Annotated in this window: 50 protein-coding genes, 4 tRNA genes and 1 pseudogene (2 of these 55 cut by a window edge); 5 read left to right on the plus strand and 50 right to left on the minus strand. The window is 51.1% G+C overall.

Annotated elements, in window-relative coordinates:
• The 6 genes from BZJ17_RS00955 to ffh form a co-directional block, all read right to left on the minus strand.
• On the minus strand, positions 1-371 hold the 5' end (the start) of the coding sequence (locus BZJ17_RS00955) for a carbon starvation protein A (RefSeq protein ID WP_069586886.1). Its footprint begins 1,054 nt before the window's first position; the window shows 371 of its 1,425 coding nt (coding positions 1-371); its start codon is at positions 369-371; the stop codon falls past the left edge of the window.
• A 227-nt stretch (positions 372-598) separates the two neighbouring features.
• Entirely contained in the window at positions 599-952 is a 354-nt protein-coding gene (gene rplS / locus BZJ17_RS00960) for a 50S ribosomal protein L19 (protein ID WP_069586885.1), read from the minus strand.
• A 28-nt stretch (positions 953-980) separates the two neighbouring features.
• Complete coding sequence (gene trmD / locus BZJ17_RS00965; RefSeq protein WP_069586884.1) at positions 981-1,736, minus strand: tRNA (guanosine(37)-N1)-methyltransferase TrmD; 756 nt, start codon at positions 1,734-1,736, stop codon at positions 981-983.
• A gap of 25 nt (positions 1,737-1,761) precedes the next feature.
• Positions 1,762-2,289, minus strand: a complete 528-nt coding sequence (gene rimM / locus BZJ17_RS00970) for a ribosome maturation factor RimM (protein WP_069586883.1) — start codon at positions 2,287-2,289, stop codon at positions 1,762-1,764.
• Positions 2,290-2,317: 28 nt separating this feature from the next.
• Positions 2,318-2,566, minus strand: a complete 249-nt coding sequence (gene rpsP, locus BZJ17_RS00975; protein ID WP_069586882.1) for a 30S ribosomal protein S16 — start codon at positions 2,564-2,566, stop codon at positions 2,318-2,320.
• A 198-nt stretch (positions 2,567-2,764) separates the two neighbouring features.
• Positions 2,765-4,138, minus strand: coding sequence for a signal recognition particle protein (ffh, locus tag BZJ17_RS00980; RefSeq protein ID WP_069586881.1), 1,374 nt, complete (start codon positions 4,136-4,138; stop codon positions 2,765-2,767).
• Positions 4,139-4,322: 184 nt separating this feature from the next.
• On the opposite strand from ffh, the gene BZJ17_RS00985 reads away from it, so the two are divergent.
• Together BZJ17_RS00985 and BZJ17_RS00990 are read left to right on the plus strand one after the other, a co-directional pair.
• Positions 4,323-5,120 (plus strand): inner membrane protein YpjD, encoded by a 798-nt coding sequence (locus BZJ17_RS00985; RefSeq protein WP_077639504.1) that lies wholly within the window; start codon positions 4,323-4,325, stop codon positions 5,118-5,120.
• A gap of 107 nt (positions 5,121-5,227) precedes the next feature.
• Positions 5,228-6,511, plus strand: a complete 1,284-nt coding sequence (locus BZJ17_RS00990) for a CNNM domain-containing protein (RefSeq protein ID WP_069586879.1) — start codon at positions 5,228-5,230, stop codon at positions 6,509-6,511.
• A gap of 88 nt (positions 6,512-6,599) precedes the next feature.
• Here the strand turns inward: BZJ17_RS00990 and BZJ17_RS00995 are convergent, their stop codons facing one another.
• The 20 genes from BZJ17_RS00995 to BZJ17_RS01090 all read right to left on the minus strand — a co-directional run bounded on the left by BZJ17_RS00995 (position 6,600) and on the right by BZJ17_RS01090 (position 27,739).
• Complete coding sequence (locus BZJ17_RS00995) at positions 6,600-9,179, minus strand: LuxQ periplasmic sensor domain-containing protein (RefSeq protein WP_077639505.1); 2,580 nt, start codon at positions 9,177-9,179, stop codon at positions 6,600-6,602.
• A gap of 6 nt (positions 9,180-9,185) precedes the next feature.
• Positions 9,186-10,232, minus strand: a complete 1,047-nt coding sequence (locus BZJ17_RS01000) for a substrate-binding domain-containing protein (RefSeq protein ID WP_077639611.1) — start codon at positions 10,230-10,232, stop codon at positions 9,186-9,188.
• A 360-nt stretch (positions 10,233-10,592) separates the two neighbouring features.
• A complete protein-coding gene (gene luxS / locus BZJ17_RS01005) occupies positions 10,593-11,111 on the minus strand; it encodes an S-ribosylhomocysteine lyase (RefSeq protein ID WP_069586877.1) in 519 nt (172 codons plus the stop codon).
• Between the two features lie 30 nt (positions 11,112-11,141).
• The gene (locus BZJ17_RS01010; RefSeq protein WP_077639506.1) at positions 11,142-11,759 is read right to left on the minus strand and encodes a hypothetical protein; all 618 of its coding nucleotides are present in this window, start codon (positions 11,757-11,759) and stop codon (positions 11,142-11,144) included.
• 8 nt (positions 11,760-11,767) lie between these two features.
• Complete coding sequence (gshA, locus tag BZJ17_RS01015) at positions 11,768-13,345, minus strand: glutamate--cysteine ligase (protein WP_077639507.1); 1,578 nt, start codon at positions 13,343-13,345, stop codon at positions 11,768-11,770.
• Between the two features lie 97 nt (positions 13,346-13,442).
• Positions 13,443-16,289, minus strand: a complete 2,847-nt coding sequence (locus BZJ17_RS01020) for a pitrilysin family protein (RefSeq protein ID WP_077639508.1) — start codon at positions 16,287-16,289, stop codon at positions 13,443-13,445.
• Positions 16,290-16,300: 11 nt separating this feature from the next.
• Complete coding sequence (locus tag BZJ17_RS01025) at positions 16,301-16,723, minus strand: YqaA family protein (RefSeq protein WP_069586873.1); 423 nt, start codon at positions 16,721-16,723, stop codon at positions 16,301-16,303.
• Positions 16,724-16,786: 63 nt separating this feature from the next.
• On the minus strand, positions 16,787-17,743 hold the full coding sequence (locus BZJ17_RS01030) for an NADP-dependent oxidoreductase (protein ID WP_077639509.1): 957 nt from the start codon (positions 17,741-17,743) through the stop codon (positions 16,787-16,789).
• 170 nt (positions 17,744-17,913) lie between these two features.
• Entirely contained in the window at positions 17,914-19,044 is a 1,131-nt protein-coding gene (locus BZJ17_RS01035) for a sodium ion-translocating decarboxylase subunit beta (protein WP_069586871.1), read from the minus strand.
• 9 nt (positions 19,045-19,053) lie between these two features.
• Positions 19,054-20,838, minus strand: a complete 1,785-nt coding sequence (oadA, locus tag BZJ17_RS01040) for a sodium-extruding oxaloacetate decarboxylase subunit alpha (protein WP_077639510.1) — start codon at positions 20,836-20,838, stop codon at positions 19,054-19,056.
• A gap of 32 nt (positions 20,839-20,870) precedes the next feature.
• Positions 20,871-21,116, minus strand: coding sequence for an OadG family transporter subunit (locus BZJ17_RS01045; RefSeq protein ID WP_077479399.1), 246 nt, complete (start codon positions 21,114-21,116; stop codon positions 20,871-20,873).
• Between the two features lie 536 nt (positions 21,117-21,652).
• Positions 21,653-21,729: transfer RNA gene (locus BZJ17_RS01050), tRNA-Arg, on the minus strand.
• Positions 21,730-21,761: 32 nt separating this feature from the next.
• Positions 21,762-21,854: transfer RNA gene (locus tag BZJ17_RS01055), tRNA-Ser, on the minus strand.
• 9 nt (positions 21,855-21,863) lie between these two features.
• Positions 21,864-21,940 (minus strand) — tRNA-Arg (locus tag BZJ17_RS01060).
• Between the two features lie 24 nt (positions 21,941-21,964).
• A tRNA-Ser gene (locus BZJ17_RS01065) sits at positions 21,965-22,057 on the minus strand.
• A 200-nt stretch (positions 22,058-22,257) separates the two neighbouring features.
• Positions 22,258-22,455, minus strand: a complete 198-nt coding sequence (gene csrA, locus BZJ17_RS01070; RefSeq protein ID WP_069591103.1) for a carbon storage regulator CsrA — start codon at positions 22,453-22,455, stop codon at positions 22,258-22,260.
• Between the two features lie 443 nt (positions 22,456-22,898).
• The gene (alaS, locus tag BZJ17_RS01075) at positions 22,899-25,481 is read right to left on the minus strand and encodes an alanine--tRNA ligase (RefSeq protein WP_077639511.1); all 2,583 of its coding nucleotides are present in this window, start codon (positions 25,479-25,481) and stop codon (positions 22,899-22,901) included.
• 146 nt (positions 25,482-25,627) lie between these two features.
• On the minus strand, positions 25,628-26,077 hold the full coding sequence (locus BZJ17_RS01080) for a regulatory protein RecX (RefSeq protein ID WP_240531929.1): 450 nt from the start codon (positions 26,075-26,077) through the stop codon (positions 25,628-25,630).
• A complete protein-coding gene (gene recA / locus BZJ17_RS01085) occupies positions 26,077-27,123 on the minus strand; it encodes a recombinase RecA (protein ID WP_069591106.1) in 1,047 nt (348 codons plus the stop codon). Before recA ends, BZJ17_RS01080 begins: the two co-directional genes overlap by 1 nt.
• A 133-nt stretch (positions 27,124-27,256) precedes the next feature.
• On the minus strand, positions 27,257-27,739 hold the full coding sequence (locus tag BZJ17_RS01090) for a CinA family protein (RefSeq protein ID WP_077479402.1): 483 nt from the start codon (positions 27,737-27,739) through the stop codon (positions 27,257-27,259).
• A 178-nt stretch (positions 27,740-27,917) separates the two neighbouring features.
• Between BZJ17_RS01090 and mutS the strand changes: the two genes are divergently transcribed.
• A complete protein-coding gene (gene mutS, locus BZJ17_RS01095; protein ID WP_347230974.1) occupies positions 27,918-30,308 on the plus strand; it encodes a DNA mismatch repair protein MutS in 2,391 nt (796 codons plus the stop codon).
• Positions 30,309-30,376: 68 nt separating this feature from the next.
• On the opposite strand, the gene rpoS is transcribed toward mutS, so the two are convergent.
• The 13 genes from rpoS to rlmD form a co-directional block, all read right to left on the minus strand.
• Positions 30,377-31,351 (minus strand): RNA polymerase sigma factor RpoS, encoded by a 975-nt coding sequence (rpoS, locus tag BZJ17_RS01100; RefSeq protein WP_069591112.1) that lies wholly within the window; start codon positions 31,349-31,351, stop codon positions 30,377-30,379.
• Between the two features lie 97 nt (positions 31,352-31,448).
• The gene (gene nlpD, locus BZJ17_RS01105; protein WP_069591114.1) at positions 31,449-32,354 is read right to left on the minus strand and encodes a murein hydrolase activator NlpD; all 906 of its coding nucleotides are present in this window, start codon (positions 32,352-32,354) and stop codon (positions 31,449-31,451) included.
• Between the two features lie 33 nt (positions 32,355-32,387).
• Positions 32,388-33,008 carry a protein-L-isoaspartate(D-aspartate) O-methyltransferase gene (locus BZJ17_RS01110; protein WP_069591116.1) on the minus strand — a complete coding sequence of 207 codons (621 nt, stop codon included), beginning with the start codon at positions 33,006-33,008 and terminating at the stop codon, positions 32,388-32,390.
• A 78-nt stretch (positions 33,009-33,086) separates the two neighbouring features.
• Positions 33,087-33,824, minus strand: coding sequence for a 5'/3'-nucleotidase SurE (gene surE, locus BZJ17_RS01115; RefSeq protein ID WP_077639512.1), 738 nt, complete (start codon positions 33,822-33,824; stop codon positions 33,087-33,089).
• Positions 33,805-34,842, minus strand: a complete 1,038-nt coding sequence (gene truD, locus BZJ17_RS01120; RefSeq protein ID WP_077639513.1) for a tRNA pseudouridine(13) synthase TruD — start codon at positions 34,840-34,842, stop codon at positions 33,805-33,807. Before truD ends, surE begins: the two co-directional genes overlap by 20 nt.
• Positions 34,839-35,318, minus strand: coding sequence for a 2-C-methyl-D-erythritol 2,4-cyclodiphosphate synthase (ispF, locus tag BZJ17_RS01125; RefSeq protein ID WP_108743760.1), 480 nt, complete (start codon positions 35,316-35,318; stop codon positions 34,839-34,841). Before ispF ends, truD begins: the two co-directional genes overlap by 4 nt.
• Positions 35,318-36,016: a 2-C-methyl-D-erythritol 4-phosphate cytidylyltransferase gene (gene ispD / locus BZJ17_RS01130; RefSeq protein ID WP_077639515.1), complete on the minus strand. Its 699-nt coding sequence runs from the start codon at positions 36,014-36,016 to the stop codon at positions 35,318-35,320. Before ispD ends, ispF begins: the two co-directional genes overlap by 1 nt.
• A 42-nt stretch (positions 36,017-36,058) precedes the next feature.
• Positions 36,059-36,337 carry a cell division protein FtsB gene (ftsB, locus tag BZJ17_RS01135; RefSeq protein WP_069591125.1) on the minus strand — a complete coding sequence of 93 codons (279 nt, stop codon included), beginning with the start codon at positions 36,335-36,337 and terminating at the stop codon, positions 36,059-36,061.
• A gap of 242 nt (positions 36,338-36,579) precedes the next feature.
• A complete protein-coding gene (gene eno, locus BZJ17_RS01140) occupies positions 36,580-37,878 on the minus strand; it encodes a phosphopyruvate hydratase (RefSeq protein ID WP_077455265.1) in 1,299 nt (432 codons plus the stop codon).
• A gap of 77 nt (positions 37,879-37,955) precedes the next feature.
• Complete coding sequence (locus tag BZJ17_RS01145) at positions 37,956-39,590, minus strand: CTP synthase (RefSeq protein ID WP_069591319.1); 1,635 nt, start codon at positions 39,588-39,590, stop codon at positions 37,956-37,958.
• A 140-nt stretch (positions 39,591-39,730) separates the two neighbouring features.
• Positions 39,731-40,540: a nucleoside triphosphate pyrophosphohydrolase gene (gene mazG, locus BZJ17_RS01150; RefSeq protein WP_077639516.1), complete on the minus strand. Its 810-nt coding sequence runs from the start codon at positions 40,538-40,540 to the stop codon at positions 39,731-39,733.
• 48 nt (positions 40,541-40,588) lie between these two features.
• On the minus strand, positions 40,589-42,802 hold the full coding sequence (gene relA, locus BZJ17_RS01155) for a GTP diphosphokinase (RefSeq protein WP_077639517.1): 2,214 nt from the start codon (positions 42,800-42,802) through the stop codon (positions 40,589-40,591).
• Positions 42,803-42,893: 91 nt separating this feature from the next.
• Positions 42,894-44,210, minus strand: coding sequence for a 23S rRNA (uracil(1939)-C(5))-methyltransferase RlmD (rlmD, locus tag BZJ17_RS01160; RefSeq protein ID WP_077639518.1), 1,317 nt, complete (start codon positions 44,208-44,210; stop codon positions 42,894-42,896).
• A 150-nt stretch (positions 44,211-44,360) separates the two neighbouring features.
• Between rlmD and barA the strand changes: the two genes are divergently transcribed.
• A complete protein-coding gene (barA, locus tag BZJ17_RS01165) occupies positions 44,361-47,123 on the plus strand; it encodes a two-component sensor histidine kinase BarA (RefSeq protein WP_069591310.1) in 2,763 nt (920 codons plus the stop codon).
• Positions 47,124-47,139: 16 nt separating this feature from the next.
• Here barA and acpS read toward each other — a convergent pair.
• The 11 genes and pseudogenes from acpS to rpoE all read right to left on the minus strand — a co-directional run bounded on the left by acpS (position 47,140) and on the right by rpoE (position 56,053).
• A pseudogene (gene acpS / locus BZJ17_RS17125) lies at positions 47,140-47,492 on the minus strand (holo-ACP synthase).
• Positions 47,492-48,223, minus strand: coding sequence for a pyridoxine 5'-phosphate synthase (pdxJ, locus tag BZJ17_RS01175; RefSeq protein WP_069591306.1), 732 nt, complete (start codon positions 48,221-48,223; stop codon positions 47,492-47,494). The pseudogene acpS and the gene pdxJ overlap by 1 nt, the downstream one beginning before the upstream one ends.
• A gap of 2 nt (positions 48,224-48,225) precedes the next feature.
• Positions 48,226-48,921 (minus strand): DNA repair protein RecO, encoded by a 696-nt coding sequence (gene recO / locus BZJ17_RS01180; RefSeq protein WP_069591305.1) that lies wholly within the window; start codon positions 48,919-48,921, stop codon positions 48,226-48,228.
• A 36-nt stretch (positions 48,922-48,957) separates the two neighbouring features.
• Positions 48,958-49,863 carry a GTPase Era gene (gene era, locus BZJ17_RS01185; RefSeq protein ID WP_069591303.1) on the minus strand — a complete coding sequence of 302 codons (906 nt, stop codon included), beginning with the start codon at positions 49,861-49,863 and terminating at the stop codon, positions 48,958-48,960.
• On the minus strand, positions 49,860-50,534 hold the full coding sequence (rnc, locus tag BZJ17_RS01190; RefSeq protein WP_069591301.1) for a ribonuclease III: 675 nt from the start codon (positions 50,532-50,534) through the stop codon (positions 49,860-49,862). The genes era and rnc overlap by 4 nt, the downstream gene beginning before the upstream one ends.
• A 12-nt stretch (positions 50,535-50,546) precedes the next feature.
• Positions 50,547-51,446: a signal peptidase I gene (lepB, locus tag BZJ17_RS01195; RefSeq protein WP_077455272.1), complete on the minus strand. Its 900-nt coding sequence runs from the start codon at positions 51,444-51,446 to the stop codon at positions 50,547-50,549.
• 14 nt (positions 51,447-51,460) lie between these two features.
• Complete coding sequence (gene lepA, locus BZJ17_RS01200; RefSeq protein ID WP_069591298.1) at positions 51,461-53,257, minus strand: translation elongation factor 4; 1,797 nt, start codon at positions 53,255-53,257, stop codon at positions 51,461-51,463.
• 78 nt (positions 53,258-53,335) lie between these two features.
• Entirely contained in the window at positions 53,336-53,833 is a 498-nt protein-coding gene (locus tag BZJ17_RS01205; RefSeq protein WP_077639519.1) for a SoxR reducing system RseC family protein, read from the minus strand.
• Positions 53,830-54,807 carry a sigma-E factor regulatory protein RseB gene (gene rseB / locus BZJ17_RS01210; protein WP_077479923.1) on the minus strand — a complete coding sequence of 326 codons (978 nt, stop codon included), beginning with the start codon at positions 54,805-54,807 and terminating at the stop codon, positions 53,830-53,832. The genes BZJ17_RS01205 and rseB overlap by 4 nt, the downstream gene beginning before the upstream one ends.
• Positions 54,804-55,439, minus strand: coding sequence for an RseA family anti-sigma factor (locus BZJ17_RS01215; RefSeq protein ID WP_077639520.1), 636 nt, complete (start codon positions 55,437-55,439; stop codon positions 54,804-54,806). The genes rseB and BZJ17_RS01215 overlap by 4 nt, the downstream gene beginning before the upstream one ends.
• 32 nt (positions 55,440-55,471) lie before the next feature.
• The gene (gene rpoE, locus BZJ17_RS01220; protein WP_077639521.1) at positions 55,472-56,053 is read right to left on the minus strand and encodes an RNA polymerase sigma factor RpoE; all 582 of its coding nucleotides are present in this window, start codon (positions 56,051-56,053) and stop codon (positions 55,472-55,474) included.
• Positions 56,054-56,387: 334 nt separating this feature from the next.
• On the opposite strand from rpoE, the gene nadB reads away from it, so the two are divergent.
• A protein-coding gene (nadB, locus tag BZJ17_RS01225; RefSeq protein WP_069591283.1) for an L-aspartate oxidase crosses the window boundary here: on the plus strand, positions 56,388-57,671 show its 5' portion. It continues 333 nt past the right edge of the window; only the first 1,284 of its 1,617 coding nucleotides appear in the window; it begins with the start codon at positions 56,388-56,390; its stop codon lies off the right edge, out of view.

Below are 57,671 nucleotides of genomic sequence, written 5' to 3' on the forward strand. Positions count from 1 at the left end.
TTCGCGAAGTTACCTAGGTGCTCGCCGACTACCGCAGGAACCGATGCACCTTTTGCTCGGACACTCAGCATTCCCGAGAAATAGTCATGAACCGCACCGGCAAATATACAGCCAAACACAATCCATAACATGGCCACCGGCCCATACAAGGCACCGAGGATTGGACCAAAAATCGGCCCGAGGCCTGCAATGTTAAGCAGTTGAATAAGATAAACTTTTTTATCAGATAGCGGGACGTAATCCACACCATCATTCATGCTCATGGCGGGTGTCGCTTGTTCGGGCTTAGGACCGAACACCTTGGTAATAAAGGTGCCATAAGTGAAGTAGCCGGCGATCAAAGCCACTACGCAGAGTAGAAACCAGGACATTCTCGTTCTCCGTCTCGATACGCAGCGATGCTGCTAATCAGTGAGTAAGGTACAGATGCCATTTTGCCCTATTGTTTGTCTATGTCTTGCGCTCTTTCAGTGAGTGGCAACATAGCAAGTTAAATGGTCGTGACGGGCATTAAGTGGTTTCGAGACCTGACTGTAAGAGAACAATAAAAAAGCCCGTCCATCGGGACGGGCTTTCTGAGCAATAAACGCCGGAGCGATTACTTCTTGTTAAGACGCTCTTTGATTCGAGCTGACTTACCAGAACGCTCACGCAGGTAGTACAGTTTGGCACGACGTACTGCACCGCGACGTTTAACAGTAATGCTGTCGATAACTGGCGAGTGAGTTTGGAAAGTACGCTCTACACCTTCACCGCTAGACATTTTACGTACGGTGAATGCAGAGTGCAGGCCACGGTTGCGCTTAGCAATTACCACACCTTCGTATGGCTGCAGACGCTCACGGTTACCTTCTTTTACTTTAACCTGTACCAGGACAGTGTCACCTGCTTGAAACTCAGGCAGGTCTTTTTTCATTTGCTCGTCTTCGAGCTGCTTGATGATGTTACTCATTGTCTATAACCCTAGAATAAACTGAAACTCAATTTGATTCGGCACTTGCTCGATGCTCTTTAATGAACTCGGCAAGTAGTGATTCCTGTTCGTCAGTCAGAGCTAGGTTTTCCAGGAGCTCTGGTCGTCGTAGCCAAGTGCGACCTAGCGATTGCTTTAATCGCCAGCGACGAATGTCCTTGTGGTTTCCGGATTTTAGCACCTCTGGTACCGCCAACCCATCTAACAACTCAGGACGCGTGTAGTGTGGACAGTCTAACAACCCGTTGGCAAAGGAGTCTTCCTCTGCTGACGCCATGTCGCCTAAAACGCCCGGTACAAACCGAGCAACAGCGTCTACTAACGTCATCGCGGGCAGCTCGCCCCCACTGAGCACAAAATCTCCCACCGACCATTCTTCATCGACGTGAGTTTGTATAATGCGCTCGTCTACCCCTTCGTACCGGCCACAAATCAAAATAAGTTTTTCATTGCTGGCCAGTGATTCGACCCCCGCTTGGTCGAGCTTACGCCCTTGCGGAGAGAGGTAAACCACTTTCGCGTTATCGCCTGCGGCTTGTTTGGCAGCATGAATGGCATCGCGCAACGGCTGAACCATCATTAACATACCGGGGCCACCGCCGTAAGGTCGATCATCAACCGTACGATGTTTGTCTTGAGTGAAATCACGCGGATTCCACGTTTCGACGTTCAACAGCCCTTTTTTAACCGCTTGGCCCGTGACTCCAAAATCAGTGACGGCTCGGAACATTTCTGGAAAAAGGCTGATAATGCCAACCCACATATTTCCGCTCGCTTACTGTTGGAGTTTAAAAACCAGGATCCCAGTCAACTTCGATCCGTTGAGCAGTGCGATCAATCGACTTGATGACCTGCTCTTCAAGGAACGGAATTAAGCGTTCCTTTTTGCCAAAAGCATCTTTCAGGTTGGCTTTAACGACAAGTACGTCGTTCGAGCCCGTTTCAAGCATGTCTGTCACAGTACCAAGGTGATAGCCTTTCGCATTCACCACGTCCATGCCAAACAGCTCACGCCAATAAAACTCTTCATCCGATAACGCTGGCAGTGCTTCAGCACTAACGGCGATTTCGGCATTGGTCAGCATCTGCGCGTCTTCGCGCTGATCCAGCCCTTTGAGCTTGGCAACATACCCTTTGTTGTGGCGCTTCCAGTCTTCTAACTCGAAACGTTGCCACTCGCCACGCACCTGGATAAACCACGGTGAGTAGGCAAAAATGCTCTCAGCTTCTTCAGTGTAAGAAAAAATCTTGAGCCAGCCTCGAATGCCGTATGACGAGCCAAGCTTGCCGACGACGATAGTTTCTTGCTCACTCATTTCTTCTTTTAACCCTGACACTGATTGCTTACGCTGCTTTCGCTGCGTCTTTGATCAGCTTAGCAACACGGTCAGAAACCGCAGCGCCTTCGCCAACCCAGTGGTTTACGCGATCCAGGTCAAGGCGTAGTTTCTCTTCCTGGCCTTGAGCTACAGGGTTGAAGAAACCGATTTTCTCGATGAAGCGACCGTCGCGCGCCTGGCGGCTGTCAGCTACAACGATTTGATAGAATGGGCGTTTTTTCGCGCCATGACGTGCCAAACGAATGGTTACCATATCGTCCTCATTTGCATTACTTAATAAAATTGGCCCCGTTTCGCGTAAGCAATGCGGGGCCTCGTGCCAAAATAAAGCTCGGGAATTTTACTCTTTATTGCTGTGATTGCAACTGGTTTAGCCAAATTTTCACCAGCTGTCCCAAGCCTCACAGCGAGTTGTCATGCAGGCTGACGCTTCATCCGCCTGCAAAATGGGTTAGCCCATAAAGCCACCACCAGGTCCACCCGGCGGCATCATGCCTTTCATCTGACGCATCATATTACGCATGCCGCCTTTTTGCATTTTCTTCATCATTTTTTGCATCTGAGTAAACTGCTTGAGCAGACGGTTCACGTCTTGCACTTGGGTCCCAGAGCCGGCTGCGATACGTTTTTTGCGCGAGCCTTTGATAATCTCAGGGCGTTGACGCTCACGTGGGGTCATCGAATTGATGATAGCTTCCATTTGCACGAACATCTTATCGTCAACGTTATCTTTCACGTTGGCCGGTAAGTTCGACATGCCTGGGAGCTTATCCATCATCCCCATCATGCCGCCCATGCTTTTCATTTGCTGCAGTTGGTCACGGAAATCGCCCAGATCAAAGCCTTTCTTTTCTTTGAACTTCTTGGCCATTTTCTCGGCTTTGTCTTTATCGACATTACGCTCGAGATCTTCGATAAGTGACAGCACGTCACCCATGCCCAAGATACGGGATGCCACCCGGTCAGGATGGAAGGGCTCTAGTGCATCAGTCTTCTCACCCACACCCAAGAATTTAATCGGCTTACCGGTAATATGGCGAACCGACAACGCAGCACCACCGCGCGCATCACCATCGACTTTGGTCAATACCACACCAGTCAGTGCTAACGCATCATTAAAGGCCTTGGCGGTGTTCGCGGCGTCTTGACCGGTCATGGCGTCTACCACGAACAAGGTCTCAACTGGGTTAATCGCATGGTGGACGTCTTTGATCTCGTCCATCATGGCATCGTCAACGTGCAGACGACCGGCGGTATCGACGATCACCACGTCGTAGAATTTGAGCTTCCCTTCATCGAGCGCCGCTTTGGCGATATCTACTGGGTTCTGGTCTGCGCTCGACGGAAAGAAATCAACGCCAACTTCACTAGCCAGTGTTTCCAACTGTTTGATCGCCGCAGGGCGATACACGTCAGCCGATACCACCAGCACTTTTTTCTTATGACGCTCTTTGAGCATCTTACCCAGTTTACCCACACTGGTAGTTTTACCGGCACCTTGCAGGCCCGCCATCAGGATCACCGCGGGAGGCTGGGTGGCAAGATCAAGCTGCTCATTAGCATCGCCCATCACCGCTTCCAGCTCGGCTTGAACGATCTTGATGAATTCTTGCCCCGGGGTCAGGGTTTTCGATACCTCAATCCCCACGGCGCGCTCTTTAACGCGTTTAACAAAATCACGAACCACAGGGAGCGCGACATCGGCTTCCAGTAGCGCCATACGCACTTCGCGCAGGGTTTCCTTGATATTGTCTTCCGTTAATCGACCTCGGCCACTGATATTTTTTAGCGTCCGGGATAAACGTTCTGATAAATTTTCAAACATGCGTTACTCGCCCACTCGTCCTATTGGCCCATGACATTGACCGTCAGGGTGCAATCGCTGTCGCGAAATTAATTGAGATTATACCGCAATCCCCCCATCGCTTGCATGTATCGATAGCGACAGAGATTGAGGCAAGGTATACTCACACCTTCATTCTTATTGATTAACTGACTGATCGGTGACGATGGATATTCTGACAGCCTTATTGGCATCACTGCTTTATCTGGCCGCCATTTTGCAGATCATCCCCGGCTTGTCCAGCAACAATCAGATTAGTGCGAAGCCGGTCTTCTTTACTGCACTGGCTGCGCTGGCATTGCACGCATATCTGCTCAAGGATTTAATCCTTTCTGGCAGCGGGCAAAATTTAAGCATACTCAACGTCGCATCGTTGGTAAGCTTCATCATTGCTATGATGACTACCGGCCTGATTTTCCGACTCCGTTTATGGTTTTTGCTGCCGGTTGTCTATGCCTTTGCGGGGTTAAACCTCGCCAGCGCGACCTTGCTACCCGGTGCCTTTATTACCCATTTAGAGTCACACCCTGAGGTGTTGTTGCATATCTCCTTGGCGCTGTTTGCGTATTCGACCCTGATGATTGCAACCTTGTACGCACTGCAGCTGGCTTGGCTCGACTATCAGTTAAAACATAAAAAACGTCAGGTCATCAACCATAACGTCCCACCTTTAATGATGGTGGAGCGCCAACTTTTCAACATTATTTTAGTGGGCCAGAGCTTACTGACGGTCACCTTAATTACTGGATTTGTCTTTGTCGATGATATGTTCGCGCAAGGAAAAGCGCATAAAGCCTTCCTCTCGATGGCAGCATGGGTGGTCTATGGTGTGCTACTATGGGGCCACTATCAATCTGGCTGGCGTGGACGTCGAGTGATTTGGTTTAGTATTGTAGGCGCCTTTCTACTCACATTGGCCTACTTTGGTAGCCGATTTGTTYGCGAGATCCTTATTGCGGGTTAATCGTCACCCTAGAATGCATGATGGGTGCGCTCGCCACCCAACCGCATGTCAGTGTTATACTCTCGAGCAGACGCTCACATTTTAAAACAAACGTAAGGAACAGTTCGTTGGACGACATATCGACGGGAATATTAATTTCCTTCTTGGTATTGCTTATCGTCATTTCCGGTTATTTTTCCGGCTCTGAGACAGGCATGATGGCACTGAATCGATATCGATTACGCCACCTTTCTAAACAGGGCCATACCGGTGCCAAGCGAGTTGAAAAACTGCTAGCACGCCCGGATCGTTTGATTGGACTCATTCTAATCGGCAATAACCTCGTCAATATTCTTGCCTCTTCTATTGCGACTGTCTTAGGGCTACGCCTTTATGGTGATGCCGGTATTGCGATTGCGACCGGTGTCCTGACGATGGTGATTTTGGTGTTTGCAGAAGTGACACCGAAAACCTTAGCAGCTTTGTACCCTGAGCGTGTTTCCTTTCTCAGCAGCTTTGTACTCACCATCCTGATGAAGGTGTTTTACCCGGTTGTAAGCTTGGTGAACTTCATCACTAACGGCTTTCTACGCTTGCTTGGCTTGGGCGTGAAAAGTGATGGGAAAGACAATTTAAGTACCGAGGAGTTGCGTACCATCGTTAATGAGGCCGGCAGTTTAATACCTCGTCGTCACCAGCATATGTTGATCTCGATCTTAGAGCTCGAAGAGGTGACGGTAGACGACATTATGGTGCCCCGTAACGAAATCACAGGGATCAATGTCAACGATGACTGGAAGTCCATTATGCGCCAGCTTACCCATGCGCCACATGGTCGTATGGTGCTGTATCGTGACACCATCGACGAAGTGGTCGGCATGTTACGGGTACGAGAAGCGTACCGCTTGATGGTCGAGAAAAACGAATTCAATAAAGAGACCTTGCTACGCGCTGCGGATGAAGTGTACTTCATACCGGAAGGCACCCCGCTCAACGTGCAGATGCTAAAGTTCCAGCGTAACAAGCAACGCATTGGTCTGATTGTGGACGAGTACGGCGACATTATCGGTTTGGTGACCTTAGAGGACATTCTCGAAGAGATCGTAGGGGAATTTACCACCTCACTCTCGCCAAGCTTGGCCGAAGAAATCACTCCGTTGACAGATGGCGGTTATCTGATTGAGGGTAGCGCCAATATCCGTGATTTAAATAAGAGCCTGAACTGGGATCTCCCTACCGATGGTCCCCGCACGTTGAACGGTTTGATCTTAGAGCACTTGGAGGATATTCCTAATAGCCGCCTAAGCGTGGAAATTGACGGCCATCTAATTGAAATCGTCGATGTTGCCGAGAACATGATCAAACAAGTGAAAGTGCTGCCGATCCAAAAGCAGAAAGTCAGCACCGAGTAGAACAGAATTCGCCGTTAAGTTTTCTAACGTTAGAACAGCTTAACGGCTCTGCCTTTTCCTCGTTATATTGACCTTATACGTATGCCTCTCACTGATCAGCAGGGCTCTGCTCCATCATTGCTTGCCGCTCGGTTTGGTAATAACGCAATGCCTCAACAAAGCTGTCTTCTTTGATGGGTTTCACAATAACATAATTTGCCCCAGCCTCATAAAAGGCATCATGCACACTGCCATATGCATCAGCAGTACAGGCATAAACCGGCACATTCAGCCCCAGCTCTTGGCGAATAGCCTTAGTGGCATCAATCCCCCCCAAATTAGGCATTTGGTTATCCATCAACACAAGATCATAGGTAGTTTCACGTAACGAGGTAAGCGCTTCCTCACCATCTTTCACCCAATCTACGCTGATGTCGTGTTTTTTACAGAACGCTTGTGCCACCATCGCATTAATCTTGTTGTCTTCGACTAGCAGCACGCGCTGTATGCCCGCCTGCCCAGCATCAAACACGGTGCTTTCCGCCATGGTTTTGGGCTTATTATCTACGTGTTCGACCGGCACTTTCAGCGTAAAGCAGCTGCCTTTCTCTGCTTCACTGGTCACCTCAATCGTACCGCCGAGTAAGTCGAGCAGGCTCTTAACAATGGAAAGCCCCAATCCACTACCGCCGTATTTGCGCGTCACACTTGAGTCGGCCTGAACGAAAGGATCGAATAAGGTGTCGAGTGCGTCTGCACTCATGCCCACCCCTGAATCTTGCACTTTTATCATCAAGCGGTGCTGAGCCCCCTCCATTGGGGTAAGTTTGACTTCAAGCGCCACATTGCCCTGATGGGTAAACTTCACCGCGTTGCTCATCAAGTTAAACAGTATTTGGGTCAAGCGCGATTGGTCTGAGCGTATCACGGTATCGTCCGCGAGATTGGACTCGATAATCAGTCCAATATGCTTACTTTCGCACAGCGGCGTATAGATGTTTTCTACCGTACTGATGATATCGTGCAAATAAAAATCACCGTACTCGATGGTCATCTTACCTTGCTCTATTTTGGAAAGGTCCAAAATATCATTCAGAACAGTCAGTAAGTGCTCACCACTTTGGTACAAGCTTCCCAACAGCTCGCTCTGCGCTTTATCTTCCACTTTATCGCTGAGTATTTGGGTAATGCCAAGGATCCCATTGAGCGGTGTTCGGATCTCATGGCTCATCTTAGCGAGGAATTCCGATTTTGCGCGGGCGGACGCTTCTGCCGCTTCTTTGGCACGTTGACTTTGCTGTTCGGCTTCAATCAGCGACGTAATTTCTTGCCCTTGCCCGATGACAGCCTTGACTTGGTTATCGACCATCAAAGGAGCAAGGTTCCAGCGATACACGCGGTTATCGATATGAATATTAACGCCTTTAAGAATGGTGCCATCGACGGCGCGCTTAAGATAAGGCGAGATAGCGCGCATAAACTGCATGTACATCCAGCTCGTTTGCTGCGCATCGGCGTCATAATTCAGTTTTAACTTGGCTGCCGGGTTAATCCGCGTGATGGCAAAATCGGTATCCCAAACAATAATGGGTGAGAGCGCATAATCAAACAAATCCTGCAATGACCGCTCTTTTTCGTAAAGGGCGTCAAATGTCGATTCGAGTGTCTGACCGATGTGATCAAACTCTTCAATATCAGAGCCCGCAAAAGGCAAGGTTCGCTGGCGTGAGGTCGCGCCCAGGGTATAACGCATCAATTTGTCGAGAGAACCGGCAATGCGCGTTTTGACAAACCGGTTGACCCAAATAGCCGCCACTAAAATCACTAACGTGGTGAGTAAAAGGTTGATCCCCATTTGGCGCTGTAACGCGAGCACATTGTCGTTGCGTTGTGCCGACAGTACAGCGATATCGGAGTTTTCCCCTTCAATACGCAAATTAGCGTGACTGATAAGGTAGTTACGGAACGCTTGACTACTCCCCTCGGTGGGTAAGGTGAGTTCGTTAGCGAAATTATCATCCCCAGTCAGTGTGGAAGCGAGCGTTAACTCTTTGACCGATAACCAAACGGCTTGCGTACCACTGGCCCGCTGCAAGCTTTTGACAAAAGAAAAGTTGCCGTTGAGCATCACCGCAACATACAGGTAACCACCCAACTTACCACTGGCTTGGAAAACGATTGGGGTTTTGCGCATAAGCACATACCCCTGCTCCATCTCGGTGGTAATGGTGGTCAGTGTCCAGCGGTTGATATCTCGCAGCTGCGCACGCAAGCGCTCAAGCCCTTTGTCATCAATGCCATGAAAAAGGCTACTCCCATCGTGCCATAGCAACTCGCCATCACGGGCAATAAAACGAAAATCAGGGGTATTGGCGGCATCTTGCTGCTCTTGCTCAATGAAATAGTCGTCGAGAGCAATGCGATCGCCTCGTGCCACCAAGGCTTGCAGCGTCATACTGGATGCATTGGTGTTTTGGTGGATCTGTAGCGAGTCTAGGCGACTATCAAACACATTCTGCAAAAGGCGTGACGTTTGTGTCAGCGTACGCGTCACTTCCTGATTAATGCCTGCCAGCGTCAGTTGATAGCTCTGTACATAAACGCCCACAGTCACAAACAAGAAAAACACCACGATAAGACGCGTGAGTAGCTGTGAAAGTGACAGTTTTTTGGAGCCTGACATGGTCATGATGCGTTAATCCGAGTATCTGAAAGCCTGCTTCTTAAGCGCATTAATGCGCTCAGGACTGTCCTCTTTCGTGACAATTTCAAATCGGCCGGAGTATACCACGGGCACAGCCAGATCCTGCAGATCGCGTTTAATCGCCTCCGCCATTGCTACGCCTGTGTCATCATTCATCCGCATCACAGTAACATCTAAGTCACCACGTTGCAGGGCATCAAGCTCTGCTGAGCCGCCGCCCCAGCCATTGATCACGACCTCATGCCGGTTCAAGTCATCCAGCGCATTAATTGCACCGAAGGCGACGTCTGTGGCGCACGCGTAAATAAAATCAAGCTTCTCATTATTGTTGAGCATTGCTTTTGCCGCCTCATAGCCAGACGCTTGGTCGCCTTTGGTGTAATACGCAGAGACTAAATGATTGTGACTGTGGTTATTCATTGCATCGATAAATGTATCGCCACGCGCGTCGCTAACATAGCCTTGCGAAAAGTAGAGAACCGAATACGCGGCTCCTTGCGGGTAGCGGGCATTGAAATAATCTGCTAACGCTAAACTGCCCTCTTGGTGGTCAAAGCCAACATACAGAAACGGCTGATTGTCCTGCCACGACTTAACCGGTGTGGTGATATTTTGCAGGATCAGCTTGGTTTTGTTTTGCGACAATACATGGTTAATAAATTTGCGATGACGAACACTGTTGAGGGTGAAAATTAGATAGTCGGCGCCATCACGAAGCGCAGCGTACAAAGAGGCACTCTGCTCGCGAATATCATTGTTGGGCCGCGTGGTCACTTGCTCCAATTCATACTGAATATTCAGCGCTTGCAGCCGACGTTCCAGAGCGAGAATATTACGCTGCCAGTAATCTGAAATCTGCTCACCCGGCACAACGACTGAGATCTTAATCGGTTGAGGAGCGGTTTTAAGCGGCTCGGGCTCTGCTTGTACTTGTCTATCAAGTTGCTCTGTCAGCGCATTTTGCTCAGGGTGAAGACGCAGATATTCACTGTAAGACCAATAATCATTAAGGGCAGCCAGCGCATTAGACGTCATCATCCAGATAATGACGCCACATATTGCACGAACAATCTTGAGATGTGTGGGTTGCCGCTTGCTCAATTTCACGTTGGGTCTCACTGCCTTATCACTTGCCAGATACCTATCAGCTTAGCGAATACCAGCACATTGCGCAGCGCCGAACTTCAGAAGCGTGCTTCATTAAACAAAAAAGCTGCAATCACGCATACTCCTTCTCGCAATTTATCCAACAATCAAGACAGGCTGGATTCTGTCCCAATCTTGGTAGCAGATGAAATAGCAAAGAAAGGGAACGATAGTATAAAAAAACGCCACCGAACGGTGGCGCCTTAAACGTCTACTTTTTATATCCGATGTGCACCTATTTCTGCAAAGAAATTAATCCACACGCAAGGTTTGTAGCATCGACTCGGGTAGCGACAGATCATCGTTCTTATTCACGGTGATCCCAGCATCAATGATCGCGCGTGCAATGTCCTTCGCTTCAGAGAGCGAATGCATTGCATAGGTGCCACATTGGTACTCATTCAGCTCTGGGATTTTATCTTGCGACGGTACCGTCAATACATCTTCCATCGCCGCTTCCCAAGCGCGACCCACATCACTTTCTTTAGGCTGACCAATCAAGCTCATATAAAAGCCCGTTCGGCATCCCATTGGGGAGATATCAATGATTTCAACATCCTTGCTGTTTAAATGCTTGCGCATAAAGCCTGCAAACAAGTGTTCCAACGTGTGGATGCCTTTTTCCGTCAAAATCTCTTCATTGGGTCGGCAAAAGCGCAGATCGAACACGGTGATCGTATCACCACCGGGCGTTTTCATCGTTTTAGCCACGCGCACTGCTGGTGCATTCATACGGGTATGGTCGACCGTAAAACTATCCAATAATGGCATTTTGCCCTCCTTTTAATTCATCACTGTGGCTTAGAAAGGCCACCAGCTCAGATTATCCTCTAAACGTTGCCGACAGCCTTTAAGCTGCCAGCCATAATCCTTGGCTTGCTGCTCTACTTTTCGCGCGACACGTTTAAGTCCGGGTTTGCGCTCAAAAGAGCCGCGCTGAAAACCGCCGCGTCCTTCATGGTAAGCCAAATATTGTCGGTACACATCCCATTTAGACACACCAAGTTGACGATAGGTTTCGTTGGTGTACCAACCAATAAATTGCAATGCATCATCGAAGTTGGTGCGTGACCCGCCATTACCGGTTGCCTTTTGATAATCCGACCATGCAGGGTCTTGCGCTTGTGCATACCCGTAGGCACTGCTCACTCGCCCCCAAGGTAAAATCCCCAAGACATAATCACGAGGCGGCAAAGCATCATGGACAAACGCACTTTCTTGTTTCACGAAGGCCATCGCGACTTGGATGGGGGTCCCCCACGCCTTTTCCATCTCCACCGCCGCTTCAAACCAATCTGGATTCTGTTCAAAAATCGCACATAGGTTATTCGGATTATCCGGCGGTGGTGTTGCACAGCTAGACAGTAATAATACCGCCCCTAGTGCCGCGAAAGCTCGGCTAACACACACCCAAGTCATCCTCCGATTTACCAGCTTTCTGCCATTGGCACATCTTTGAAATAGTCTTTCAAGAAGGCCTCAAAACTAAGTGTGTCACTCGCTTCAACGTCCTTTTGACGAGCGAGACTGGCAGCCGCTTCTTGCAAAAATTCCACATCACTGTGCACACGATAGTCGTCGCCACTGAGTGCCGTCTTGTGCGCACTGGCTAACCCTAAGCCCACATTACCAATACCACCTTGAGCGATAATATCGGCAAGTAGGCGTCCAGAGAGGGTGAGCTCTGGGTTGTCAAAGCAGGCCATCATTTTATCGCAGACGGCTTCGTAGCGATTATCACCCACCGCTCGGTCCATCACGACAGCCAATTGTTTGAGCTCAGCCATCACGTGTAACCCCCACTCTGCTTGTGTGCGCTGATGTCCGTCACACCCGGTGGTAAGCAATAAGCCTGGCTTGCGCCCCTCAATCACTATCTTGTTCCAGTTCTCACGCCAGCAATTGAGCTCCGCATCCGTCATCGGATCTGACGGTGAGAGCGCACACCAACTCACAAAGAGATCTAAGAAATGGATTTGGTCTTGTTCAATGCCAACCGGACTGTATGGATTAACATCTAGCGAGCGCACTTCAATGTACTCGACACCGGCACGGTCTAAGGCTTCTGTGGGCTTTTCACCACTTTGTGCATTACGTTTCGGGCGGATAGGCGCATAGAGTTCATTTTCTATCTGCAAGACATTGGTATTAAGCTGGCGATAACTGTCACCATCACGGATCCCAAGCTTGGCAAACTCATGCGAGGGGGTACGAATCGCACTGCGCAGTCCTTCCAAATATTGCTCAAGGGTATTAAAGCCGATTCTTAGCTCGGCTTGCGCGTTGTTGGTATAGCCTAAATCACTGAGACGCAACGAGGTTGCATACGGTAAGTAACAGGTACCTGATGGCAAATGCTCAAACGGCAAACGGGTCTGTGCATGCTTAATAAAGGTGCCACACAAGGCAGGTGACGCACCAAACAAATACGGGATCATCCAACCGTGACGGTAGTAGTTACGGATAAGATCAAAATAGCCTTGCGTGACTTGGGCTTGCGTCACGGACTCCGTGTGGTAGAGATGCTGCCAAAACGTCTCTGGGAGGGAGATATTAAAATGCACCCCAGAGATCACTTGCATCACACTGCCATAGCGATGTTTGAGCCCTTGGCGATAAAGTGTTTTCATCCGCCCGATATTCGAGCTGCCATATTGTGCCAAGGTAATATCGTCTTCAGACGCGACCACACATGGCATAGACATGGGCCATAGCTGCTCGTCACCCATTTGCTTGTAAGTAAAACGGTGAATGTCTTGCAGCTCATCGAGCATTCCGTTGACCGATGTATTGACGGGCGTAATAAATTCCAACAAAGACTCCGCAAAGTCCGTGGTGATCCATCGATGCGTTAGCGCTGAGCCAAGTGCATCTGGATGCGGCGTCTGTGCCAAGTGCCCGGTTGGCGTGATCCGTAAGGCTTCACGCTCCAGTCCTCGGCCAATCCCCTTTAATGCTTCTGGGTTTTGCGCCAAACGCGCTAACCGCTGGGTGAAATCAGTCAAAACGTTTCTCTTATCTTTGTGCTGCGTGACGGGTTAGGATAAACAAGCTATCACTCAAAAGCCATCACGCAGCGACATGTGTTTACTCGAGGCGGCGTTAGCGATACTCAAGCGTAAGCGGATTCACCGGCAAACCAAGCGCTTTCAGCTCTGGCGCGAGCTGTTCGGCATCTCCGACAACGATGATTTGATAGTCATTCGGATTAAACCAACGTCTCGCTGCCTGATTTAAGCGTTCAAGATCCATCGTTTCAATGATCGCTTGCTGCTCATCGCGGTAGTTGTCGGATAAATCAAACTCCTCAATATGGGCAATTAAGCCTGCCTTATCCCACGGGGTTTCATAGCTCAGCGCATCTTGTTGTCCGCTCGATTGGCGCAGATAAGCAAGCTCTTGCGGTGTGAAACCATTTTCCGCCGCATTGGCCATTTCCTGCCAAAGCTGGTTGATTGCATCAACCGTCGCGTCCGCACGCACATCAGCATCAAACTCAATGGTGCCGAGTTGACGCCCACTGTACACACCGCCACCAGCGCCATAGGTATAGCCTTTATCTTGGCGCAGGTTCTGATTAATACGAGAGTTGAAGTTGCCGCCAAGGTTAAAGTTGGCTAAGCGCGTAATAAACATCTCGCCAGTCGCATCATAAGGCATACCATGGCGCACCATACGGATACTAGTTTGCGGCGCTTTCGGTTTATCTACGAGCCAAATTTGTGGCTGTTTTTCATCACGAGGAACCGCGCGGGCGATTTGGGGCTGCGAACGGGGCGCCTCTTGCCACGGTGTTATTTGGTTCGCCAACGTCACGGCTTGATCGCGTGACAAATCGCCCACGACCACCAGCTGGCTGCCTTTCAACACATAATGTTGGCGATAAAACGTGCGAACGTCATCAATGGTGAGCGCTTCAATATCTTTCGCTACACCACCTCGTGGAGCACGGTACACTGCGTCTTGGAACAAGAGTTCTCGAGTGGCTTGGTCTGCGAGCCAGCTAGCATCATCGGCACGCGAAGCCATCCCCTCCAGCAATTGCGCTTTCAATCGTATAAAGTCTTGCTCGGAGAAGGTAGGCGCACTTAACGCTTTGTGAACGAGTTGCAGGGTTTCACCCACATGTTTTTTCAGCGCAGTTATCGTGATAAAGGTTTCATGCTCACCGGCTTCAATACTCGCCTGACTCCCCAATTGCTTCAGGGCTTGGGTTAACTCAGCCGCGCTCATCCCCGCCGCGCCTTCGGTAACCATCTGGGCAGTAAGGTTGGCGAGACCACGCTTGTCATTCGGCTCCATCAAGGTACCAGCAGGCAAGGTCATATACAGGGTAACCGTCGGCGTTTCACGACTCTCTGTACCAACAAGATGAATGCCATTGTCGAGGTTAGCACGATAAATTTGCGGCACGTTCACCGTCACACTACCAGCAGTAGGAGGCACTTGGGTGCGATCAATATTTTCCGGTGTACGACGTGGTGGCAGCTTCTCGTGTGAAGGCGCGATGCTTTGCGCGTAATTTGGGCGCTGATACACAAAGTTAGCTGGCTTCGCCACTAAGTCCGTGCGCTCGTACGGCACCACACTCAGATACACGGCAGGCTTATTCTTCACCCAGCGGTGGAAACTTTCCATCACGTTTTCAGGGGTCACCGCCTCAAGACGCGCCAAACGTGCTTCTAAGCGATTGGCATCACCAAATAAACTGAAGTCGCTAGCCAGCTGCTCGACTTTGCCGTCCACGCTTTGCAGCGCGAAGATGTCATCTGCTTCGGCCATGGTTTTGATGCGGGCAATACTTGCCTTCGACACCCCTTGTTGCTCAAAGGTCGCAAGTGCGTCCATCAACAGGGTCTCAACCTCAGCCAATGATTGCTGCTGGCTGCCTACGCCATAGAGCTCAAACGTACAAGCTAGTTCACCACAACGGTGGGAAGCGCCCGCGCTCAACAGCTTACCTGACTGTACCAATGACTGATAAAGCAGGCTATCGCGATCTTGTCCAAGCACGCTGGCAAGGACGCCTAAGCGGGTGCTGGTATCTGTGTCCGGCGTACCGGTTGGAAAGGTAATGACCAATACGGGTTGGGAGATTTGGTCTTCCAAGGTGACATAGCGGTCCGCCTCAAGCGTGACGGGTTGTGGTTTAGGGTCAGCGACCTCTGGGCCAGCAGGAATATCACCGAAGTACTTGTTCACCCAAGCCAGCGTTTGTTGTACATCAATATCTCCACCGATGGTCAAGGTGGCATTGTTTGGTCCGTACCAGCGTAGGAAAAATTGCTTCAAATCCCCTACGTCAACGCGATCAAGATCCTCAACGTAGCCAATCACAGGCCACGAATAAGGATGACCTTCAGGATAAAGCGCTTGATTAATGGTTTCATTAACCCGGCCATAGGGCGCATTATCGATACGATAAGCACGTTCGTTTTTCACCGTATCACGCTGGACTTCAAATTTGCGTTGCGAAACCGCGTCTAGCAAAAAGCCCATTCGGYCCGACTCGAGCCAAAGTACACGCTCTAACTCATTGGCGGGAACGGTTTGATAATACTGAGTGGTATCGCGATCGGTCGAGCCATTGTTATATCCCCCCACTTCTTTGATCCGTTTGCCGTGATCATCCACATGCTTGGAGCCTTCGAACATCATGTGTTCAAAAAAGTGTGCAAAGCCCGATTTACCCGGTTCTTCACGGGATGAACCGACGTGATAACGCATATCGACTTTCACCAAAGGATCGGAGTGGTCTTGATGCAACAGAACGGTCAGCCCGTTATCGAGACGAAACTCTTGATAAGGCACCTGTGCGCTACCCTTTGGCGGCGACACGGTTTTAATCCAAGTAATACCTTCAGGGGTTGGCGTGGCTTGTGGGCCAAGTAACTGACACCCTGTCAGTGAGGCAAGAACAAAAAACGAGACAAGCAATAAACGTTGCATATGATAATTTCCTACCCGGCTACCCAATGATATGACAAGACAAGAATAAGGTAGCGCGCTGTTTTTGCAGAAAAAATAACTAGCCAGCACCAAGACTGGCGTAAACGTAGCCACCCGGCGACGACACACAGGGGATCACCAATGGCGGGCACCCAACTTAACAATAATGCGGCGTAACCGTATCGCTTTAACCACGCCAGCGCGTGGCGATCCCAGCGCCGCTTGGGTTGATAGTCAGGTAACCAACGACCAATCGCATAGTTGGTCATACCGCCTAGCGTATTGCCCACACTGGCAATCGCAATAATGACGCTTTCGGGGTAGCTATGGTGATGAAGCAAATACACCATATTGGCTTCAGAGCCACCCGGGAGCAAGGTGGCGCTGAGAAAGCTGGTTGCAAACAGCATAACCAGCGATGACCAATCGCCCATTCGACCGCAGACTCCCCTATTGGTTCAGGCGTTTAGGCCCTGAATGATCACTCTTTTATCCATTTATGCAGACGGCATTTCGAGGACGCGTTTACCACGCGTATGACCTTCTTCAAGGGCAACGTGTGCTTGTGCAGCCTCCGCTAACGGATACACAGCCGCAATATCAATCCGTAAATCACCTTGGTCAAGCATGTCGAGTAGGCGCTGAGTTTGCCATGTATTGGGCTCCACCAGCATCCCCTTTGCTTTCAAGCCCCGTTCGGCCGCTGCTGAGGTAATCATATCGCGGGTATTGGTCGGCACGGTCACCACACGTCCGCCAGTGCGTAAACTGGCGAGCGCATCAATCCCAGTTTCTCCTCCAACCAGATCAATCAGCACATCAAATTCACCATGAGCCGTTGCCCAATGGGTTTGGTGATAATCAACTGGTTTTGCATCAAGCTGACGCAAGAAATCATGATTGGACGGCGACGCGGTCGCGTAAACATTCGCCCCAGTTCGAACCGCTAATTGAACCGCCAAGTGACCCACGCCACCGGCACCGGCCAAGATCAGTACTTTATCGTCTGCCTGTAATTGCGCATGCTCGAGCGCTTGCCATGCGGTGAGACCTGCCAGTGGTAAGGCAGCGGCATCTACCATAGGCACACTCGGTGGAACGGTCGAGAGTAACCCCGCGTCCGCTACTACGTACTGGCTATAACCGCCACCCTCAGTGGGAAAGCCAATCATACCTGCAACGCGGTCGCCCACATCAAACTTGCTTTCGTTGGTGCCATTAGCCACCACAACACCCGCAACATCATATCCCGGCACCCAAGGCAATTTGTCTTGGTTATGCTCTGCGGCCCAGCCAAGGCCTGCACGCGTTTTTGCGTCAATCGGATTCACGCCTGCCGCTTTTACCTGAATCAGCACTTGTTCTTCAGACGGGGACGGAATAGCACGATTAACGGCGGTTAACACCTCAGGTCCGCCAAATTGGGGGATCGCAAGAGATACATTGTTCGACATAAAGACTCCTTTCGCATGCCGTTGCCCGGTTGAGTCACCTGACTCATCGCTTCATAGCAAAGCACTGCGTAATCGCAAAGCGTAAACCTCTAGTCTTAACAAAAACGGCGATAGACACAATGCCTACCGCCGTTTTCTTTTCGCCTTTTCTCGTCACAAGACAGGGCGTATTATCCGACCAACGCCAACAAGATACCCGCTGCCACCGCCGAGCCAAGCACACCGGCCACATTGGGCCCCATAGCATGCATTAACAAGAAGTTGTGTGGGTTGGCATCTAAACCAACTTTGTTGACAACCCTTGCCGCCATGGGCACTGCCGACACGCCTGCTGCGCCAATCAGCGGATTGATCGGATCGCGGCTAAAGCGGTTAAGCAGCTTTGCCATCAGCACGCCGGCGCCAGTCCCAATACTGAATGCCACAGCACCGAGTACCAAAATGCCTAACGTCTCAAACTGAAGAAACTTATCCGCTTCTAATTTAGAGCCCACCGCCAAGCCAAGGAAAATGGTGACAATGTTAATCAGCTCATTTTGCGCGGTGCCGGATAAGCGGTCGACAACCCCACATTCTCGCATCAAGTTCCCGAGGCAGAACATCCCGACCAGCGGTGTTGCCGACGGCAAGAACAAGATGGTCATCATTAATACCGCCAGCGGAAACAGCACTTTCTCAGTTTTAGACACATGGCGTAACTGCTTCATCTCGATTTGACGCTCTTTTTCCGAGGTAAACAGCTTCATGATCGGAGGCTGAATAATCGGCACAAGCGCCATGTAACTGTAGGCGGCGACTGCAATGGCGCCGAGCAAATCCGGCGACAGTTTGCTGGCGAGGAAGATTGCTGTCGGCCCATCCGCACCACCAATAATGGCAATCGAGGCGGCATCCTTGAGCGTAAATGCCATCCCGGGAACCAAGTTGAGCAAAATGGCACCAAACAAGGTGGCAAAAATGCCAAACTGTGCCGCCGCCCCCAATAGCAGCGTGCGAGGATTGGCAATCAGCGCACCAAAATCGGTCATCGCGCCAACGCCCATAAAAATCAATAGCGGGAAGACGCCCGTATCGATACCGACATGATAGACGTAGTAGAGCAAGCCGCCCGGCTCGTTAAATCCAGCGTTAGGAATGTTCGCTAGTATCGCCCCGAACCCGATAGGCAAAAGCAACAAAGGCTCGAACCCACGGCGAATGGCCAAAAAGAGCAACAAGCAACCGACGGCGATCATCACAAGCTGAGGCCATTGGAAATTCGCCAAGCCCGTTTCTGACCACAAGATCATTAATCCTTCCATGTTGCCCTCTTACCCTAAGTGCAATAGCGGCATACCCACGGTCACCGCATCGCCTTCTTTTACTTGGACATCCTGAACTGTGCCTGCTTGCGCCGCTCGGACCTCGGTCTCCATTTTCATCGCTTCGAGCACAATCAATACATCCCCTTCTTGCACGTGCTCACCCGCCGATACCATCACTTTGAAGATGTTACCCGCTAAAGGAGCAGTGACGGGTTCGCCTTGTGATTGAGCGGCGCTAGGTTGAGGGGCTGATACCACTGGCGACGCGCTGGGCTGAATGTCTCCTAACGCGCCATCTGGACCCACATCCACGTTAAAGACCTGCCCATTCACACGCACGCTATAGGTTTCAATCTCGCCGCCTGACGTCGGCTTGGTGACCACAGAGGCAGGCTCTGCTTCACCGGTTGGTGCTGGTTCAAAGGCATCGGGGTTGCCGCGATTTTGTAAGAACTTCCACCCCACCTGCGGAAATAACGCATAAGTTAAAACATCGTCGATTTTATCGTCTGACAAAGACACGTTTTCGGCGTCGGCTTTTTCAATGAGAGCCTGCGTGAGCGCATCCAGCTCAGGCGCTAATTTATCTGCAGGACGGCAAGTAATCGGCGCCTCACCATCCAGCACTTGGGCTTGCAGCTTCGCATTGACCGGTGCGGGCGCTTTTCCGTATTCTCCCTTGAGCAGCGCCGCCGTTTCTTTGGTAATGCTCTTATAACGCTCGCCAGTCAGAACATTAATCACTGCTTGCGAGCCGACAATTTGGGAGGTGGGTGTGACCAATGGGATATAACCGAGATCTTCGCGTACACGTGGGATCTCATCGAGTACCTCATCCAAGCGGTCGGCCGCACCTTGCTCTTTAAGCTGGCCTTCCATATTGGTGAGCATGCCGCCCGGCACTTGTGCGATCAAAATCCGTGAGTCGACGCCCTTGAGCTGCCCCTCAAACTGCGCATACTTTTTCCGTACCGTTCTAAAATAAGCAGCCACAGATTCCAACTTGTTGAGGTCGAGCTGCGTATCGCGCTCTGTGTTCTCCAGCATCGCCACCACGGTTTCCGTCGGCGTATGGCCATAGGTCTGGCTCATCGACGAAATCGCGGTATCTAACACATCGAGCCCCGCTTCAACAGCTTTAATGGCAGTGGCGGTTGATAAGCCGGTCGTCGCGTGACAGTGCAGTGATAAAGGGATATCACACGCCGATTTGATGCGACTTACTAGCTCATAGGCTTCATACGGCTTGAGCAAGCCAGACATGTCTTTAATACACAGTGAATGACACCCTAAATCTTCCAATTGCTTGGCAAGATCTGTCCATGTGTCCAAGGTATGAACAGGGCTTGTGGTATACGAGATCGTTCCTTGTGCATGTGCCCCGACGTCCACAGCGGCACCGACCGCCGCTTTGAAATTGCGCACATCATTCATGGCATCAAAAATACGGAACACGTCCATACCATTGGCGTGCGCACGTTCGACAAATTTATGCACCACGTCATCGGCATAGTGGCGATATCCCAGCAAATTTTGCCCACGTAACAACATCTGCATTGGCGTGTTCGGCATTGCCTTTTTCAGCTCGCGCAAGCGCACCCAAGGATCTTCCCCCAAGTAGCGAATACACGCGTCAAAGGTCGCCCCACCCCATGTTTCGAGTGACCAAAACCCAATTTGATCAAGCTCGGCGGCAATCGGCAACATATCGTCCAAACGCAGGCGCGTGGCAAACAACGACTGATGGGCGTCACGAAGCACCACATCGGTAATAGCTAACGGCGTAGACATAACAAACTCCTTTTTTATATGTGCCTTACCACTCAACGCTGGCGTTGGCGATATTGCTGAACAGCGACAGTAATCGCAGCAATCACATCCGGGGATGTTCCCGGCTGAGCTTTAACGGGGGTAGACGTGACAGACGATGCTGGCGTAGGCGGGGTAGGATCGCCAAAGCGAGCTAGCTGACGTACCAGAAAAATCAGAATTGAAAGAAATACGAACACCACTGACATGCCGGTGAGCATGAGCATCAGTGCCTGTTCTAAAAGTGGGCCCAGTTCCATGGTTATCGTCCTTGTCACCTATTCCCCTTTAACGATGATTTGATTCCTCACAGAGTTTAAAGGGGTATTTAATCGTTTGCGGTCAAAATACTAACTATTTGCATAAATGACAATCGATGTGTTGCGTTTTTGTTACCTGACAACGCACGTCATCACCGCGCTAGGTGCGATAATCTCTAACTAACGTTTACGTAAAGGTAAACTCATAGATTGCACATTTTACGGAGAGTACTGAGGGTTTATCAGAGTTGCGAGCTTGTCTATGCAAGGGTTTCGATGCGGGAATCAAAATGATTGTGCGAATTTTGGAAAAAACCTTTTTCTTCTCCATAGCCAATCACTCTTAGGGCCTGATAAAAGGAGAAAGCGTTAATAAACGCATCAAAAGGATTGACCAGTAGGAAGGATCACACGAGCGAGAAAAACAGACTGAACGGTCGGTATTTAACACAACGATAAATAAGGGAGTAACGCGAACTGCCACAGTGGTGTGACGAACAATAGGAGGAAATGAATTTGGGATTAAAGCAAAGAAATGGCGCGTCCGGGAGGATTCGAACCTCCGACCGCCTGGTTCGTAGCCAGGTACTCTATCCAGCTGAGCTACGGACGCACATCAGTTTTACAAGGCAGGCTTGTAAGTCATGGCGGTGAGGGAGGGATTCGAACCCTCGATACGGCTACAAACCGTATACTCCCTTAGCAGGGGAGCGCCTTCAGCCACTCGGCCACCTCACCACAAGTAAATGGCGCGTCCGGGAGGATTCGAACCTCCGACCGCCTGGTTCGTAGCCAGGTACTCTATCCAGCTGAGCTACGGACGCACATCTATCTTGCTTGCAGCAACATGGCGGTGAGGGAGGGATTCGAACCCTCGATACGGCTACAAACCGTATACTCCCTTAGCAGGGGAGCGCCTTCAGCCACTCGGCCACCTCACCGTCGCTGCGGGGGCACATATTACTTTGAGCCACAAATATGTCAAACACTTTTCGGGCAAAAATCGCTTAGCTCCAAACAAATGGACAATTATCACCCAAAGGTCTGCTTTTTTGTTGGTTTATTGGTCGTTTAGACGTAATTATTCTGCAACTTTCTGGCATAAAAAAGGCCGACCTAGGTCGACCTTTTCTGCACTCAATTAGTAGTCGTTCTGACCACCGGCTGGGGTGCCTTTCTCTGCTTGTATACGCATGTAAATTTCTTCACGGTGTACAGAGACTTCTTTTGGTGCGTTCACACCGATGCGAACTTGGTTACCTTTCACACCCAAGACGGTGACGGTGACTTCATCACCAATCATCAAAGTTTCGCCAACACGGCGAGTCAAAATCAGCATTCTTCTACTCCTTGAGTATCAATCTTTTACTTATTCAATCAGTGTCTGAGCCAGATAACCCGCCTGCGTACCGGCCCGCTATCTGTGATCGTATGACCATTTCCCTGCTCGTGATGCTAATGCGACGGTTAAATAAACGCCGCAACACACACTATGGCTGAATTATCAGGCCATATCCAGAAAAGGGCAGAGAAATTTACTGTTTTATCATCATGCCGTTAGCAATGTTAGCGCTTGACCTGAGATAACAGTGTAAGAGAAATCTGTGTTGCACTGGTTGGCAAGGACGCAAAACCTAAGCCATATCACGTCTTCTCACCAGCGCATTGCCTAAGGCGTTGCACTATACAGAATCAAAAAAAAAGTGCAATTATTAATCTAGATCACAAAAAAGGGTCGCCCATGGCGACCCTCTTGACTTTAACACTCAGCTGTGAGCTCGATTAGAGGCGCTCTGCCAGCCATGCATCGACAGATTGAATCGCTTGCGGTAATGCAGCCACATCACTGCCGCCCGCTTGCGCCATATCTGGGCGACCACCACCTTTGCCGCCGACTTGTTGCGCGACAAGGTTGACTAACTCACCGGCTTTGACTTTGCCAGTCAGATCTTTGGTCACACCGGCAATCAGACCGACTTTACCATCGGCAACGTTACCGAGCAGGACAATCCCGCTACCCATCTGGTTTTTCAAGTCGTCAACCATGCTACGCAGCGCTTTGTTATCTGCGCCATCGAGCTGGCTCACAAGCACTTTAACACCGTTAAGTTCTCGGACTTGATTGATAAGCCCTGCACTCTCCTGCGCCGCCAGCTTTTGCTTAAGCTGCTGAATTTGCTTCTCAAGCGCCTTGGCTTTGCCGTGTGCATCGTCAAGCTTGGCTTCATAGTCAGCTTGTTGCTGATACACACGCTCAATCGCATCTTGTCCGGTGATCGCCTCAATGCGGCGTATACCCGCAGCAATGCCACCCTCAGAGGTGATCTTAAACAGGCCAATATCACCGGTACGGTTTGCGTGCGTCCCGCCACACAGCTCGATGGAGAAGTCACCCATGGTCAGTACGCGTACTTTGTCGTCGTACTTTTCGCCAAACAGGGCCATCGCCCCTTTTTGTTTGGCCGCATCGACATCCATCACATCAGTTTGCACACTGTGGTTGGCGCGGATTTGCTCATTGACGATTCGCTCAACCGCTTTTAATTCGTCGTGACTGACCGCTTCTAGGTGCGAGAAGTCAAAACGCAATCCGTCTGGGCGCACCAACGAGCCTTTCTGTGCCACATGCTCACCTAAGACTTGACGCAGGGCTGCGTGAAGTAAGTGAGTGGCAGAGTGATTAAGTGCAATGGCTTGACGACGCGCGGCATCAACCTGCGCCTTCGCAGTGCTACCGACAAGCAGTTGCCCTTCTACTAAACTGCCATAGTGCGCAATGGCCTGACCGACTTTTTGCGTATCTGTCACTGCAAAGCGGCCTTGCTCGGTAATCAGCACACCCGCGTCACCACATTGACCACCCGCTTCGGCATAGAAAGGGGTATGGTCGAGAATCACAACCGCGTGATCACCCGATGCGAGCGTCTCAACAGAGGCACCATCGACAAAAATCTCGGTAATGCTTCCTTCGCCCTCTGTGCCGGTGTAACCGCAGAAGTCTGAACCATGATCCACTTTGATGGCTTGGTTGTAATCAGTACCGAACTGACCCGCTTCGCGCGCACGCTGACGCTGTGCTTCCATCGCCGCTTCAAATCCGTCTTCATCGATGCGATAGCCGCGCTCACGGGCAACATCATTGGTTAAATCAGCCGGGAAGCCATAGGTATCGTAAAGCTTAAAGACGGTTTCGCCGTCCAGCACATCGCCTTGCACTTTATCCAAGGCTTCTTCCAGCATGACCATGCCACGCTCAAGAGTGCGACCGAAGTTTTCTTCTTCGATTTTAAGCACTTTTTCGACCATGGTTTGCTGCTCACGCAGCGCGTCGCCAGCCGTGCCCATAATCGCCGCCAAAGGACCAACGAGCTTGTAGAAAAAGGCACCTTTCGCGCCCAGCTTGTTGCCATGGCGCACTGCACGACGAATGATACGACGTAGCACGTAGCCGCGGCCTTCATTGGATGGCATCACGCCATCAACAATCAGGTACGCGCACGAACGGATGTGGTCTGCTACCACACGCAGCGATTGGTTACCCAAATCGTCGACGCCAATGTTTTCAGCCACTTGCTTGATCAGTTGCTGGAACACGTCAATTTCGTAGTTGGAATGAACGTTTTGCTTGATGGCTGCAATACGCTCGATCCCCATGCCAGTATCAACCGATGGCTTCGGCAAGTTTTCCATGGTGCCGTCAGCTTGACGGTTAAACTGCATGAAAACGATATTCCAGATCTCGATAAAACGGTCACCGTCTTCTTCTGGAGAGCCTGGAGGTCCACCCCAAATATGGTCACCATGATCGTAGAAGATTTCAGAGCATGGGCCGCAAGGTCCAGTGTCACCCATTTGCCAGAAGTTGTCTGACTCGTAAGGCTTACCGCCCTCTTTATCACCAATGCGCACGATACGATCAGCCGGTACACCGATAGTGTTGTGCCAGATATCGAAAGCTTCATCGTCGGTTTTATAAACGGTGACTAGTAGCTTTTCAGTCGGCAGGCCAATCGTTTCGGTCAGAAATTCCCACGCGTACTGAATCGCGTCTTGCTTGAAGTAATCGCCGAAGCTGAAATTACCTAGCATTTCAAAGAAGGTGTGGTGACGTGCTGTGAAGCCGACATTTTCTAAGTCGTTGTGCTTACCGCCCGCTCGTACACAACGCTGCGCGGAAGTGGCGCGTGAGTAGTCACGTTTTTCGATCCCTAAAAAGGTATCTTTAAACTGGTTCATACCTGCGTTGGTGAACAAAAGCGTTGGATCATTGGCAGGCACGAGCGATGAGCTGGGCACAATCTGATGCCCTTTGCTTTCAAAGAACTTGAGAAACGCGGTGCGGATCTCATCAGTGCTCATATACATTGGCTAATCCTGATAATCGAGTGTTGCGTTAGCAACCGGTCGTAGTAATGACGCGATGGTAACATAATTTTATTTACGCCATTGTAAACAACCGATCGCGTACGGAAAAGAGACAGTGCAGGATTCAGCGATAATTGATGAGGAAATTAGTCGTTGGAGAGCGCGTATTGGATTTGATCGAAGTTAAAGCCCCGCGATTGCAAAAAGCGCATCCGCTTGGCTTTGAGCTTTTGATCCGCGGGTGGGATCACGCCATCAATATCGGCATATTTGCGCTGTGCAGTTTCTTTCGCCAAGGCAAACCAATCAATCTCAGCTGCTTGCTCTGCTTGAGAAAGTAACTCGCTATCGACCCCTTTACGCTTGGCATCTTGGCAGATGCGCAACCAGCCATGTTGTTTGCTGATCCCTTGGCGTAATAGGCTCGCTGCAAAACGGGCATCATCTAACCAACCCCGCTCTAAGCAAGTTGCCAAGGTGCTTTCAATCGTTTCGCTATCAAAGTCACGCTGCTCAAGCTTTTGACGCAACTCTTGTACAGAATGATCGCGGCGGGCCAATAAGCCCACCGCAATCTCTTGGCACGATGACGACATTACAAATCGTCTTCTGTTTCTGCCTGCGCGTCAGCTTCTACCACTTCGTTATTCAATGCGGTTTGCAACAGCATTTCACGCAATGTGGTATCGAGCTCTTTCGCGATATGTGGGTTCTCTTTGAGGTACTTACAGGCGTTAGCTTTACCTTGGCCAATTTTATCGCCTTTGTAGCTGTACCACGCCCCCGCTTTCTCGACCAGCTTGTGCTTGACCCCGAGATCAATCAGTTCGCCATGCAGGTTAATGCCTTGGCCATAAAGAATTTGGAATTCAGCTTGCTTAAAGGGCGCCGCGACTTTGTTTTTCACCACTTTCACACGGGTGTCGTTACCGACCACTTCGTCGCCTTCTTTGATCGCACCAATACGACGAATATCCAAGCGCACCGACGCATAGAATTTCAGTGCGTTACCTCCCGTGGTGGTTTCGGGGTTACCGAACATCACACCAATCTTCATCCGGATTTGGTTGATGAATACCATCAAGGTGTTGCTGTTTTTGATGTTGGCGGTCAATTTACGCATCGCTTGTGACAGCATGCGTGCCTGAAGGCCCATGTGAGAATCACCCATCTCACCTTCAATTTCCGCTTTTGGTGTCAACGCCGCTACCGAGTCAATCACGATCATATCGACAGCACCGGAGCGGGTCAGTGCATCAGCAATTTCTAGCGCTTGCTCACCTGTGTCTGGCTGTGAAACCAAAAGGTTATCAATATCGACACCTAACTTACGGGCGTAAACAGGGTCTAGTGCGTGCTCGGCATCGATAAACGCACAGGTTTTGCCCATTTTTTGGGCTTCGGCAATCGCTTGTAGGGTCAGGGTTGTTTTACCCGATGATTCCGGGCCATAAATTTCAACAATACGGCCAAATGGCAATCCTCCCGCCCCTAGCGCAATATCCAGAGACAATGAGCCGGTCGATACGGTTTCGATGTCCATGGTGCGGTCATCGCCAAGGCGCATAATAGAGCCTTTACCAAATTGCTTTTCGATTTGTCCAAGCGCAGCGGCAAGCGCCTTTTCTTTGTTATCGTCCATTTCAGTCTCCAAGAAATAAAACTCAATCTATGCGACGAGAAAGCTGTCGTTAATGCGGTCAAGTATACTGTCCATTTATACAGTGTCTAGAGCTGATCAGAAAAAATCTGATGTGTCCCACAACCCAAACACGTCACTGTAGCCGATTTAAAACATGACCAAGTGCGTGCGCAATGGTTTGCTCGCGCACTTGACGGCGGTGGCCGTCAAAGTGACAGACTTCGGTCTCGGTTTCATCCTCTCGCCATGCCCACGCAAACCAGACGGTGCCTACTGGTTTTTCTTCACTCCCTCCTGATGGCCCGGCCACGCCGCTAACGGCAATCGCAACATCTGCGTTTGCACGCTCACGCGCGCCCTCAGCCATTGCCGTCACCACAGGTTCACTCACTGCGCCATACTGCTCGAGCGCCATATCAGGTACCTTCACCAAACGCTGCTTCGCGTCATTGCTGTAAGTCACGAAGGCTTGATGGAACCATTGTGAACTACCCGCAACATCCGTCAGGCAATAGGCGATTCCCCCACCCGTGCATGACTCAGCGGTGGTGATGGTCAATTGTGCATCAGCCAGTACATCACCTAGCTGCTTTGCCAGTGAATATAAGTGGTCCACGTGTTTCTCCTTTTTCATGGCACCGAAATCCACATGACGTGGCTTTACCCTGTGCCCCGACATCACGTATTCTAAGCGGCCTTAACGTTCCATTTTGCAGGTCTAGTCGTGACAGTACAAGCGCTCGAAAAACACACGCCCATGATGCAACAGTATCTCAAGTTAAAAGCTCAGCACCCTGAGGAGCTGCTCTTTTACCGCTTACCATGCGGTAGAAGGATACCTTGCCAAGCTTGTCCAATTGGGCGAACCCGTTGCCATTTGCGAGCAGATTGGCGATCCGGCCACCAGCAAAGGACCCGTCGAGCGCCAAGTTGTGCGTATTGTCACACCCGGCACCGTCTCTGATGAGGCATTACTCAGCGAGCGAGTGGATAATTTAGTGGCCGCCATCATCGCCGATGATACTGGCTTCGGCTTTGCCACCTTAGATATTACGTCCGGCCGTTTTGTGCTGAGTGAGCCACAAACGTTAGAACAAATGCAGGCAGAGCTGCAGCGTACCCAACCGGCCGAACTGCTCTATCCTGAGGATTTTGCCTACCCCGACCTGCTTTCGGTAAGCAAAGGCGCCCGCCGCCGTCCTATTTGGGAGTTTGACCTCGATACGGCCCGTAGTCAGTTGACCGCCCAATTTGGCACCCGAGACCTTATTGGTTTTGGCGTGGAAGACTGTGCGCGCGGGCTCAGTGCCGCAGGCTGTTTGTTGCAATACGCCAAAGATACTCAGCGCACCGCCCTACCTCATATTCGGGCGATTATCAAAGAACAACAAGACAGCGCGGTGGTGCTAGATGCTGCGACACGCCGCAATCTTGAGATCACACAAAACCTTGCTGGCGGCCATGACAATACCTTGGCCGACGTGCTGGATCGTACCACCACCCCGATGGGAAGCCGCTTGCTTAAGCGTTGGCTACATCAACCGCTCCGCGACCGAAGGGTACTCAATCAACGATTGGATGCGATAGAGACATTGCTTGATACTGGGCTTTATGGCGATCTCGCCGCCGAGCTCAAGCCCGTTGGCGATATTGAACGCGTGTTAGCACGCTTGGCGATGCGCTCTGCTCGTCCACGCGATATGGCCCGCCTACGGACTGCGCTTGCACAGCTGCCGGCGATTCAGTCACAGCTCAGTGAATTGAATCACCCCGCGTTTGCACACTATGCCAAAGCAACTCAGCCTATGCCTGAGCTTACAGATTTGCTGACGCGGGCAATTGTCGATAACCCGCCGGTGGTGATCCGTGATGGTGGAGTCATTGCCCCCGGCTATCACGCGGAACTCGATGAATGGCGTGAGCTGTCTGACGGCGCATCGCGCTACCTTGAGGAGCTAGAACAGCGCGAGCGTGACAAGTACGGTATTGATACTTTAAAGGTCGGCTACAACCAAGTGCATGGCTTTTATATCCAGATTAGCCGCGCACAAAGCGATCGCGTCCCTGCGCATTACATTCGCCGTCAAACGCTTAAAAACGCGGAGCGCTATATCATTGCTGAGCTCAAAGAGCATGAAGACAAGGTGCTAAGCTCCAAGTCTACGGCTTTGGCACTGGAAAAACGGTTGTGGGAAGAGCTGTTTGATTTATTGCTTCCTCACCTTGCTCAATTGCAGGGTGCGGCTGAAGCGTTATCCGCCCTCGATGTGCTGTGTAATCTCGCCGAGCGCGCTGACACGCTTAATTATCACCGCCCTCAGCTCAGTGACCAAGCCGGTGTGGAGATTGAAGCAGGTCGCCATCCAGTCGTCGAACAAGTGATGACAGACCCCTTCATTCCGAACCCTATCTCACTGAGCCCTGAACGGCGTATGCTGATCATTACCGGCCCTAATATGGGGGGTAAGTCGACCTACATGCGTCAAACCGCGCTGATTGCTTTGTTGGCCCATATTGGTGCGTATGTGCCTGCCGACAGTGCCGTCATTGGACCGGTCGATCGCATTTTCACCCGTATTGGTGCGTCTGACGATCTTGCCTCAGGACGCTCCACCTTTATGGTAGAAATGACAGAAACGGCCAATATTTTGCACAATGCAACCGCACACAGTTTAGTCTTGATGGATGAAATTGGCCGTGGCACCAGTACCTATGATGGCTTATCACTGGCATGGGCCAGTGCTGAATGGCTGGCCGAGAAGATTCAAGCTATGACTCTGTTTGCCACTCATTATTTTGAGCTCACCGAACTACCGTGGCAAATGGACGGCTTGGTGAATGTCCACCTGGACGCGGTGGAGCATGGTGATGAGATTGCCTTTATGCACGCCGTACAAGAAGGCGCGGCGAGTAAATCTTACGGGCTAGCGGTAGCAGGATTAGCTGGCGTCCCTAAACCGGTGATCCGCCGAGCCAAGCATAAATTGGCGCAGTTAGAACAAAGTGGCCAACAAAAAGTCACTGGCGACACATCTAACAATCAGGCCGTGCCAACACAGCTCCCTTTGCTTCCTGAACCCAGTGAGCTCGATCAGGCCGTTGACGCGCTCAACCCCGATGAGATGACACCTCGTCAAGCGCTTGATGCACTCTATGCACTCAAAGCCCTCCAACAGTCTCGCTAATCATCCCATAACGCATTAAAAAGGACGGCACCTTGGCCGTCCTTTTTTGCTTATTGCGATTAGAGCCGTTATTGCTCGACATTAAACAAAGACTCAATACTCAGTCCTTGCTGGGTCAACATATCGCGTAGGCGACGCAATCCTTCAACTTGAATTTGACGCACGCGCTCACGGGTTAGACCGATTTCACGTCCGACGTCTTCAAGCGTGGAGGCCTCGTGGCCAAGAAGGCCAAAGCGACGCGCCAACACTTCACGTTGTTTAGGATTCAGCTCTTGTAGCCATTGCACGATCGACTTTTTCATATCGTCGTCTTGCGTGGTGTGCTCTGGACCATCTTGTTTTTCATCGGCGATGATATCCAGCAGCGCTTTTTCTGAATCCCCACCAATTGGGTTATCCACCGAGCCAATGCGTTCGTTCAAACGCAGCATACGATTGACATCTTCGACCGGTTTATCAAGTTGGGCCGCAATGTCTTCGGCAGTCGGTTCATGGTCCAGTTTTTGCGCCAGTTCACGCGCCGTACGCAGGTAGACATTCAGCTCTTTCACCACATGAATCGGCAAGCGAATAGTACGCGTCTGGTTCATGATGGCACGCTCAATGGTCTGGCGAATCCACCATGTAGCGTAGGTAGAGAATCGGAAGCCTCGTTCTGGATCGAACTTTTCAACGGCGCGAATCAGGCCTAAATTGCCTTCTTCGACCAGATCCAATAGCGCAAGACCTCGGTTAGAGTAGCGTCGAGAAATTTTCACCACCAAGCGGAGGTTACTCTCGATCATGCGTTTACGCGCCACTTCGTCACCACGTAGGGCACGACGCGCATACAACACTTCTTCCTCGGCGGTCAGCAGGGGTGAAAAACCAATTTCACTCAAGTAGAGTTGTGTGGCATCTAGGGCTTTGGATGTCGCAGCGTGCTGTTGTACAGCCTCTTCAACCTCTTCGGCAACCTCTTCAACTTGCGCATCCAAGGTCTCGAAATCCACGTCTTGATCCAAGCCGTCCAGTTTTTTCGCGGTGTTAGTTTGGCTCATAGCGCCTCCCTTATGGCGTAGCAGCTAAGCAGAGCGCATCTCTGCTTTCACCGGCCCCGTCACACTGGTGGCTTGACGATCTCACGCTTTTGTAGCGCTATCGCTTAGGCAAGTAATGCAACGGATTGACCGATTTTCCTTTGTAGCGAATCTCAAAATGCAACCGAACACTGTTTGTACCTGTACTGCCCATTGAAGCTATTTTCTGCCCCTTTTTGACAGACTGGCCTTCTGAAACCAAGAACCTGTCATTATGTGCATACGCACTCAGGTAATCATCATTGTGTTTCACTATTATTAATTTGCCGTAACCTCGAAGCGCGCTTCCGGCGTATACGACTTTTCCGTCTGCCGCTGCCTGAATGCTTTGTCCTCGTTGTCCAGCAATATCTATGCCTTTATTGCCTCGTTCAGTGCTAGAAAATCGCGACACCATTCGGCCGTTGGTTGGCCACTGCCAGCTTATCTGTTGGTTAGATACGCTCGCCGTCCGCTTGTTGTTAACAGCTTGTTTACTTTTTTGTTTAGTTTGACTGTACCCTGTGGCTGATTGGGCTTCAACTGCTTTTTGTTGCGAAACCGCCGTTTTCGCCTTCTTTTCTTGACCGAATTTACCATTTTCGGTGCTTTTACTAGAAGATACTGCTACCGCCGCAGCTTTTGCAGCTGAACTTGTGGCAGAGGCCACATTTGTTGCCCCTGAGGTGGACTTTGCCACATCAGGACGCTGATAGGCAGGCTTCCACAACGCTAAGGTTTGACCCGGATAAATGGTGTAAGGCGGTTGAAGGTTGTTATGTTTGATGATGTCGTCAATATCACGATCGGTGATGTAGGCGATATAGTAGAGCGTATCGCCTTTCTTCACTTCGTAGTAGCTACCGCGATAGCTGCCTCTATCGACACTGGAGTAGTCAGGCGTCACACTAGATACGGGCGCCGGGCCATGCCAAGCACACCCAGAAAGTATGACTACTGATAAAAGAAAAAACGCGATTTTCATCTGTTTTTAGTTTCTACTCCATAGATAGCGTAGTTAGGCCAGTTCGCCGGCAACAAGGGGCACAAAACGCACCGATTCAATCGTTTCGGTCAGAAACTCTTCGCCCTGCCTTGTCACCTTGATGAGCGTTTGTTGGTGCTCTCCAACGGGAATTAACATCACACCGCCTTCTGTCAATTGTTGGCATAATGCATCTGGAATACGCTCTGCCGCCGCGGTGACGATAATCCCATCATAAGGACCTTTCGCCGGCCAGCCTTGCCAACCATCACCGTGCTTGGTGGCCACATTATAAATGTCGAGCTGCTTGAGGCGTCGCTTGGCGAGCATTTGCAGCTGCTTAATCCGTTCAACGGAATAAACCTGATCCACCAGCTGAGCAAGAATCGCCGTTTGATAGCCAGAGCCGGTTCCTATTTCCAAAATGCGACTGTCGCGTCGCAAATTGAGCAATGTTGTCATCTTAGCCACAATATAAGGTTGTGAAATAGTTTGTCCCCACCCAATCGGTAACGCATTGTTTCCGTATGCTTGGTGAGTCATGGCTTCAGAGACAAACAGATGCCGGGGCACTGCTTGCATTGCATCTAGAACGCTTTGGTTATCAATACCTTGTTGCTGCAAAAATTGAATAAGTGATTGCGCTTGACTCAACGTCTGCTTCCTTTATCACTGAGTATTAATCGAACGAGATAGGCTGGCGCGTTAACTTCGCCAGCCTGTTTTCAGTAGCTATTCCGCTAACCACTGAGAAAACGCTCCGAGCGTGTCGTGAGCGGTAAGATCCACTTGAAGCGGCGTAATAGATACGTATTGCTCCGCTATGGCGTGAAAATCCGTGCCCGGCCCAGCATCTTGCGTTTTTCCGGGCGCACCGATCCAGTATATGGGTTTCCCACGCGGATCGCCCTGTTTTATCACATCTTCGGCATGATGACGGGCACCAAGACGAGTCACTTTCCATCCTTTTAACGCATCAATCGCCACATCCGGCACATTGATATTAATCAGACGGTGACTGGGCGCGGCATGGCGTTGGTTTTTAGCCAAAAACTGCTTAATCACATGGGCGGCGGTATCAAAATGCCGATGACCACATAATGAAACCGCGATGGCAGGGGCGCCGAGAAAGAACCCTTCCGTGGCCGCGGCAACGGTGCCAGAGTAAAGCACATCATCGCCCAAGTTTGCACCGTGGTTAATTCCAGTGATCACGAAGTCAGGTTGCCACGGAACCAATTGATTCAGAGCTAAATGTACCGAGTCAGTGGGCGTACCTTGCACCGCAAAACGCCCGGGACCTAGTTCACGAACCCGCAGCGGATTTTCAAGCGTTAATGAATTCGACGCGCCCGAACAATTTCGATCCGGTGCAGCGACCACCACCTCGGCTATCTCACTCAATGCATGAGTGAGCGTTTGGATCCCTTGCGCGTGGTAGCCATCGTCATTACTGATCAGTATGCGCATCCTGCTCTCCTTGTTCTTGTGGGCTAATCAGCTCGCGCATCACTGTGGTGGCGAAAGCGCCGGCAGGCAGAGAAAAACGCACACACAAGCTGTCTGCACCGAGCTCCCACGTCATATTTTGCGGTAGCAAGCAGATCTCTCGACGGTCATGGCGCATGCGGTTATTGCGGATCACGGCCAGCAGGTCCGGCTCTTTATCGAGAATCGCCTGCTCAAACTGCTGTGCACTGTCTGTGGTAGGCAGTGCGTTGTCACCGGTCAGAGGGGCGGTAATACGCATCCCTTCAACGCCGGCTTGGTTGCAGGCGACCAGTTGATCGTCATCGTCAACGCACAGATCACCCGCCAGTGTTTGGCTAAAACAGCCTGCCTCGAGACGTGCTGAAACCACGTGATTAAACAGCAATGAACGCGCCGCAGAGAGGTAAAAACTGCGCTTACTTTTATCTTTTACCTTGCGCTCACCGCGTCCCCATGCTCGCGCTGCGTCAAGGTTGTTCCCTTCTCGGCCGAAACGCTGCTCACCAAAGTAATTAGGGACGCCTTGGCTTGCAATCGCCTCTAAGCGCGGCACCAACGCACTCGGATTGGCTAGAGCGCGGATCTGTAGCACAAAATCATTCCCGATAAGATCACCGGGCCGCAGTTTTTGATGGTGGCGAGCGGTCGCCTCAATGCTCAGTACGCCGGGATGCGTGGCGACAAACTCGTTTAAATCAGGATCGGCTTTGCCCGGTAATTGTACGCTGAACCACTGCTCGGTCACCGCATGCCTATCTTTCAGGCCCGCCCAACTCACTTGTCGTGATGGCACACCGCATGCTTTAGCCAGCTCATTGGCCACATAGCGCGTATTCTCGCCACGCTTTTTGATTCGCACTAGGAAGTGTTCACCGGCTCCCGACGGGGTAAAACCGAGGGTTTCCGAGACGTAAAAGTCGTCTGGCGAGTGTTTGATTTGGCCGGATTGAGTCGGCTGGCCATGCATATAAGCCAGTGGAGCAAGTACGTCTGTCATAGCGTCTCTTTTGTTAATAGCACAACGGCTTCACAAGCAATGCCCTCTTTACGCCCAGTAAAACCGAGTCGCTCTGAGGTGGTTGCTTTTACATTAATGGCATCGATGGGGGCCTTTAGATCGTCAGCAATCGCCGCACACATGGCGGGAATATGCGGGCCCATCTTTGGCGCTTGGGCGATGATAGTGATATCTGCATTACCCAAACGATAACCTTTTTCTTGTACTTTGCGGTAAACGTCGCGCAGCAACATACGACTGTCCGCACCTTTCCACTCATCACTGGTGTCTGGGAAATGCTGGCCAATGTCACCGGCAGCAATCGCGCCCAACAATGCATCACACAGGGCGTGAAGTGCCACATCACCGTCCGAGTGCGCAAGCAACCCGTGTTCATAAGGCACAGCGACACCACCAATGATCACCGGGCCATCACCACCAAATTTGTGTACATCAAACCCATGTCCAATTCGCATCATGATTTGCCTTCTTGTTGCGATAAGTAAAACTCGGCCAGCACCCTATCTTCAGGATGCGTCACTTTAATATTGCTGGCACTGGCAGGAACTAATAGCGGATGGCCACCCGCCGCCTCAATCGCCGACGCGTCATCAGTCACCTGATCACCAGCGCTTGCCAATGCCACTTTTAAGTGCAGGGTGGGAAACATTTGTGGCGTCAAGGCATGCCACAGTGCCTGTCTGTCGACAGTCTGTGCAATACAGCCATCCGGCTGTGCCCGCTTCATAGTGTCGCGAACCGGAGCAGCTAAGATCGCGCCGTCAGAATGGCTTTGGGCTGCGTGAATCAACGCATCAATGTCTTTGTGAGTGACGCAGGGGCGTGCTGCATCATGCACCATCACCCAACGGGTCTGTACCACCTCAAGCCCTGCCTGTACCGATTGCGCCCGCGTTGCACCGCCTGTGACGACGGTAATATCCGGATTGTCGCCCAGTCCGGTCTCAGCGAAATAGCCATCGTTCTCACCGATCGCGATAATCACGTGGTCAATCGCAGCATGACTCAGCAAGCGTTCAACGGTGTGGGTGATTAACGGCTTACCTGAAAGGTGTAAATACTGCTTTGGACAGTCTGCCTGCATGCGACTGCCTACACCAGCGGCGGGCACCACCGCTGTAATTCCTGATTGCAAAGAGGCTTTTTCTACCACGCGTTTTCTCTTTGATTAGTCCGCGATCGTGCGGATGATGGGTTATCGCGTTGCGTCGACTAAACGAAAAAAGGTTTCGTCAGGTTTAATCATGCCCAACTCATTACGGGCGCGCTCTTCAATCGCTTCTTGTCCACGCTTGAGATCCGCGATTTCGGCATACATTTGTTGGTTGCGCTTCACCAGCTTTTGGTTCGCTTGTTGTTGCACCACGACGTTTGCCTGAGTGTGCCAATAATCCATAACGCCATTCTTGCCCAGCCACAATTCATATTGCAGCCATGCCAGAGTGATAAATAGCGCAACAGATAGCAGTCTCATGGTTTCACTCCTTAGGTGTTCAGTGGGCCAGCAACGTCAATTATGCTAACCGCATAGGCTAGCGGATCAGGCCGCCGGTGTCATGGTTTTCTGTTTATCTGGCGCGTGAAGATGCGCTCAAACGCACCTCTTATCCATTCATACGCCCCTGAATACAAAAAAGCCGCCATAAAGGCGGCTTTTGGGGTCAACAGTGAAAGGCAAGGTGCCTTTCCATCACAGCCAATCGGCTGCGACTTTTATTATTGACCTTTAACTTCTTTCAGACCGTTAAACGGTGCTTTTTCACCCAGCGCTTCTTCGATACGGATCAGCTGGTTGTACTTGGCAACACGGTCAGAACGGCTCATAGAACCAGTTTTGATTTGGCCTGCTGCAGTACCAACCGCCAAGTCAGCGATGGTTGCGTCTTCAGTTTCACCTGAACGGTGAGAGATTACGGCAGTATAGCCCGCGTCTTTCGCCATCTTGATCGCAGCCAAGGTTTCGGTCAGAGAACCGATTTGGTTGAATTTGATCAGGATAGAGTTCGCCACACCTTTCTCGATGCCTTCTTTCAGGATCTTGGTGTTGGTTACGAACAGGTCATCACCCACTAGCTGAAGTTTGTCACCCAGCAGTTCAGTTTGGTGCTTAAAGCCATCCCAATCTGACTCGTCTAGGCCGTCTTCGATAGACACGATTGGGTACTCTTCAGCCAGTTTCGCCAGGTAGTGGTTAAACTCTTCTGAAGTAAAGGTTTTACCTTCACCCTTCATGTTGTAGATGCCTTGCTCTTTGTCATAGAACTCAGACGCAGCACAGTCCATCGCTAGCGTGATGTCTTTACCTAGCTCGTAGCCTGCTTTCTCAACCGCTTCTTTGATCGCAGCAAGCGCAGCAGCGTTTGACTCTAGGTTAGGCGCGAAACCACCTTCGTCACCAACAGCAGTGCTTAGGCCTTTGGCCTTCAGAACTTTGGCTAGGTTGTGGAATACTTCCGCACCAATGCGCAGTGCTTCTTTCAGGGTTTTCGCACCAACAGGTTGGATCATGAACTCTTGGATATCAACGTTGTTGTCCGCGTGCTCACCACCGTTGAGGATGTTCATCATTGGTAGAGGCATTGAGAACTGACCCGCCGTGCCGTTTAGTTCAGCGATGTGCTCAAACAAAGGCATGCCTTTCGCCGCCGCAGCAGCTTTTGCGTTAGCCAGAGAAACCGCTAGGATCGCGTTAGCACCGAACTTAGATTTGTTCTCAGTGCCGTCAAGGTCGATCATCACCTGATCGATGTCAGCTTGGGCTTTCGCGTCTTTACCTAGCAGTGCTTCTGCGATTGGGCCGTTAACCGCTTCAATCGCTTTCAGTACGCCTTTACCCATGAAACGTGACTTGTCACCGTCACGCAGCTCTAGTGCTTCGCGAGAACCGGTAGACGCACCTGATGGCGCTGCCGCCATACCAACAAAGCCACCTTCCAAGTGCACTTCTGCTTCTACAGTTGGGTTACCGCGTGAATCGATAATTTCACGACCTAGAACTTTAACGATCTTAGACATTGTGATTCCTCTCGTCTGTCATTGTATTCAAAAAATAAAAAGCGGCCGCCCGTCAGGACTACCGCTTCACATTTGTGTTATAGCTCACCGCGCTGCTTTTTACCTGCAGCCGCAACGAACCCGGCGAATAGCGGGTGGCCGTCGCGAGGAGTCGAGGTGAACTCTGGGTGGAACTGACAGGCCACAAACCATGGATGTGCTGGGTTTTCGATGATTTCTACCAGCTTCTTGTCCGCCGACAAGCCCGATACAAGTAGACCGGTTTTTTCCAATTGTGGACGCAGCAAGTTATTCACTTCGTAGCGATGACGATGGCGCTCGTGGATTTGAGTGTTGCCATATAGCTGATGCGCTTTAGACCCTTCAGACAGGTGGCAAAGCTGTGCGCCTAGACGCATAGTGCCACCTAAATCAGAGGATTCGCTACGCTCTTCCACGTTACCTTCTTCATCGACCCACTCGGTGATCAATCCCACCACTGGGTATTTGCTGTCTTTGCTGAATTCGGTGGAGTTAGCTCCTTCCATCCCAGCAACATTACGGGCGTATTCAATTAACGCCACTTGCATGCCTAAACAAATGCCAAGATACGGCACTTTGTTTTCACGCGCATATTGTGCGGCAAGGATTTTGCCTTCGACGCCGCGATCACCAAAACCGCCCGGAACCAAGATCGCATCTAAACCGTCGAGCAGCTCAGTGCCGCGGGTTTCGAGATCTTGTGAGTCAACATACTTGATGTTGACGGTCAGACGATTTTTCAATCCGCCATGCTTCAACGCTTCGTTGACTGATTTATACGCGTCAGGCAGTTCGATGTACTTACCTACCATACCAATGGTGACTTCACCCATTGGATTGGCTTCTTCATAAATGACTTGTTCCCATTCAGACAGGTCGGCCTCCGGCGCTTGGATGCCAAAGCGCTGACAAACCAAGTCGTCCAGCCCTTGAGAGCGAATCAATGAAGGAATTTTGTAGATTGAATCCACATCCTTCATGGTGATAACCGCTTTCTCTGGTACGTTACAGAACAGTGCAATTTTTGCACGCTCATTGGCTGGAATTGGACGCTCACTACGGCAAACAAGGACATCCGGCTGGATACCAATCGATAGAAGCTCTTTTACCGAGTGCTGGGTCGGCTTGGTTTTCACTTCACCCGCCGCAGCCAAGTATGGCACCAAGGTAAGGTGCATAAACATCGCACGCTCACGACCGACTTCCACGGTCAGTTGGCGAATCGCTTCAAGGAATGGCAGTGATTCAATATCACCGACAGTGCCGCCAATTTCCACGATCACCACGTCGTGACCTTCACCACCGGCGATGATGCGGTCTTTGATCGAGTTAGTGATGTGTGGAATCACCTGAATGGTCGCTCCCAGGTAATCTCCGCGGCGCTCTTTGCGCAGAACATCCGCGTATACGCGACCAGAGGTAAAGTTATTACGCTTGGTCATTTTGGTGCGGATAAAGCGCTCGTAGTGACCGAGGTCAAGGTCGGTCTCAGCGCCGTCTTCCGTGACGAATACTTCCCCGTGCTGGGTAGGGCTCATTGTCCCTGGATCCACGTTGATATAAGGGTCGAGTTTCATGATGGTGACGTTGAGGCCACGCGCTTCAAGAATGGCTGCCAATGAGGCTGCAGCAATACCCTTACCGAGGGAGGATACAACACCGCCCGTAACAAAAATGTAATTCGTCGTCATGCTAAACCTGAGAGTTGGATTTAGAGGAAATTAATGGAAATCTGGACGGGAAGTCATGATACCAGACCCCACTCACTCCCACAACGTGAAAACTATCACACACCATACTGTTTTTATTTGTCGCAAATCAATGATGAAACTTACAGCGTGTTGCTTTTTTCCTGCTTTTTGACCTGTTGCCAGGCCGATTCCAGTTCATCTAACTGACATTCTTGAATATTTTTTTCATCATTGCGTAATTGAGTTTCAACTTGACGGAAACGCCGTTCGAATTTTTGATTCGCGTTACGCAACGCGGATTCCGCATCCGTGCCGACGTGGCGTGCCAGGTTTACCACCGAAAACAATAAATCGCCGATTTCTTCTTCCACCCGCGCGGGGTCTACCGGCGTGATTGCCAGTTCTTGCTCAACCTCGGCAATTTCTTCGCGTACTTTATCGAGCACCGGCGCCACCGCATCCCAATCAAACCCCACTCGCGCACAACGTTTTTGCAGTTTGTGTGCGCGCACCAGTGCGGGAAGCCCTAACGTAACGCCGTCTAACACGCTAGTGGGTTGCTCTGACGCCGCTTTGTCGGCACGCTCCTGCGCTTTAATCCCTTCCCAATCCGGGCCGTGCAGCGGCTCACCTTGACTGTCTTTAGGACCAAAGACATGCGGGTGACGACGGGTGAGTTTGTCACAAATCGCCCCCACGACGGCGTCAAAATCAAAACGATTTTGCTCGTGTCCCAATTGACTGTAGAACACTATTTGAAAGAGTAAATCGCCTAATTCATCTTTTAGGTCCGACCAGTGCTCACGCTCAATGGCATCGGCCACTTCATAGGCTTCTTCGAGCGTGTGAGGCACGATGGAGGCAAAAGTTTGGGCTTTATCCCAGTCGCACCCCTGTTGTGGGTCGCGCAAGGTCGCCATGATAGTCAGTAAATCGTCAATCGACGCCATACTTCGTTATCCTTAAAAAAACGCCCTGTCGATAACAGGGCGTGATGTTTATCTGAGTCGTTTGGCTTCTACCACATCCTTGACCTGCTCCAGCCGGTTTACAATTCGGCTAAGCGTGTCGAGATCGGAAATCTCTAAATCAAAGTCCATGATAGACATCTGCTTTTTGTAATCGACGCGGCTTTGCATGCCCGCAACGCGGACTTTTTCATTGCTGAGCACGGTATTAATGTCTTTGACTAATCCGGTCCGTTCATTGGCGGATAAGCGAATGCGCACATGGTATTGCCCGACATGCCCTTTCCCCCATACGGTGGCGATGATTCGCTCCGGCGCATGGTGACGAAGTTCGTTCAGTTGCTCACAATCCGCACGGTGTACTGAGATTCCGCGTCCTTGGGTCACAAAGCCCATAATGTCATCACCTGGCAGCGGCTGACAGCAACGCGCGAGGTGGGTCATCAGGTTATCAACCCCTTCAACCACCACCGCATCACGATGGGTTTTTCCACCTACGGTTTTTTGTTCACTTTGCTGAAGTTTTTCCAGCAACTGTTGCTCTTCTTCTTCCAAGCTTGGCTTGTTGATCAGGCTGTTAATGTGATTAACCACCTGATTGATGCGCAGATCGCCACTTCCGACCCCCGCGTACAGCTCTTCCAGTGAATTCACATTGAAGCGCTTGAGCGCCAAACTCGCATCTTTACTGGCACCGCCAATTTTTTGTAGTTCGGTATCGAGAATTTCTTTACCCGCGGCAATGTTTTTATCTCTGTCTTGTTTGCGGAACCAAGCATTGATTTTTGCCCGCGCTCGGCTCGAATTCACAAAGCCTAAGCTTGGGTTCAACCAGTCACGTGAGGGGTTGGGCTCTTTTTGGGTGATAATTTCAACCTGATCCCCCATCTGCAAGTGATAGGTGAAAGGCACAATGCGTCCTTCTACCTTGGCACCAATGCAACGATGGCCGACTTCAGAGTGAATGTGGTAGGCAAAGTCGAGCGGCGTTGCACCGCTTGGCAAGTCGACCACATCACCACGCGGTGTAAAAGCATACACGCGATCATCAAAGACTTGGCTGCGCAACTCATCCAGCATTTCGCCTGAGTCTGACATCTCTTCTTGCCACGCCAAGAGTTTTCGCAGCCAGGTAATTTTCTCATCGTAGCCACTGCGTCCACTGGCCGAGCCTTCTTTGTACTTCCAGTGCGCCGCCACCCCAAGCTCCGCATCATCATGCATTTGACGGGTGCGAATTTGAATTTCGACCGGTTTGCCTTCCGGCCCCAACACGACGGTGTGAATCGACTGATAACCGTTGGGTTTGGGGTTGGCGACGTAATCATCGAACTCTTTCGGCAAGTGGCGATATTTGGTGTGCACCGCGCCCAATGCGGCGTAACAGTCTTGTAGCTCTTCGGCGATAATGCGCACCGCACGTACATCAAACAGTTCATCAAACTGCAGATTTTTTTTCTGCATTTTGCGCCAAATACTGTAGATATGCTTGGGACGGCCATACACTTGCGCGTTGATGTGGGAGGCTTCCATCGCCTGCTGCAGATCGGTGACAAACGCGGTAATGTAGTTTTCGCGATCGATGCGCCGCTCAGCCAGTTGCTTCGCGATTTGTTTATAGGTCTGCGCGTGCTGGTAGCGGAAGGCGTAGTCTTCGATTTCCCATTTTAACTGACCAATACCGAGACGGTTGGCCAATGGTGCATAGATGTTGGCACTCTCTTTCGCCGCCTGCAGACGCACCTCTTCCGGTGCATCTTTAACTTCACGCAGATAGCAAATACGTTCCGCCAGCTTGATCACCACGCAACGGAAATCTTCGACCATAGACAGCAACATGCGGCGAACATTATCCACCTGCGCGGAGGTCGCTTCGGCATCGGTTTGAGTATTCAAATGACGGATGGCGGCGGTTTGCTGCACGCCCTCAATCAGTTTGACAATCGCGGGCGAATAGCGCTCTTCCAAGGTATCGAGTGCCAGCAATTTGGCTTCCACCACCGGGAAGAAGAGCGCGGCGAGGAGCGTGTCGGCGTCCATACTCAGGGTCACCAAGATTTCAATCATCTCTCGGCCACGCCACAGCGGTTGGCTCAGCGCCGTGTCATCCCCTAACGTACGACAATAATTATACCCATCCAGCAGTGCTTGAGCGGTTGAGGCGTCTTGTCCTAACCGCGCAATCCAAGTTTGAAGATCAAAGGCTTCATCTTCATGCAGATGGGCTTCTCGTACCGCAACCATAACTGTTCCTATCCTTATCTTTCGCCTCAGCGAAAGAGGCATATCCATGTTTAACCGCGTGGCTTTAGATCGAACACATCATTGACGACTCCTAGCGTCGAAACAGTGCCATGGATTCCAAATGCCCTGTTTGCGGAAACATATCAAGCATACTCAAGCGAGTTAGTTGGTAACCCTGCGCCAACAACACGCGACTATCCCGCGCCAGCGTTGCTGGGTTGCAGGACACATAAACAATGTGTGTAGCGCTAGATTGTGCCACAAAGTCCATCACTCCGGCAGCCCCTGCTCGGGCAGGATCGAGCAGGATTTTATCAAATGCGTGCCGTGTCCAGTCCCCATTCAGCGTCTCACCATTGAGATCTGCTTGGTAAAACTGCGCATTGCTTACTTGGTTGACCTTCGCATTATTCTGAGCTTGCGACACCATCGCCTCAACCCCTTCTACACCAATCACGGTTTTCGCCTGTTTTGCCATGGGGATGCTGAAATTGCCAAGACCACAAAACAGATCCAACACCACATCGGTTGACGCAAGCTCTAGCCAATTCAGAGCTTGGGCAACCATCTTTTGGTTCACCGCCGCGTTGACTTGAATAAAGTCGCCAGGCTGAAAATGGAGGCGGGTTTGTTGGCTCTCGTAATACGGAGGCTCGCCCACCACTCGCTCAAGCGGCCCGTCAGCTTGCTGCCAATACAACATGCAGCCTGTCAGCTCTGCCCATGCTTGAAGCGCTTGCCTATCTTCTGGATGCAACGCCTTGGTGGTGCGCAACGACGCAATACAGCCATTGTCTGCCTCAATCAAATCAACATGGCCGAGGATTCGGCGTCCTCGCAGCCCATCTAAACAAGGCCGTAAGCTAGCAAGCAGCTGATTTAAGGGTTCACTGAGAACAGGACAGTGGCCCACATCGACAATGGCATTGCTTTGACGGGCTCGAAACCCCATGGTCAGCGCCCCTTTATTATCGACTTTCAAGCTGATGCGCGCGCGACGACGATACTGCCAAGGGCTATCGATAGCGCCATCTGACAGCTCGACCGTCTCGTCTCCGGCAAATTTTTCAATCAATTCTGTCAGCACTGCGCGCTTGTGTGCCACTTGGCCTGAATGGCTTAAATGCTGCAAACTACAGCCGCCACATTGCTGATACAAAGGACAAGCCGGCTCAATGCGAGTTTCCGCGCGCTGGTCGAGTTTAATCAGTTTGGCCCGCGCATACTGGCGCTTTTGCTCGGTGAGCTGCACCAGCGCCTGTTCACCGGGCAAGGTACCCGGAACAAAGACAGGTTTTTTCTGCCAATAGCCGACCCCATCACCGTGGTGGTCGAGGCGTTGAATCGCGAGCAACTGATGCTTTTGTTCAACGTTTTTTTTCTTCTGAGGCTTAAAAAAGCGCGCCATGGTGGATTCCAGTGTCAAAGTGCTTGTCGTCGCAAGCGAGTCAAAGAGGTCCTGCCAGTGGGAGTTGTGATAGTTCGCTGACTATTTAGTTATTGAATCATGTACACTGGCAGCTAATTACAGCCATTATTTTCCCATAGTTTATCCAGCATGACCAAATATGGACTCCGCACCCGTGTCTCCGTGTTGACCATTGCGCCTACCTTGATTGTTGGCCTCCTGCTGAGTGCGTTCTTTACCAGCACGCGTTATCAGGATTTGGAACAACAACTTACCATCACAGGGTCTGCCATTATCGAGCCTTTGGCGATTGCCAGTGAGGTTGGATTAAAAAACGATAGCCGCGAAAATGTGCGACGCTTGATTGGCTTTGCGCACCGTCAGCACTCCCAGTTTGTGCGCAGTATTGCGGTGTTCGATCGCCACAACGAATTGTTTGTTACCTCCAACTATCACCGTGATTTGGCGATGCTATCGGTCAATAATGGCCAACCCATCCCGACCCAGTTACAGGTAAGCCAACAGCAAGAGACCCTGATTTTACGGGCGCCTATTCTGGAAATTGGCCGTTTTACGCCTGGGTTAAACGTCGAGCGCCCCTTAGGCTATATTGCGATGGAGCTGGATCTAAGCTCGGTGCGGCTAAAGCAATATCAAGAGATGATCACCGCATTGGTGATGGTCGCACTCGGCGTGATCCTCTCATGCTTCTTTGCATACCGATTGATCTCAGATGTCACCCACCCTATTGCGAATATGGTGAGCTTAGTCGATAGAATCCGTCGCGGGCACTTGGATGTTCGTATTGAAGGTGAGCTGCTGGGTGAGCTCGACACCCTCAAAAATGGCATCAACGCCATGGCCATTTCGCTTTCCGAGTATCACTTGGAAATGCAGCAAAGCATTGATCAGGCTACCTGTGACTTGCGCGAAACCCTCGAGCAGCTCGAGATCCAAAACGTTGAATTAGACATTGCCAAAAAGAATGCTCAAGAAGCCGCTCGGGTGAAATCTGAGTTCTTAGCGAATATGTCTCACGAGTTGAGAACGCCTTTGAACGGGGTGATTGGCTTTACCCGTCAGATGTTGAAAACAGAGTTGAGCAGTAGCCAACGCGATTACTTGCTGACCATAGAAAAGTCGGCCAACAACCTATTGACCATCATCAACGACATTCTCGACTTCTCCAAACTCGAAGCTGGGAAACTGCTGCTGGAAAACATTCCTTTTGACTTCCAAGACATGCTGGATGAAGTCATGCGTCTGCTCGCACCCATGGCGCATGAAAAAGGGCTGGAGCTAACCTTACGTGCCGATGCCCGTATCCCTGCTGGCGCGGTTGGTGACCCGCTACGTATTCAGCAAGTGCTGATCAACTTGATTGGTAATGCTGCCAAATTCACAGAGCGCGGCAATATTGATGTCAGTGTCGATTTAAAACAGCTACATGATGAAACCATGGAGCTGCAGTTTATGGTCAAAGATACCGGCATTGGCATCTCAGAGCGCCAGCAAGCCCAGCTTTTCCAAGCCTTCCGTCAGGCCGATGCCAGTATCTCACGCCGTTATGGCGGGACAGGCCTTGGGTTGGTGATCACCCAAAAATTGGTGCAACAGATGGGCGGAGACATCGGCTTTACCAGTCGCCTCCACCAAGGTTCTTCATTCTGGTTTACGTTGAAACTCACGCAGACTGATTTACCCGTCTCGCAGCCAATTGATATCGAGCCGCTGGTTGGCCGTGATCTGGTGATTGTTGAACCCAACCCTCGCACACGGGAAATCCTCCGCCATCGATTAGGGCAAGTGGGGTTAAACATCGATACCGTCGCCGATGTCGAGATGCTCAGCGATCACGCATACACCTTTGCGCTGTTATGTTTTGACGCCGGAAAAATGCCAGAAATCGAAAGCATGAAACAAGCCGTGCTCGCCTGTGAGCAGCGAGCAAACAGTGTGATTGTGTGTCTACCGACCACTGAGCTGGAAGCCTCCGAACACTTATTAAAAGCCGGCGTCAGCGCCTGCATTGCAAAACCTATCCCGCAACGCAAGCTCCTTGAGACATTACTGGGCTCGCCCGAGCCTACGCCGCTACCGCTGCCGAAACCCAGCAGCCATCAAAAAGCGCCGTACACAGTGATGACCGTCGATGATAACCCCGCCAACTTAAAGCTGATCACCGCTTTGCTGGCCGAACGGGTCGAGAAAGTGGTGACCGCCGAAAATGGGGTTAAAGCCTTAGCACTTGCCCACCAGCAAGCTTTCGACATCATCTTGATGGATATCCAGATGCCAGAAATGGATGGGGTCACGGCCTGTCAGGAAATTCGTAAAGCGGGCATGAATCAGCAAACCCCCATTGTGGCTGTCACCGCCCATGCGATGCCGGGCGAGCGCGAGCGCCTATTGGAAGCGGGCATGGATGACTATCTGACCAAACCGATTGAAGAAGCCATGTTAGAAAGCACCCTCGCACGCTGGCTACGCTTTGACGAGCTTTCCGCCGTGACGGTGAGTGATGTGGAACCCGCCCCGAAAGCGGTTTGCACCGATCAAAGTGCGCGCCACCTCGATTGGCAACGAGCGTTAAGCCAAGCCGCGGGTAAAGAAGATCTCGCCAAAGAAATGCTAGAGATGCTAATTGCCTCATTTGCTGGTGTCAAAACCATCGTGGAGCACGCATTGGCCGGTACCTGCTCTACCGAGGATTTATGGCAAGCAATTCATAAGTTACATGGCAGCTGCGCATACAGCGGGGTTCCGCAACTCAAAGCGCTGTGCCATGAGCTAGAAACGCAGCTCAAAGCAGGCGCAGATATCGACACCGTCGAGCCAGAGTTATTGGAACTACAAGATGAGATTGCCCATATCGAACAACTGGCGCCCCAGTATTTGAACGACGACGCGTAAAACACCCTCGGCGGCCTTAAGCCGCCGGTGTGCCTTCAAGGATTACGTGCGCCACCGCATAAGCTTTTTCATCAGAGAGCGTCAGCCAGCAGTGGCTGACACCTCGAGCTATCGCTAGCTGTTGTGCCTTGCCAGACAGGGTCAGCACGGGCTGCCCCGACGGTTGATTGCTCACCGTAAAGTCTTGAAAGCTGACCCCTTGAGCAATCCCGGTTCCTAGTGCTNATAGCGCCCTGGCTGCTGAGTTGCCGCCATTTGCGCCCGCTCTGGCTCAGTCAGAATACGATCCGCAAAACGGACACTGCGAGACAGCGCCGCCTCAATGCGCGCTATCTCAACAATGTCAGTGCCAACGCCTAAAATGGCCATTAGCGACGCGCGGATTCCATGATCGCTTTCATATCCGCCACAGCTTTTTGCAGGCCATCAAACATGGCGCGGCCAATAATCGCGTGACCAATATTCAGCTCATGCATTTCTGGCATCGCCGCAATCGGCGTGACGTTATGGTAAGTCAGGCCGTGTCCGGCGTTCACTTTAATGCCCAGATCCGCCGCGTAGCTGGCAGCAGCGGAAATCTTCTTCAATTCAGCTTGGCGGTCGTTGTCGTTACTGGCATCAGCATAGTGACCTGTATGCAGCTCGATATAAGGCGCACCACACTGGTGAGCGGCATCAATCTGCTCACGGTCAGCATCGATAAATAGCGACACTTTTATGCCAGCCTGAGTCAGAGTTTGTGTTGCCGCTTTTACTTTGTCTAACTGACCGGCGACATCTAACCCTCCCTCCGTGGTCAATTCTTCACGCTTTTCGGGAACTAAGCAGACGAATTCGGGTTGGGTGTCGAGGGCAATTTTCACCATTTCATCGGTCACTGCCATTTCTAAATTCATGCGCGTTTGTAGCGTTTCTTTGAGAATGCGCACATCGCGGTCCGTGATATGACGACGATCTTCACGCAAATGGACAGTGATGCCATCCGCTCCGGCACGTTCTGCCATTTCAGCCGCGTGGACAGGATCTGGGTACGCGGTGCCACGCGCATTACGCACAGTGGCAATGTGATCAATATTCACACCCAAGTAAATCTTATTCATGATTATTTCCTTCTAAACAATTCTCTGCTTTTTAGCGGCTTAGGGCCTAAGTATGGCTTAAGCGCAATGCGTGTAAACCGCTTCGCAGCCCGCAATTGGTCGCTGGTGTCAAATTGACGCGTCGCCAGCGCACGCAGATCGTGACCGGTAAACTGCCGCTGTTGGCTTTTCATCAGGGACGCGACAAACCCTTGTTGTTCGCGAAACAGATACGTCATGTTATCGTCAATCGGGTCACCACTGCCAGCGCAATGAAGAAAATCAACCCCATAGCCCAGCGCCTCGAGTAACGCGAGTTCAAAACGGCGCAGTGCCGGCTCGGGGTTGTTATAGCGTGCTAGTTGCGTCAGTGCAGTGACATAATCGAGGAAGACCGTCGGGTACGGCGTTTGCGGCTCAAGGACGCGCATTAAAACTTCGTTGAGATAAAAGCCAGAATAGAGCGCATTACCAGAAAGTGGTAACGCTAAACCGGTCGCTTCAGCGCTCCGTAAAGTACGCAATTCACCGCGACCGCCCCATTTTAGCAACAGTGGGGTGAAAGGTTGTAAGGCGCCTTTGAGTGCAGAGCGCTTACCGCGCGCGCCTTTAGCCAGCAAGCTAACTCGGCCCTCGCCTTCAGAGAACACATCAAGGATCAGGCTGGTTTCGCTATAGGGGCGTGAGTGAAGCACAAAACCGCGTTGAAAGCCGTCCACGCCGCCCCTCCTGTGTATGGCTACCGAGTGGGTAACTTAGAGATCGTCAATGTAGCCCAAGCTGCGCAGTGCACGTTCGTCATCTGCCCAACCGGATTTTACTTTGACCCAAAGCTCGAGGTAGACCTTGCGCTCAAACAGATCTTCCATATCGAGTCGGGCCTCGCGGCCGATACGTTTGATTTTCTCGCCGCCTTTACCAATCACCATTTTCTTTTGGCCATGGCGCTCGACCAAAATCAGGCCATTGATATGAAAACCATCCGTCTCTGGATTGTAATCAAAGCGCTCGATTTCGACGGTCACCGAGTAAGGCAACTCTTCACCCGTGAAACGCATTAGCTTTTCACGAATGATTTCTGACGCCATAAAGCGTTGCGAGCGATCTGTCACATACTCTTCAGGGAAGTAGTACTCACACTCAGGCAACGCATCGCGAACACGCTGCTCGACCACATCGATATTGGTACCGTGTTTCGCGGATACAGGGATCACATCAACAAACTCCATCTTTTCCGACAAGGTTTGTAGGTGCGGGAAGAGTTCGGTCTTTTCACGCACATTATCGACTTTGTTAACCAAGAGTACGGTTGGCAACCCTGAACGCGCCAGCTTGTTCAGAACCATTTCGTCATCTTTGGTCCAGTGGGTACCATCCACCAAGAAAAGAACGAGCTCAACATCGGTCAACGAGCTGTTTGCCGCTCGGTTCATCAGGCGGTTGATCGCGCGCTTTTCTTCAATATGCAGCCCCGGCGTGTCTACATAGACGGCTTGATAGTTATCACGGGTATCTACGCCCATGATACGGTGACGCGTGGTTTGCGGTTTGCGTGACGTAATCGAGAGCTTTTGCCCAACGAGACGATTGAGCAAGGTCGATTTGCCGACGTTTGGACGCCCGACTATGGCGATAAATCCGCAGTGCTGTGCTTGTGTCATTGTGCCAACTTCTGTAATGCTAACTCTGCAGCCGCTTGCTCTGCCTTGCGACGACTGCTGCCTTTACCTATCACAGAACGCTCCAGTCCTGCCACTTGACACTCCACCGTAAACTCTTGGTTGTGTGCCTCGCCACGTACTTTCATTACCGTGTAAGACGGTAACGGTTTACGCTTGCCTTGTAGGTGCTCTTGCAAGCGGGTTTTGGGATCTTTTTGGCTGACGCCCGGCTCAATGGTATTTAAGCGTTGTTGATACCAATTGAGGATAATGCGCTGCACCGTATCAATATCACTATCCAAAAAGATAGCACCAATCAGCGCTTCTACCGCATCCGCCAAAATTGAGTCTCGGCGGTAGCCGCCACTTTTAAGTTCTCCTGGGCCAAGGCGCAGTACTTCGCCCAGTGAAAACTCACGGCCAATCTCAGCCAAGGTATTGCCACGAACCAAGGTCGCGCGCATACGACTCATATCCCCCTCATCCACTTTAGGAAAACGGTGGTAGAGATCGTCAGCAATCACAAAGCTGAGAATGGAATCCCCCAGAAACTCCAAACGCTCATTGTGGGTGCCATTGGCGCTTCTGTGTGTCAGTGCAAGCTCAAGTAATGCCGCGTTATTGAATTGGTAACCAATCTCACGCTGCAGTTTATCTGTTAGTGTTGTCATCATGTTCCAGAATTAATTAATACCACCAATACGGTTAAAGCGAACGCCTGTCGGCACCCAAGATGGTAGCCAGCTATCACTGTCGCGTTCGAACTCAAAGCTTACCCATATAGCTACCGCCTTACCGACCAAGTTGCGTTCAGGGACAAATCCCCAGAAACGGCTATCGGCACTGTTATCTCGGTTATCTCCCATCATGAAGTAGTGGCCTTCTGGCACCACCCAGCGGTTAACGCCCGGACGAGGCTGATAAGCAGCCACGCGGTCATTGCGGGATGGGTTCACGAGGATCTGGTGTGCTTGCGCGCCCAAGGTTTCTTGCGCCTGAATCAAGTTCACACCGCCTTGGGAAAACTCGCTCGGCTCAATATTATCAATGGGCACAGGCTCGCATTGTGATTGCCCTTTTGGCTGGATACACAGTCGTTTTTCTTTGGTATAGACAATGGTATCGCCGGGCAATCCGATCGTTCGCTTGATGTAATCGATATTCGGTTGTGGTGGATACTTAAAGACCACGATATCACCGCGTTCCGGTTTGCCGGTTTCAACCAGCTCGGTATGAAACGCAGGATCGCGCAGCCCATAGGCAAACTTTTCCACCAAAATAAAATCGCCAACCAGCAAGGTTGGCATCATGGATCCTGATGGAATTTGAAAAGGCTCATAAATAAAGGATCGCAAGACCAATACCACGGCAATGACCGGGAAAATCGATACCGCGTTCTCAATCCAGCTGGGCTGAGGCGCCACCTTGGCGACTTGTTCGCTATCGACGTCGCTGTCAGACACATTGAGGGTTTTCGCGGCCGCTTGGCGACGTTGCGGCGCCCAACGGTACTTGTCTAATACCCAAATTATGCCGGTGACCACAGTCACCAACACCAGTATCAAAGAAAATGTATTGGCCATACTTTAATCCGTTATTATTTGTCTTTACCCACGTGCAAAATGGCCAAAAAGGCTTCTTGCGGCAGTTCGACGTTACCGATCTGCTTCATGCGCTTCTTACCTTCTTTTTGTTTTTGCAGTAGTTTTTTCTTACGGCTCACGTCACCGCCATAACATTTAGCTGTAACGTTTTTACGTAACTGCTTCACGGTTGAGCGTGCAATGATGTGGTTACCAATCGCCGCCTGAATCGCAATATCAAATTGCTGACGTGGGATGAACTCTTTCATCTTCTCAACCAAATCACGGCCTCGAGGCTGGGCATTATCACGGTGAGTAATAATCGCCAAGGCATCAACACGGTCGCCGTTAAGAAGAATATCTACCCGCACCATGTCTGATACTTCATAGCGCTGGAAGTTGTAATCCAAAGAGGCGTAACCGCGGGACGTCGATTTAATCCGGTCGAAGAAGTCCAAGACCACTTCAGCCATTGGGATATCGTAGGTTAGCGCCACTTGGTTGCCGTGATACACCATATCTACTTGCATGCCGCGCTTCTCCACACATAAGGAGATAACGTTACCGACGAACTCACTTGGCACCAAGATGTTACAACGGGCAATCGGCTCACCGATGGTGTCGATATCGTTGATCGGCGGCAGCTTCGCAGGGCTATCCACGTACACCACTTCTCCGTCGTTTTGTGTCACTTCGTACACAACCGTCGGGGCGGTGGTAATCAGGTCGAGGTTGTATTCACGCTCAAGACGCTCTTGGATGATTTCCATATGGAGCATGCCAAGGAAACCACAGCGGAAACCAAAGCCCAGCGCCGCTGAGCTTTCTGGTTCATAAAACAGTGAGGCGTCGTTTAAGCTCAGTTTGCCTAGCGCATCGCGGAAGTTTTCATAATCATCCGAGGAGATCGGGAACAAACCGGCATACACCTGTGGCTTGACCTTTTGGAAACCTTCAATGCGCTTTTCACAGCCATTTTTTGCATGGGTAATGGTGTCACCCACTGGGGCGCCAAGAATGTCTTTAATGCCACAGATCACCCAGCCCACTTCACCCGTTTTCAGCCCTTGGAGCTCTTTGCGTTTCGGCGTGAAAATGCCGATGCTATCAATGTTCCACTCTTGGCCGGTGCTCATGATTTTGACTTTATCGCCTTTTTTGAGCTCACCTTCACGGATACGCACCAATGACACCACCCCTAGGTAGTTATCAAACCAAGAGTCAATGATCAGGGCTTGCGTGGGAGCATTCGGATCGCCTTCTGGTGGCGGGATAAGACGTACAATATCTTCCAGTACATCATCCACGCCCACGCCGGTTTTCGCCGAACAGCGGGTAGCATCAATGGCTTCAATACCCACGATGTCTTCAATTTCTTGCGCGACGCGATCAGGGTCGGCAGCTGGAAGGTCGATTTTGTTCAGAACAGGCACGACTTCCAAGTCCATTTCAATCGCGGTGTAGCAGTTTGCTAGGGTCTGAGCTTCCACGCCCTGTCCAGCATCTACCACCAGCAAAGCACCTTCACACGCTTTCAGTGAGCGTGACACCTCATAAGAGAAGTCGACGTGTCCTGGCGTATCGATGAAGTTAAGCTGATACTCATTGCCGTCTTTGGCTTTATAGTTCAGTGTCACACTCTGTGCTTTGATGGTGATACCGCGCTCGCGCTCTAAGTCCATAGAGTCGAGGACCTGAGAAGCCATTTCCCGGTCAGTAAGGCCCCCACATACTTGAATGAGTCGATCGGAAAGGGTCGACTTACCGTGGTCAATGTGGGCGATGATCGAAAAGTTACGAATATGCTTCATGTGTTAGTGTGACTTACTCGTTATCTATAAGAATGGGATCCTAGGATCAGGTGGGGCGGATTCTACCGAAAATAGTGGCTAGTCGCTATCCTGACGTGCTGCATTTATCACCGCGAGCTCGGAAACTGGCTCTCCCATCACGCGTAATAACTGGGGCTGCTGTTGCTCAGGCGTCCCTACCCGTGCCGCCAAATAACGCGCAATCAGTACACCGAGTGTGCCAAAACCAACACTGGTGGCAATCACACCAGCCTCGCCGCCACTGGCAAGCTCGGCAAACACAAACTGACCAAGCAGTGCGCCCACCATCAACATCACCAGCGGCACCAGATACACAATCAACGCGGAACGCACCAAGGTGACTTCCGCGAGACCAATTTCAACCAAGGTCCCGACCGGTAATGCTTTGGGGGCACGCACTTTGACATGATTGACCTTACCGGGCAACGCTTTAGACACGATACCGGTGCCACACTGACTTTGTGATTGGCAACTGCCACAGCTGGTTTGTTGCTGACACGCCAGTGCCAGCCAGCCATCTTGATATCCAGTCACTTCCGCGAGCGCTTTAATCATTGTTCAACCTGTTGCGATGCTTTCTCTCCATTATCGGTGATACGCACCGAATTAGCGACACGTTTAGCAGTTTCAGGCGGAATATCACCCACCACGGTAATCTCTGCGTTTCCGCTAATCACACTGTGCAACGTCCGGCGCCCCTGACGAACAATTTGCTCACGTACCGAGACATCGTCCGCTTTGGCCAAATAAACCGAAAAACTGAACAGGCCGTCGCTAAACATTTGGCTTTCAACCGCACGCTTGGTCATCATCAAACGATGGCGATTGCTGTACACAGGCTCAAAACCATCCGGTAATTGGGTGACTTGCCAATCTAATGATGAGCGGCTGGTAGTGGGCAGTTTGAGTACGGGGGGCAGCGTGAGTTCTGCCAGTTGCTGCATCGCTTCGCTAATGCGCGGCGTGACCACGAGCGACAATGCGCGATATTGCTCCAGCGGATCACCATCTCGGTCCAATAAATCCGCGCGGACCGGAAGCTTGCTCTCTTCATCAATCCACAACAGATACGAGTAACGCTCACCATCTTTTGGGGTAATTCGCACCACTTGGCAAGCCATACCCGCTTCACGAGATTCTCCCATTGAGACAAAGTCATACTGACGTGCAAGGACATCAATATCGGTTTGAATCAAGGTGGGAAGTGGCGCAACGATATGATCGCTGGCAATGGTAAAGGGGTCGTATCCCGGCTCAAAGTAGCTCACTTCATCGCCGCGACGGATCACTTCGCGCGGCGGTCCGCTGAGGTACATTAAGTGCCCGAATGCATGCTCACCCACGCGCGCATGACGAAAGCGCATCGGCTCTAAACTATTTTTGCCGACCATGATGTAGGACACTTCATAGTCTAATGTGTCGCTTGCGACGTCCATTTGATGTAACAAAGCCTCGGCAGAAGGTTCGGCCGAGGCTTGCGCAGACATCAAACCGACCAGCGCAAGCGCACCGATCAGAGTTTTTTTCATTGATTTGTACTGCTCATCGACGGTGCCAGTGTCTGATTCTCAGACAGCCTATCTTTATTCAAACGAAGCTGCAATTCGTAGTCTTTCAACATCGCATTAATCCGGCGACGTTGCTCCATCAACTGCGCTTCAGTGGGCGTTGAGCGAAAATCGTCTCGGCTCAGACTCACCGGTTCTGCGGCCCCCGAAAAAGGAATGGTCTCTAGTACCGGTGGCTGCGTGGCGGTACTCGCTACCGGTGATGTGCTCTCCGGCTGGTTATACTGCTGCACACCGACAATCACGGCCAATGACACACAGGCGGCCATCCCCACTTGCGTGACTTGTTGAAGCCAGTTGGGCAAGTGACGACGGGCTTTTTCCGGCGTCGGCTGCGCTTCATGCATAGGTACCACATCACTATCATGATGATGAACAGGGGTGTGCGCTGGCTCCTTGTCTAACGCAGACGCCACTGCCCCAGCAATGTCCCACTGTGCGGCACTTGGGGTTTCGCCTCGCATTACGTCACGGAGGGTCCCGAAACTTTCCCATGTTTGCAGCGCGTCATTATCGTGCTCGAGTTGGTGGATCACTGCGTTATCCACGACCTCACCATCTAACAACGCTGAAATTTGTTCTCTATCCGTCATTCATGTCACCGTCATGCAGCCAGCAAAACACGTTACCGTTTCATCAGTGGTCGGATGCGCTTCTCCACCGCTTCTCGAGCGCGGAAAATACGAGACCGTACCGTACCGACTGGACAATCCATTACCTGTGCAATTTCTTCGTAGCTGAGTCCATCGAGCTCACGCAACGTAATTGCGGTTTTTAAGTCATCAGGCAGTGATTCGATCGTCGAAAAAACTACCTGCTTCAGTTCCTCTGACAACATCAAGTTCTCAGGGTTCGAAATTTCTTTTAGTGAGCCGCCGCTTTCAAAATTCTCTGCGTCTTCTGCGTCTATATCACTGCCGGGTGGACGACGCCCTTGCGCCACCAAATGGTTCTTTGCTGTGTTCACCGCAATGCGATACAGCCAAGTATAAAACSCACTCTCACCACGAAACCCCGGTAAGGCACGATAGGCTTTAATGAACGCCTCTTGTGCGATGTCCGGAATATCGCCACTGTGTGTTCCCACGTAGCGGGCAATAAGGTTGCACACCTTATTTTGATATTTGACGACTAACAGGTTGAATGCTTGCTTGTCACCATTCTGTACACGTTCTATTAGAACCTGATCGGTTAGCTGCTCGCTCATTCGAGCGTTTACTCCTTGGTTGTTCTTTCCGCCCGATTATCGAAATTCTGTGCCCGACGTTGTCAGAACGCGGTTAAACCCTCTTGCGAGCATTCGCACATACTACGACGAAGTGGCTGGGGAAAAGTTCCTCACCATATTGGTTTTATTTTGGGTGTCATCACATTACTGTGACGGGATGGCTAAATTATGACAACCTAGCCCGCCTATATTGTCGCCCGAAGGATAGCATGGTTGCAAACTTTCCCCCTCCGTTCACTGTGATTTGATCCAAGTGCGCGCAGGCATGACAAATTGGTGTAACATGGGCCGCGTAGAAAGAGGACCAGGGATCATGACGACCACAACTCAGGAACATCAATGTGATGTGCTGGTTATCGGCAGCGGTGCCGCCGGCCTATCATTGGCGCTACGTTTGGCGCCCACACATAAAGTGATTGTACTTAGCAAAGGCCCATTAAGCGAAGGAGCCACCTTATACGCGCAAGGTGGTATTGCCGCGGTTTTTGATGAGCAGGACTCTGTCGAGTCACACGTTGAAGACACACAAATTGCAGGCGCTGGCATTTGTGATACGCAAGTTGTCGACTTTATCGCTCGAAATGCGAAAGATTGCGTACAATGGCTGATCGATGGCGGCGTGCCTTTCGATCAAGAAGATACTGAGAGTGACACGCCGAAATATCACCTCACCCGCGAAGGTGGACATAGTCACCGCCGCATTCTTCATGCTGCGGATGCCACCGGCATGGCCGTGCAAACCTCACTGCAAGATAATGTACGCAACCACCCCAATATTACCTTGCTCGAACGCCACAATGCGCTCGACATTATTACACGTAAAAAAATCGGCCTTGGTGGTCCCAATCATGTGTTAGGTGCCTATGTCTGGAACCGCGACCGCGAAGTGGTCGACACGGTACGGACCAATTTTGTAGTGCTGGCGACCGGTGGTGCATCCAAGGTGTATCAGTATACCTCGAACCCAGATGTGTCATCTGGTGATGGCATCGCTATGGCTTGGCGTGCGGGCTGTCGGGTCGCTAATTTGGAATTCAATCAATTCCACCCAACCTGTTTGTATCACCCTGATGCCCGTAACTTTTTGCTTACCGAAGCATTACGTGGTGAAGGCGCCCATCTCAAACGCCCAGACGGGACACGATTCATGTCAGAGTTTGATGCGCGTGGCGAGCTAGCCCCACGTGATGTGGTGGCGCGCGCCATTGACTATGAGATGAAGCGCCTCGGGGCTGATTGCATGTACTTAGATATCAGTCATAAAGATCCTGACTTTATCACTAAGCACTTCCCGACCATTTACGAGAAGCTGCAGACCTATGGGTTTGATCTCACCAAGGACGCGATTCCGATTGTACCGGCCGCTCACTATACCTGTGGCGGTGTGATTGTTGACCAAAACGGCAATACCGATTTACCGGGCCTCTATGCAATCGGCGAAGTGAGCTATACCGGCTTGCACGGCGCCAACCGGATGGCGTCTAATTCGCTTCTGGAGTGTGTGGTCTACGCGTGGTCTGCCGCTGAACATATCAAAGCGCACCAAGACCATGTTGAGCCGCTTGCGCCGCTACCTGCTTGGGATGAGAGCCAAGTA

Origin of the sequence: Salinivibrio sp. IB574 (assembly GCF_001996205.1) — a bacterium.
Classification (GTDB): Bacteria; Pseudomonadota; Gammaproteobacteria; order Enterobacterales; family Vibrionaceae; genus Salinivibrio; species Salinivibrio proteolyticus.

Excerpts from the sequence above, each read along its gene's own strand:
- rplS (WP_069586885.1), bottom strand. The coding sequence starts at position 952 with ATGAGTAACATCATCAAGCAGCTCGAAGACGAGCAAATGAAAAAAGAC.
- trmD (WP_069586884.1), bottom strand. The coding sequence starts at position 1,736 with ATGTGGGTTGGCATTATCAGCCTTTTTCCAGAAATGTTCCGAGCCGTC.
- rimM (WP_069586883.1), bottom strand. The coding sequence starts at position 2,289 with ATGAGTGAGCAAGAAACTATCGTCGTCGGCAAGCTTGGCTCGTCATAC.
- rpsP (WP_069586882.1), bottom strand. The coding sequence starts at position 2,566 with ATGGTAACCATTCGTTTGGCACGTCATGGCGCGAAAAAACGCCCATTC.
- ffh (WP_069586881.1), bottom strand. The coding sequence starts at position 4,138 with ATGTTTGAAAATTTATCAGAACGTTTATCCCGGACGCTAAAAAATATC.
- BZJ17_RS00995 (WP_077639505.1), bottom strand. The coding sequence starts at position 9,179 with ATGACCATGTCAGGCTCCAAAAAACTGTCACTTTCACAGCTACTCACG.
- BZJ17_RS01000 (WP_077639611.1), bottom strand. The coding sequence starts at position 10,232 with ATGATGACGTCTAATGCGCTGGCTGCCCTTAATGATTATTGGTCTTAC.
- luxS (WP_069586877.1), bottom strand. The coding sequence starts at position 11,111 with ATGCCATTATTGGATAGTTTTACGGTCGACCATACCCGTATGAATGCA.
- BZJ17_RS01010 (WP_077639506.1), bottom strand. The coding sequence starts at position 11,759 with ATGACTTGGGTGTGTGTTAGCCGAGCTTTCGCGGCACTAGGGGCGGTA.
- BZJ17_RS01025 (WP_069586873.1), bottom strand. The coding sequence starts at position 16,723 with ATGGGCGATTGGTCATCGCTGGTTATGCTGTTTGCAACCAGCTTTCTC.
- BZJ17_RS01030 (WP_077639509.1), bottom strand. The coding sequence starts at position 17,743 with ATGTCGAACAATGTATCTCTTGCGATCCCCCAATTTGGCGGACCTGAG.
- BZJ17_RS01035 (WP_069586871.1), bottom strand. The coding sequence starts at position 19,044 with ATGGAAGGATTAATGATCTTGTGGTCAGAAACGGGCTTGGCGAATTTC.
- oadA (WP_077639510.1), bottom strand. The coding sequence starts at position 20,838 with ATGTCTACGCCGTTAGCTATTACCGATGTGGTGCTTCGTGACGCCCAT.
- BZJ17_RS01045 (WP_077479399.1), bottom strand. The coding sequence starts at position 21,116 with ATGGAACTGGGCCCACTTTTAGAACAGGCACTGATGCTCATGCTCACC.
- csrA (WP_069591103.1), bottom strand. The coding sequence starts at position 22,455 with ATGCTGATTTTGACTCGCCGTGTTGGCGAAACTTTGATGATTGGTGAT.
- alaS (WP_077639511.1), bottom strand. The coding sequence starts at position 25,481 with ATGTATATGAGCACTGATGAGATCCGCACCGCGTTTCTCAAGTTCTTT.
- BZJ17_RS01080 (WP_240531929.1), bottom strand. The coding sequence starts at position 26,077 with ATGTCGTCATCGTGCCAAGAGATTGCGGTGGGCTTATTGGCCCGCCGC.
- recA (WP_069591106.1), bottom strand. The coding sequence starts at position 27,123 with ATGGACGATAACAAAGAAAAGGCGCTTGCCGCTGCGCTTGGACAAATC.
- rpoS (WP_069591112.1), bottom strand. The coding sequence starts at position 31,351 with ATGAGCCAAACTAACACCGCGAAAAAACTGGACGGCTTGGATCAAGAC.
- nlpD (WP_069591114.1), bottom strand. The coding sequence starts at position 32,354 with ATGAAAATCGCGTTTTTTCTTTTATCAGTAGTCATACTTTCTGGGTGT.
- surE (WP_077639512.1), bottom strand. The coding sequence starts at position 33,824 with ATGCGCATACTGATCAGTAATGACGATGGCTACCACGCGCAAGGGATC.
- truD (WP_077639513.1), bottom strand. The coding sequence starts at position 34,842 with ATGACAGACGTACTTGCTCCACTGGCTTATATGCATGGCCAGCCGACT.
- ispF (WP_108743760.1), bottom strand. The coding sequence starts at position 35,318 with ATGCGAATTGGACATGGGTTTGATGTACACAAATTTGGTGGTGATGGC.
- ftsB (WP_069591125.1), bottom strand. The coding sequence starts at position 36,337 with ATGAGACTGCTATCTGTTGCGCTATTTATCACTCTGGCATGGCTGCAA.
- eno (WP_077455265.1), bottom strand. The coding sequence starts at position 37,878 with ATGTCTAAGATCGTTAAAGTTCTAGGTCGTGAAATTATCGATTCACGC.
- BZJ17_RS01145 (WP_069591319.1), bottom strand. The coding sequence starts at position 39,590 with ATGACGACGAATTACATTTTTGTTACGGGCGGTGTTGTATCCTCCCTC.
- mazG (WP_077639516.1), bottom strand. The coding sequence starts at position 40,540 with ATGGCGTCGATTGACGATTTACTGACTATCATGGCGACCTTGCGCGAC.
- relA (WP_077639517.1), bottom strand. The coding sequence starts at position 42,802 with ATGGTTGCGGTACGAGAAGCCCATCTGCATGAAGATGAAGCCTTTGAT.
- rlmD (WP_077639518.1), bottom strand. The coding sequence starts at position 44,210 with ATGGCGCGCTTTTTTAAGCCTCAGAAGAAAAAAAACGTTGAACAAAAG.
- barA (WP_069591310.1), top strand. The coding sequence starts at position 44,361 with ATGACCAAATATGGACTCCGCACCCGTGTCTCCGTGTTGACCATTGCG.
- pdxJ (WP_069591306.1), bottom strand. The coding sequence starts at position 48,223 with ATGAATAAGATTTACTTGGGTGTGAATATTGATCACATTGCCACTGTG.
- era (WP_069591303.1), bottom strand. The coding sequence starts at position 49,863 with ATGACACAAGCACAGCACTGCGGATTTATCGCCATAGTCGGGCGTCCA.
- rnc (WP_069591301.1), bottom strand. The coding sequence starts at position 50,534 with ATGACAACACTAACAGATAAACTGCAGCGTGAGATTGGTTACCAATTC.
- lepB (WP_077455272.1), bottom strand. The coding sequence starts at position 51,446 with ATGGCCAATACATTTTCTTTGATACTGGTGTTGGTGACTGTGGTCACC.
- lepA (WP_069591298.1), bottom strand. The coding sequence starts at position 53,257 with ATGAAGCATATTCGTAACTTTTCGATCATCGCCCACATTGACCACGGT.
- BZJ17_RS01205 (WP_077639519.1), bottom strand. The coding sequence starts at position 53,833 with ATGATTAAAGCGCTCGCGGAAGTGACTGGATATCAAGATGGCTGGCTG.
- rseB (WP_077479923.1), bottom strand. The coding sequence starts at position 54,807 with ATGAAAAAAACTCTGATCGGTGCGCTTGCGCTGGTCGGTTTGATGTCT.
- BZJ17_RS01215 (WP_077639520.1), bottom strand. The coding sequence starts at position 55,439 with ATGACGGATAGAGAACAAATTTCAGCGTTGTTAGATGGTGAGGTCGTG.